Annotated in this window: 48 protein-coding genes and 3 pseudogenes (1 of these 51 cut by a window edge); 24 read left to right on the forward strand and 27 right to left on the reverse strand. The window is 72.9% G+C overall.

Features of this window, described 5'->3' with window-relative positions:
• Positions 1–187: 187 nt before the first annotated feature.
• Positions 188–850: a pyridoxamine 5'-phosphate oxidase gene (gene pdxH, locus AB0M76_RS13610; RefSeq protein ID WP_365953033.1), complete on the reverse strand. Its 663-nt coding sequence runs from the start codon at positions 848–850 to the stop codon at positions 188–190.
• Positions 851–1,050: 200 nt separating this feature from the next.
• Between pdxH and AB0M76_RS13615 the strand changes: the two genes are divergently transcribed.
• Positions 1,051–2,157: a citrate synthase 2 gene (locus AB0M76_RS13615; protein WP_266666095.1), complete on the forward strand. Its 1,107-nt coding sequence runs from the start codon at positions 1,051–1,053 to the stop codon at positions 2,155–2,157.
• Between the two features lie 67 nt (positions 2,158–2,224).
• On the opposite strand, the gene AB0M76_RS13620 is transcribed toward AB0M76_RS13615, so the two are convergent.
• From AB0M76_RS13620 to AB0M76_RS13650, 7 genes and pseudogenes are all read right to left on the reverse strand, one after another.
• Entirely contained in the window at positions 2,225–2,833 is a 609-nt protein-coding gene (locus AB0M76_RS13620) for a TetR/AcrR family transcriptional regulator (protein ID WP_365953034.1), read from the reverse strand.
• Positions 2,830–3,567 (reverse strand): enoyl-CoA hydratase family protein, encoded by a 738-nt coding sequence (locus AB0M76_RS13625; RefSeq protein WP_365953035.1) that lies wholly within the window; start codon positions 3,565–3,567, stop codon positions 2,830–2,832. Before AB0M76_RS13625 ends, AB0M76_RS13620 begins: the two co-directional genes overlap by 4 nt.
• Positions 3,568–3,671: 104 nt before the next feature.
• Positions 3,672–4,844 carry an acyl-CoA dehydrogenase family protein gene (locus AB0M76_RS13630; protein ID WP_365953036.1) on the reverse strand — a complete coding sequence of 391 codons (1,173 nt, stop codon included), beginning with the start codon at positions 4,842–4,844 and terminating at the stop codon, positions 3,672–3,674.
• Complete coding sequence (locus AB0M76_RS13635) at positions 4,841–6,838, reverse strand: biotin carboxylase N-terminal domain-containing protein (protein WP_365953038.1); 1,998 nt, start codon at positions 6,836–6,838, stop codon at positions 4,841–4,843. Before AB0M76_RS13635 ends, AB0M76_RS13630 begins: the two co-directional genes overlap by 4 nt.
• A gap of 8 nt (positions 6,839–6,846) precedes the next feature.
• Positions 6,847–8,445, reverse strand: a pseudogene (locus AB0M76_RS13640) (carboxyl transferase domain-containing protein); the annotation flags it as partial.
• A gap of 35 nt (positions 8,446–8,480) precedes the next feature.
• Positions 8,481–10,334, reverse strand: a pseudogene (locus AB0M76_RS13645) (acyclic terpene utilization AtuA family protein); the annotation flags it as partial.
• Positions 10,331–11,131: a TIGR03084 family metal-binding protein gene (locus AB0M76_RS13650; RefSeq protein ID WP_365953039.1), complete on the reverse strand. Its 801-nt coding sequence runs from the start codon at positions 11,129–11,131 to the stop codon at positions 10,331–10,333. The gene AB0M76_RS13650 and the pseudogene AB0M76_RS13645, both read right to left, overlap by 4 nt.
• A 307-nt stretch (positions 11,132–11,438) precedes the next feature.
• On the opposite strand from AB0M76_RS13650, the gene AB0M76_RS13655 reads away from it, so the two are divergent.
• A complete protein-coding gene (locus AB0M76_RS13655; protein WP_365953040.1) occupies positions 11,439–13,052 on the forward strand; it encodes an alpha/beta fold hydrolase in 1,614 nt (537 codons plus the stop codon).
• A gap of 126 nt (positions 13,053–13,178) precedes the next feature.
• Here the strand turns inward: AB0M76_RS13655 and AB0M76_RS13660 are convergent, their stop codons facing one another.
• From AB0M76_RS13660 to AB0M76_RS13675, 4 genes are all read right to left on the reverse strand, one after another.
• Positions 13,179–13,301 carry a hypothetical protein gene (locus tag AB0M76_RS13660; RefSeq protein WP_365953041.1) on the reverse strand — a complete coding sequence of 41 codons (123 nt, stop codon included), beginning with the start codon at positions 13,299–13,301 and terminating at the stop codon, positions 13,179–13,181.
• Between the two features lie 218 nt (positions 13,302–13,519).
• Positions 13,520–13,891, reverse strand: a complete 372-nt coding sequence (locus AB0M76_RS13665; RefSeq protein WP_365953042.1) for a DUF1801 domain-containing protein — start codon at positions 13,889–13,891, stop codon at positions 13,520–13,522.
• Entirely contained in the window at positions 13,891–14,850 is a 960-nt protein-coding gene (locus AB0M76_RS13670) for an EamA family transporter (protein WP_365953043.1), read from the reverse strand. Before AB0M76_RS13670 ends, AB0M76_RS13665 begins: the two co-directional genes overlap by 1 nt.
• 47 nt (positions 14,851–14,897) lie before the next feature.
• Positions 14,898–17,768, reverse strand: coding sequence for an FAD-binding and (Fe-S)-binding domain-containing protein (locus tag AB0M76_RS13675; RefSeq protein WP_365953199.1), 2,871 nt, complete (start codon positions 17,766–17,768; stop codon positions 14,898–14,900).
• Positions 17,769–17,942: 174 nt separating this feature from the next.
• Between AB0M76_RS13675 and serC the strand changes: the two genes are divergently transcribed.
• From serC to AB0M76_RS13695, 4 genes are all read left to right on the forward strand, one after another.
• Positions 17,943–19,061 (forward strand): phosphoserine transaminase, encoded by a 1,119-nt coding sequence (gene serC, locus AB0M76_RS13680; protein WP_266995319.1) that lies wholly within the window; start codon positions 17,943–17,945, stop codon positions 19,059–19,061.
• Positions 19,062–19,578: 517 nt separating this feature from the next.
• The gene (locus AB0M76_RS13685; RefSeq protein ID WP_365953044.1) at positions 19,579–22,740 is read left to right on the forward strand and encodes a molecular chaperone Hsp90; all 3,162 of its coding nucleotides are present in this window, start codon (positions 19,579–19,581) and stop codon (positions 22,738–22,740) included.
• Positions 22,741–22,852: 112 nt separating this feature from the next.
• Complete coding sequence (locus tag AB0M76_RS13690) at positions 22,853–23,257, forward strand: hypothetical protein (RefSeq protein ID WP_365953046.1); 405 nt, start codon at positions 22,853–22,855, stop codon at positions 23,255–23,257.
• Positions 23,250–25,082, forward strand: a complete 1,833-nt coding sequence (locus AB0M76_RS13695; protein ID WP_365953047.1) for a caspase family protein — start codon at positions 23,250–23,252, stop codon at positions 25,080–25,082. Before AB0M76_RS13690 ends, AB0M76_RS13695 begins: the two co-directional genes overlap by 8 nt.
• On the opposite strand, the gene AB0M76_RS13700 is transcribed toward AB0M76_RS13695, so the two are convergent.
• Entirely contained in the window at positions 25,045–27,513 is a 2,469-nt protein-coding gene (locus tag AB0M76_RS13700; protein WP_365953048.1) for an HAD-IC family P-type ATPase, read from the reverse strand. The genes AB0M76_RS13695 and AB0M76_RS13700 overlap by 38 nt on opposite strands.
• A 155-nt stretch (positions 27,514–27,668) precedes the next feature.
• Positions 27,669–27,971, reverse strand: a complete 303-nt coding sequence (locus AB0M76_RS13705; protein ID WP_266995329.1) for a DUF2530 domain-containing protein — start codon at positions 27,969–27,971, stop codon at positions 27,669–27,671.
• 149 nt (positions 27,972–28,120) lie between these two features.
• On the opposite strand from AB0M76_RS13705, the gene AB0M76_RS13710 reads away from it, so the two are divergent.
• Positions 28,121–29,578: an NCS2 family permease gene (locus AB0M76_RS13710; protein ID WP_365953049.1), complete on the forward strand. Its 1,458-nt coding sequence runs from the start codon at positions 28,121–28,123 to the stop codon at positions 29,576–29,578.
• Here the strand turns inward: AB0M76_RS13710 and AB0M76_RS13715 are convergent.
• A complete protein-coding gene (locus AB0M76_RS13715) occupies positions 29,571–29,753 on the reverse strand; it encodes a hypothetical protein (protein ID WP_030156886.1) in 183 nt (60 codons plus the stop codon). The two genes, AB0M76_RS13710 and AB0M76_RS13715, sit on opposite strands and share 8 nt — an antisense overlap.
• Before the next feature lie 118 nt (positions 29,754–29,871).
• Here AB0M76_RS13715 and AB0M76_RS13720 point away from each other — a divergent pair, with 118 nt between their 5' ends.
• On the forward strand, positions 29,872–30,309 hold the full coding sequence (locus AB0M76_RS13720; RefSeq protein WP_365953050.1) for a MarR family transcriptional regulator: 438 nt from the start codon (positions 29,872–29,874) through the stop codon (positions 30,307–30,309).
• A 26-nt stretch (positions 30,310–30,335) separates the two neighbouring features.
• Positions 30,336–31,691 (forward strand): MFS transporter, encoded by a 1,356-nt coding sequence (locus AB0M76_RS13725; protein ID WP_365953051.1) that lies wholly within the window; start codon positions 30,336–30,338, stop codon positions 31,689–31,691.
• 4 nt (positions 31,692–31,695) lie between these two features.
• On the opposite strand, the gene AB0M76_RS13730 is transcribed toward AB0M76_RS13725, so the two are convergent.
• Positions 31,696–32,709: a WD40 repeat domain-containing protein gene (locus tag AB0M76_RS13730; protein ID WP_365953052.1), complete on the reverse strand. Its 1,014-nt coding sequence runs from the start codon at positions 32,707–32,709 to the stop codon at positions 31,696–31,698.
• A gap of 77 nt (positions 32,710–32,786) precedes the next feature.
• On the opposite strand from AB0M76_RS13730, the gene AB0M76_RS13735 reads away from it, so the two are divergent.
• Complete coding sequence (locus AB0M76_RS13735) at positions 32,787–33,479, forward strand: GDSL-type esterase/lipase family protein (protein WP_365953053.1); 693 nt, start codon at positions 32,787–32,789, stop codon at positions 33,477–33,479.
• Positions 33,480–33,569: 90 nt separating this feature from the next.
• On the opposite strand, the gene AB0M76_RS13740 is transcribed toward AB0M76_RS13735, so the two are convergent.
• The 5 genes from AB0M76_RS13740 to AB0M76_RS13760 form a co-directional block, all read right to left on the reverse strand.
• Positions 33,570–34,559 (reverse strand): aldo/keto reductase, encoded by a 990-nt coding sequence (locus tag AB0M76_RS13740; protein ID WP_365953054.1) that lies wholly within the window; start codon positions 34,557–34,559, stop codon positions 33,570–33,572.
• 190 nt (positions 34,560–34,749) lie between these two features.
• Positions 34,750–35,337: an RNA 2',3'-cyclic phosphodiesterase gene (thpR, locus tag AB0M76_RS13745; protein ID WP_365953055.1), complete on the reverse strand. Its 588-nt coding sequence runs from the start codon at positions 35,335–35,337 to the stop codon at positions 34,750–34,752.
• A gap of 55 nt (positions 35,338–35,392) precedes the next feature.
• A complete protein-coding gene (locus AB0M76_RS13750; protein WP_365953057.1) occupies positions 35,393–36,880 on the reverse strand; it encodes an SPFH domain-containing protein in 1,488 nt (495 codons plus the stop codon).
• Between the two features lie 132 nt (positions 36,881–37,012).
• A complete protein-coding gene (locus AB0M76_RS13755) occupies positions 37,013–37,231 on the reverse strand; it encodes a hypothetical protein (RefSeq protein ID WP_030156898.1) in 219 nt (72 codons plus the stop codon).
• A gap of 70 nt (positions 37,232–37,301) precedes the next feature.
• Entirely contained in the window at positions 37,302–38,210 is a 909-nt protein-coding gene (locus AB0M76_RS13760; protein ID WP_365953058.1) for a DUF3027 domain-containing protein, read from the reverse strand.
• A 402-nt stretch (positions 38,211–38,612) separates the two neighbouring features.
• On the opposite strand from AB0M76_RS13760, the gene AB0M76_RS13765 reads away from it, so the two are divergent.
• The 4 genes from AB0M76_RS13765 to AB0M76_RS13780 all read left to right on the forward strand — a co-directional run bounded on the left by AB0M76_RS13765 (position 38,613) and on the right by AB0M76_RS13780 (position 42,176).
• Positions 38,613–39,986, forward strand: a complete 1,374-nt coding sequence (locus AB0M76_RS13765) for an MFS transporter (protein WP_365953059.1) — start codon at positions 38,613–38,615, stop codon at positions 39,984–39,986.
• 100 nt (positions 39,987–40,086) lie between these two features.
• Positions 40,087–40,572, forward strand: a complete 486-nt coding sequence (locus tag AB0M76_RS13770) for a DUF2771 domain-containing protein (RefSeq protein WP_266666064.1) — start codon at positions 40,087–40,089, stop codon at positions 40,570–40,572.
• A gap of 13 nt (positions 40,573–40,585) precedes the next feature.
• Positions 40,586–41,311, forward strand: a complete 726-nt coding sequence (locus tag AB0M76_RS13775) for a futalosine hydrolase (protein ID WP_365953060.1) — start codon at positions 40,586–40,588, stop codon at positions 41,309–41,311.
• Positions 41,301–42,176, forward strand: coding sequence for a 1,4-dihydroxy-6-naphthoate synthase (locus tag AB0M76_RS13780; RefSeq protein WP_365953061.1), 876 nt, complete (start codon positions 41,301–41,303; stop codon positions 42,174–42,176). Before AB0M76_RS13775 ends, AB0M76_RS13780 begins: the two co-directional genes overlap by 11 nt.
• Before the next feature lie 71 nt (positions 42,177–42,247).
• Here the strand turns inward: AB0M76_RS13780 and AB0M76_RS13785 are convergent, their stop codons facing one another.
• Complete coding sequence (locus AB0M76_RS13785; protein WP_136225748.1) at positions 42,248–42,631, reverse strand: cold-shock protein; 384 nt, start codon at positions 42,629–42,631, stop codon at positions 42,248–42,250.
• 200 nt (positions 42,632–42,831) lie between these two features.
• Between AB0M76_RS13785 and AB0M76_RS13790 the strand changes: the two genes are divergently transcribed.
• On the forward strand, positions 42,832–43,083 hold the full coding sequence (locus tag AB0M76_RS13790) for a hypothetical protein (RefSeq protein ID WP_266666061.1): 252 nt from the start codon (positions 42,832–42,834) through the stop codon (positions 43,081–43,083).
• 17 nt (positions 43,084–43,100) lie between these two features.
• On the opposite strand, the gene AB0M76_RS13795 is transcribed toward AB0M76_RS13790, so the two are convergent.
• Positions 43,101–43,745, reverse strand: a complete 645-nt coding sequence (locus AB0M76_RS13795) for an HAD family hydrolase (RefSeq protein WP_365953062.1) — start codon at positions 43,743–43,745, stop codon at positions 43,101–43,103.
• A gap of 94 nt (positions 43,746–43,839) precedes the next feature.
• Here AB0M76_RS13795 and AB0M76_RS13800 point away from each other — a divergent pair.
• Positions 43,840–43,986 (forward strand): annotated as a pseudogene (locus tag AB0M76_RS13800) (cobalamin/Fe(3+)-siderophore ABC transporter ATP-binding protein); the annotation flags it as partial.
• A 4-nt stretch (positions 43,987–43,990) separates the two neighbouring features.
• On the opposite strand, the gene AB0M76_RS13805 reads toward AB0M76_RS13800, so the two are convergent.
• The gene (locus AB0M76_RS13805) at positions 43,991–44,992 is read right to left on the reverse strand and encodes a hypothetical protein (protein ID WP_365953063.1); all 1,002 of its coding nucleotides are present in this window, start codon (positions 44,990–44,992) and stop codon (positions 43,991–43,993) included.
• A 119-nt stretch (positions 44,993–45,111) separates the two neighbouring features.
• Here AB0M76_RS13805 and AB0M76_RS13810 point away from each other — a divergent pair, with 119 nt between their 5' ends.
• The 3 genes from AB0M76_RS13810 to AB0M76_RS13820 all read left to right on the forward strand — a co-directional run bounded on the left by AB0M76_RS13810 (position 45,112) and on the right by AB0M76_RS13820 (position 49,811).
• The gene (locus AB0M76_RS13810; protein WP_365953064.1) at positions 45,112–47,553 is read left to right on the forward strand and encodes a helicase C-terminal domain-containing protein; all 2,442 of its coding nucleotides are present in this window, start codon (positions 45,112–45,114) and stop codon (positions 47,551–47,553) included.
• A gap of 60 nt (positions 47,554–47,613) precedes the next feature.
• The gene (locus tag AB0M76_RS13815; RefSeq protein ID WP_365953065.1) at positions 47,614–48,222 is read left to right on the forward strand and encodes a DUF4291 domain-containing protein; all 609 of its coding nucleotides are present in this window, start codon (positions 47,614–47,616) and stop codon (positions 48,220–48,222) included.
• A gap of 305 nt (positions 48,223–48,527) precedes the next feature.
• The gene (locus AB0M76_RS13820) at positions 48,528–49,811 is read left to right on the forward strand and encodes an LPXTG cell wall anchor domain-containing protein (protein ID WP_365953066.1); all 1,284 of its coding nucleotides are present in this window, start codon (positions 48,528–48,530) and stop codon (positions 49,809–49,811) included.
• A gap of 61 nt (positions 49,812–49,872) precedes the next feature.
• On the opposite strand, the gene AB0M76_RS13825 is transcribed toward AB0M76_RS13820, so the two are convergent.
• Both AB0M76_RS13825 and AB0M76_RS13830 read right to left on the reverse strand, forming a co-directional pair.
• The gene (locus AB0M76_RS13825; protein ID WP_365953067.1) at positions 49,873–50,334 is read right to left on the reverse strand and encodes an N-acetyltransferase; all 462 of its coding nucleotides are present in this window, start codon (positions 50,332–50,334) and stop codon (positions 49,873–49,875) included.
• Between the two features lie 9 nt (positions 50,335–50,343).
• Complete coding sequence (locus tag AB0M76_RS13830) at positions 50,344–50,583, reverse strand: hypothetical protein (RefSeq protein WP_365953068.1); 240 nt, start codon at positions 50,581–50,583, stop codon at positions 50,344–50,346.
• A gap of 363 nt (positions 50,584–50,946) precedes the next feature.
• On the opposite strand from AB0M76_RS13830, the gene AB0M76_RS13835 reads away from it, so the two are divergent.
• From AB0M76_RS13835 to AB0M76_RS13855, 5 genes are all read left to right on the forward strand, one after another.
• Entirely contained in the window at positions 50,947–51,693 is a 747-nt protein-coding gene (locus AB0M76_RS13835; RefSeq protein ID WP_365953069.1) for an XRE family transcriptional regulator, read from the forward strand.
• Positions 51,680–52,312: an NUDIX domain-containing protein gene (locus tag AB0M76_RS13840; RefSeq protein WP_365953070.1), complete on the forward strand. Its 633-nt coding sequence runs from the start codon at positions 51,680–51,682 to the stop codon at positions 52,310–52,312. The genes AB0M76_RS13835 and AB0M76_RS13840 overlap by 14 nt, the downstream gene beginning before the upstream one ends.
• A 45-nt stretch (positions 52,313–52,357) precedes the next feature.
• A complete protein-coding gene (locus tag AB0M76_RS13845; RefSeq protein ID WP_365953071.1) occupies positions 52,358–53,896 on the forward strand; it encodes a tetratricopeptide repeat protein in 1,539 nt (512 codons plus the stop codon).
• A gap of 77 nt (positions 53,897–53,973) precedes the next feature.
• Entirely contained in the window at positions 53,974–55,617 is a 1,644-nt protein-coding gene (locus AB0M76_RS13850; RefSeq protein WP_266666053.1) for a DNA repair helicase XPB, read from the forward strand.
• A gap of 94 nt (positions 55,618–55,711) precedes the next feature.
• The gene (locus AB0M76_RS13855; protein WP_266995366.1) at positions 55,712–55,993 is read left to right on the forward strand and encodes a hypothetical protein; all 282 of its coding nucleotides are present in this window, start codon (positions 55,712–55,714) and stop codon (positions 55,991–55,993) included.
• Here the strand turns inward: AB0M76_RS13855 and AB0M76_RS13860 are convergent.
• Positions 55,895–56,621, reverse strand: the 3' portion of a protein-coding gene (locus AB0M76_RS13860; protein WP_365953072.1) for a glycosyltransferase family 87 protein. Its footprint extends 104 nt past the window's final position; 727 of the gene's 831 nt are visible here — the last part of the coding sequence; its start codon lies beyond the right edge, outside the window; the stop codon is at positions 55,895–55,897. The two genes, AB0M76_RS13855 and AB0M76_RS13860, sit on opposite strands and share 99 nt — an antisense overlap.

The raw sequence follows: 56,621 nt of genomic DNA on the forward strand, positions 1-56,621 counted from the left end.
GTACGGAAACCGGACGCGTGAGGTGGCTGCGGGCTAAGGGCCCGTCGTCGCACGCACCCAGTGCGGTGCCCGGCGGGTACGCCAGGCGCCAATCCCAAGCAGTCACCCGACCCGCGGGCTCGCCGGTACGTCCGGCCGGCTTCTCTCACTGCAGGAGAGAAACCCGAGCCCGCGGGTCGTCTGCGTGCTACGGGCAGAGGCGCTCGAGGCGCCACTTCCCGTCCTCGAGGACGTAGCGCAGCCGGTCGTGGAGCCGGTTCTCGTGGCCCTGCCAGAACTCCATCGCGTCGGGGACGATCCGGATGCCGCCCCACTCGGGCGGGACGGGGACCTGCTCGCCCTCGGGGTAGCGCTCCGCGAGTTCCGCGTAGCGGCGGTCGAGCTCGGCACGGGATCCGATCACCCGGGACTGCTCGCTGGCCCAGGCGCCCAGCTGGGAGCCGTGCGGGCGGGAGCGGAAGTACGCCGCCGTCTCGTCGCGGCCGATCCGCGAGGCCGTGCCGGTGACGATGACCTGGCGGGCGATGGGGTGCCAGGGGAAGAGCAGCGCGACGTGCGGGTTCGCGTCGATCTCGCGGCCCTTGCGCGAGCCGTAGTTGGTGTAGAAGGCGAAGCCCCGCTCGTCGAACTGCTTCAGCAGCACCGTGCGGGAGCTGGGGCGGCCGTCGGGGGTCGCCGTCGAGACGACCATCGCGTTCGGTTCGAAGAGGTGCGAGTCGGCGGCCTGCTGGAACCACTCGGCGAACTGCCGCATGGGGTCCTCGGCGAGGCTCTCCTCGTGGACGATCTCCGAGCGGTACTGCTTGCGCATCGTGGCGGGGTCAATGTCCTGGTCGGTCACGCCAGACATCCTGCCGCAGGAGTGCTTGCAGCAGTGTGCCGTATGTCACGCTTCCGCCTGCCATCCGGAACCGCCAAAATCTTGGGGCCGGTCCGGAGGTCCCCACACGGGTGACCGACGGCCGTGCCGGGCATCAACGGGGATGACCGCGCCGGACCGCGAGTCACGCCGGGAGCCGCGCGTGTTCGCACTATCTGAGGAGCCGCCTGATGTCCGACTTCGTACCCGGGCTCGAAGGGGTCGTCGCGTTCGAGACCGAGATCGCCGAACCGGACAAGGAGGGCGGGTCGCTCCGCTACCGCGGGGTCGACATCGAGGATCTCGTCGGGCACGTCTCGTTCGGCAACGTCTGGGGCCTGCTGGTCGACGGGGCGTTCAACCCCGGTCTGCCCGCCGCCGAGCCCTTCCCGATCCCGGTGCACTCCGGTGACATCCGTGTCGACGTGCAGTCCGCCCTCGCCATGCTCGCCCCCGTGTGGGGTCTGAAACCGCTGCTCGACATCGACGAGCAGACCGCCCGCGACGACCTCGCGCGCGCCGCCGTGATGGCGCTGTCGTACGTCGCCCAGTCCGCGCGCGGGCAGGGCCGGCCGATGGTGCCGCAGAGCGAGATCGACAAGGCCGAGTCCGTGGTCGAACGGTTCATGATCCGCTGGCGCGGTGAGCCGGACCCGAAGCACGTCAAGGCCGTCGACGCGTACTGGACCTCGGCCGCCGAGCACGGGATGAACGCCTCGACGTTCACCGCGCGGGTGATCGCGTCGACCGGTGCGGACGTCGCCGCCGCCCTCTCGGGTGCCGTCGGCGCCATGTCCGGGCCGCTGCACGGCGGTGCGCCGTCCCGCGTCCTCGGCATGATCGAGGAGATCGAGCGCAGCGGCGACGCCGTGGCGTACGTGAAGAAGGCCCTGGACAAGGGCGAGCGGCTGATGGGCTTCGGGCACCGCGTGTACCGGGCCGAGGACCCGCGCGCCCGTGTGCTGCGGCGTACGGCCAAGGAGCTGGACGCGCCGCGCTACGAGGTGGCCGCCGCGCTGGAGAAGGCCGCGCTGGAGGAGCTGCACGCGCGCCGCCCCGACCGGGTGCTGGCGACGAACGTGGAGTTCTGGGCCGCGATCATGCTGGACTTCGCGGAGGTCCCGGCGCACATGTTCACCTCGATGTTCACCTGCGCCCGGACCGCCGGCTGGTCGGCGCACATCCTGGAGCAGAAGCGCACGGGCCGCCTGGTGCGCCCGTCGGCCCGCTACATCGGTCCGGGCCAGCGCAACCCGCGCGAGATCGACGGGTACGCCGACATCGCCGAGACGGCCTGAGCCTTTCCTTCGCAGGCCGTGAGGGCGCCGCATCCCGCGGTACGGGGTGCGGCGCCCTCCGCGTTCCTCAGCCCAGGGTGTCGTCCAGGATCCGGGACCACTGGGCGACCACGCGGGCGCGGCGGGCCGTGTCGTCGGTGAGGACGTTGGCCAGGCCGAGGCCGCGGGCCATGTCGAGCAGGCCCTGCACGGTCTCGCGTACGCCGGGGACGGACTCGTCCGCGCCGAGGAGCTCCACGGCGATGCGGTGGGTCTCGCGGCCCACACGGGCCTCCAGTTCGGTGACCTGGGGGCGCAGCTGCTCCTCGTTGGAGGCGGCGACCCACAGCTGGAGGGCGGCCCGGAAGAGGGCTCCGGTGTAGAGGTCGACGAGGGCTTCGACCACGGCGGGGCAGGCGGCGGGTCCGGCGTGGAAGAGGTCGCGCAGGGCGGCGGAGCGTTCCTCGGCGACGTAGGCGACGGCGGCGGTGAACAGGTCCTCGCGCGTCGGGAAGTGGTACTGGGCCGCGCCTCTGGAGACACCGGCGCGTTCGGCGACGACGGCGACGGTGGAGCCGGCCCAGCCCTGTTCGGCGAGGCAGGAGACGGCCGCTTCCAGGAGGTGGCGCCGGGTGACGCGGCTGCGGGCCTGCTTGGGGCCGGGCTGGGTGTCCTGCGCGGTTCCGGCGTCGGTCACAGGGCCCATGACGGGTCCCGGCGTTCGAAGCGGGCGCTGATGCCCTCGCGGGCTTCGGCGGAGCCGAAGTGGTGGGCGGACAGCTCGGTGAGCGCGGCGCCGTCGCGGGCGAGGACGGCCCGCACCGGGGCGGTGAGCAGTTCCTTGGTGGCGGCGAGGGCCTGCGGGCCGGCCTTGCGCAGGCCGGTGAGGACGGGGTCGAGGACCTGGTCCACGTCGTCGCCGTGCAGGGTGAGCAGGCCGATCCGGACGGCTTCGGCGGCGTCGAAGGACTCGGCGGTCAGGAAGTACCGGGCGGCGGCGCGCGGGTCCAGGCGCGGCAGCAGCGGTGCGGAGATCACGGCCGGGACCACGCCCAGGTGGGTCTCGGTGAAGGCGTACGTGGAGGCCGGGCCGGCGGCGGCGATGTCGCAGACGCCGAGGAGGCCGAGGCCGCCCGCCCGGACGTGGCCGGTGACGCGGGCCACGACCGGCTTGGGGAGTTCGGCGATCTCGCGGAGCAGGGCGAGGAAGTCGGCCGGGTCGCACGGGGACTTCAGGTCGGCGCCGGCGCAGAAGGTGGTGCCGGTGTGGGTGAGGACGACGGCCCGTGCCTCCGGGTCCGCCGCCGCGTCGGCGAGGGCCGTGCGCAGCTCGCCGACGAGGTCCGCGGAGAGTGCGTTGCGGTTGGCCGGGGAGTCGAGCGTGAGGGTGGTGACGCCACGCGCTCGCGCGGCGCCGACTGGGCGGGTCATGCCATGTCCTCCGGAGGTTGTGCGGATCGTGGGGCCGGGCGGCGGCGGCCCGCCTGCGCCCGGCCGGCCGGGTCGTCCGGGCCGGCCGTGACGCCGGACACCGCTCAGTACGACTTGGGCAGGCCCAGGGTCTGGTGCGAGACGAAGTTGAGGATCATCTCGCGGCTGACGGGGGCGATGCGGGACACCCGGGAGGCGGTGATGAGGGAGGCCAGTCCGTACTCGCGGGTGAGGCCGTTGCCGCCCAGGGTGTGGACAGACTGGTCCACCGCCTTCACGCAGGCCTCGGCGGCAGCGTACTTGGCCATGTTCGCGGCCTCACCGGCGGCCATGTCGTCGCCCGCGTCGTAGAGGTGGGCGGCCTTCTGCATCATCAGGCGGGCGAGTTCGAGGTCGATGTGGGCTGCGGCGAGGGGGTGGGCGATGGCCTGGTGGGCGCCGATCGCCTCCTTCCAGACCTGGCGGGTCTTCGCGTAGTCGACGGCCTTGGCGAGGGCGTGGCGGCCCATGCCGATGGCGAAGGCGGCGGTCATGATGCGCTCGGGGTTGAGTCCGGCGAAGAGCTGGAGCAGGCCCGCGTCCTCGTCGCCGACGAGGGCGTCGGCGGGCAGCCGTACCCCGTCCAGGACGAGTTCGAACTGCTTCTCCGCCGCCTGGAGTTCCATGTCGATGACGGAGCGGGTGAAGCCGGGGGTGTCTCGCGGCACGATGAACAGGCAGGGCTTGAGGCTCCCCGTGCGTGCGTCCTCGGTACGTCCGACGATGAGGGTGGCGTCGGCGATGTCCACGCCGGAGATGAAGACCTTGCGCCCGGTCAGCACCCACTCCTCGCCGTCGCGGCGGGCCGTGGTGGTGATGCGGTGGGAGTTGGAGCCGGCGTCGGGTTCGGTGATGCCGAAGGCCATGGTGCGGCTGCCGTCGGCGAGGCCGGGGAGCCAGGCCTGCTTCTGGGCGTCGGTGCCGAAGCGGGAGATGACCGTGCCGCAGATGGCGGGCGAGACGACCATCATGAGCAGGGGGCAGCCGGCGGCGCCCAGTTCCTCGAGGACGATGGAGAGTTCGGCGATGCCGCCGCCTCCGCCGCCGTACTCCTCGGGGAGGTTGACCCCGAGGTAGCCGAGCTTGGCGGCGTCGGCCCACAGCTCGTCGGGGTGGCCGCCCTCGCGGGCGACCCGGGCGAGGTATTCGCGTCCGTAGCGCTGCCCGAGGGCGGCGACGGCGGCGCGCAGGGCCTTGTGTTCTTCGGTCTCGACGACGGCGCTGGTGGCGGGGCTCATGCGGGCGTTTCCTCCTGGACTACGGCGAGCAGGGCGCCGAACTCGACCGTGTGGCCGAGGGTGGCGTGGAGCGCGGTGAGCGTGCCGGAGGCGGGCGAGACGATGCGGTGCTCCATCTTCATGGCCTCCAGCCAGAGCAGGGGCTGCCCGGCGGTGACGGCGGAGCCGGGGGCGAGGCCCTCGGCGACGCGGACGACGGTGCCGGGCATGGGGGCGAGCAGCGAGCCGGGTTCGGTGCGGTCCTGGGGATCGGCGAACCGGGGGACGGGGGTGAGGGTGTGCGCGCCGGGCGCGGGGGTCCCCCCGCCGAAGGCAGGGGGAGAGTCGACGTAGATCTCGGCGGCTCCGGCACCCTCGGTGTTCGATTTGCGTTTCACGTGGAACACCCGGCGGACGCCCTCGACTTCGAGGGTGACGCGACCGGGCTCCGCGGCCAGGACTCGAACGCCGGGATGCTCCACGAGCTCCGGGGGTCCGCTGCGGGCGGGCCGGTAGCGGACCTCGTACTCGGCGCCGGCCGCGCTGTAGCGGCGGATCTGCGGCTGGGAGCGGAGGTTGCGCCAGCCGCCGAGCCGGGCGGCGAGAGGGGCGTCCGGGGCCGGCGCGGCATCCGCGAGGGCGGCTGCGACCGCGGCCAGGGTGGCGTCCGGGCTGCCTTCGGTGAGGGCTCCGAGGTGGCGCTCGTAGAACCCGGTGTCGAGCCGCGCCTCGGCGAACTCCGGGTGTCGCAGGGAGCGTACGAGGAGCTCGCGGTTGGTGGTGAGCCCGTGGATGCGGGCTCCGGCCAGGGCGTGGGCGAGGGCGCGGACGGCCTCGGCCCGGGTGGGGGCGTGGGCGACGACCTTGGCGAGCATCGGGTCGTAGTGGACGCCGACGGTGTCCCCGTCGGCGAAGCCGGTGTCCACGCGGACTTCGCCGGGGACGGCGAGGGTCTGCAGGACTCCGGTCTGGGGGCGCCAGTCCTGGGCGGGGTCCTCGGCGTACAGGCGGGCCTCGACGGCGTGGCCGGCGGGCTCCGGGGGCGTCAGCGGCAGGGCCGAGCCCTCGGCGATGCGCAGTTGCAGGGCGACGAGGTCGAGGCCGAAGACGGCCTCCGTGACGGGGTGTTCCACCTGGAGGCGGGTGTTCATCTCCAGGAAGTACGGGCGTCCGTCGGCGGCGACGAGGAACTCGACCGTGCCCGCGCCCTGGTAGGAGACCGCGCGGGCGGCGGCCACGGCGGCCTCGTGGAGGCTGGTGCGCAGCGCCTCGGGCAGTGCGGGCGCCGGGGCTTCCTCGATGACCTTCTGGTGGCGCCGCTGGAGGGAGCAGTCGCGGGTGCCGAGGGCCCAGACGGTGCCGTGGGAGTCGGCGAGGATCTGGACCTCGACGTGGCGGCCGCGCTCGACGTAGGGCTCGGCGAAGACCTCGCCGTCGCCGAAGGCGGAGCGGGCCTCGGCGGAGGCGGCCTCCAGCTCCTCCTTGAGGGTGTCGAGGTCGCGTACGACGCGCATGCCGCGGCCGCCGCCGCCCGCGGCGGCCTTGAGCAGGAGGGGCAGGTCGGCGGCTGTGGCGTCCGCCGGGTCGACGGGGTCCAGGAGCGGGACCCCGGCGGCGCGCATCAGCTCCTTGGCCCGGGTCTTGGAGGCCATGGCCTCGATGGCCTCGGGCGGCGGGCCGATCCACGTGAGTCCGGCGGCGACGACCTCGCGGGCGAAGCCGGCGTTCTCGGAGAGGAACCCGTAGCCGGGGTGGACGGCGTCCGCGCCGGCGGCGAGGGCGGCCTTGATGACCAGGTCGCCGCGCAGGTAGGTGTCGGCGGGGGCGGCGCCGGGGAGGCGCACGGCCGCGTCGGCCTCCCGTACGTGCAGGGCGTCGGCGTCGGGGTCGGAGTGGACGGCGACGGTGGCGAGGCCGAGGGCGCGGGCGGTACGGAAGACACGGACGGCGATCTCGCCGCGGTTGGCGACCAGGAGGGAGGTCAAAGGCTGCTGGGGCAGGGGCTGCTGGGTCATGTGCTGGCTCACATCCGGAAGACGCCGAAGCCGCCGCGGGCGCCCTCGACGGGGGCGTTGTGGACGGCCGACAGGCACAGGCCGAGGACGGTACGGGTGTCGCGCGGGTCGATGACCCCGTCGTCGTACAGCCGCCCGGACAGGAACATGGGCAGGGACTCGGACTCGATCTGCGCCTCCACGAAGGCGCGCATCCCGGCGTCGGCCTCCACGTCGTACGGCTGCCCCTTCGCGGCCGCGGACTGGCGGGCCACGATGGAGAGCACGCCGGCGAGCTGCTGGGGGCCCATGACGGCGGACTTGGCGCTGGGCCAGGCGAAGAGGAACCGCGGCTCGAAGGCGCGGCCGCACATGCCGTAGTGGCCGGCTCCGTAGCTGGCGCCGATGAGGACGGACAGGTGGGGGACGCGGGAGTTGGAGACCGCGTTGATCATCATCGAGCCGTGCTTGACGATGCCGCCCTGCTCGTACTCCTTGCCGACCATGTAGCCGGTGGTGTTGTGGAGGAACAGGAGCGGGATGTCGCGCTGGTTGGCGAGCTGGATGAACTGGGCGGCCTTCTGCGACTCGGCGCTGAACAGCACGCCCTGGGCGTTGGCGAGGATGCCGACCGGGTAGCCGTGGAGGGTGGCCCAGCCGGTGACCAGGCTGGTGCCGTAGAGGGGCTTGAACTCGTCGAAGTCCGAGGCGTCGACGATGCGGGCGATGACCTCGCGGGGGTCGAAGGGGGTCTTGAGGTCGGCCGGGACGATGCCGAGGAGTTCCTCGGGGTCGTACGTGGGCTCCTCGGCGGGCTGGGGATCGGGGCGGGGCTTGAGGTGGTTCAGGCGGGCCACCACCCGGCGGGCCTGGCGGATCGCGTCGTGCTCGTCGAGGGCGTAGTAGTCGGCGAGGCCGGAGGTGCGGGCGTGCATGTCGGCTCCGCCGAGGGACTCGTCGTCGCTCTCCTCGCCGGTGGCCATCTTGACGAGCGGCGGACCGCCGAGGAACACCTTGGAGCGATCCTTGATCATGATGGTGTGGTCGGACATCCCCGGGATGTACGCGCCTCCGGCGGTGGAGTTGCCGAAGACGACGGCGACGGTGGGGATGCCGGCGGCCGAGAGCCGGGTCAGGTCGCGGAAGATCGCGCCGCCCGGGATGAAGATCTCCTTCTGGGAGGGGAGATCGGCACCGCCGGACTCGACGAGGCTGATGCAGGGGAGTCTGTTCTGGCGGGCGATCTCGTTGGCCCGCAGGGCCTTCTTGAGCGTCCAGGGGTTGGAGGCGCCGCCGCGGACGGTGGGGTCGTTGGCGGTGACCAGGCACTCCACGCCCTCGACCGTGCCGACGCCGGTGACGATGGAGGCGCCGACGGGGTAGTCGCTGCCCCAGCCGGCGAGCGGGGACAGCTCCAGGAAGGGCGTGTCCGGGTCGAGGAGCAGCTCGATGCGCTCGCGGGCGAGGAGCTTGCCGCGGTCCTTGTGGCGGGCCGTGTACTTCTCGCCGCCGCCGAGGAGGGCCTTGGCGTGCTCGGCGTCGACCTCGGCGAGGCGTTCCTGTGCGGTGGCGCGGGCGGCGGCGAACTCGGAGGCGTGCGGGTCGACGGTGCTGGTGAGTCGGGTCATGGGCCGGTCCCCTCCGGGGCGGGCAGCAGGTGGGTGGGGATGTCGAGGTGGCGGGCGCGCAGCCATTCGCCGAGGGCTTTGGCCTGGGGGTCGAAGCGGTGGGCGGAGGCGACGCCGGCGCCGAGGATTCCGGCGATGGTGAAGTTGAGCGCGCGGAGGTTGGGGAGGGCGTGGCGGGTGACGGGGAGATCTGCGGTCTCGGGGAGCAGGGCCTGAAGGGTCTCGACGGTGAGGGTCCGGTCGAGCCACTCCCAGGCCTCGGCGGATTCCACCCACACCCCGATGTTGGCGTCGCCACCCTTGTCGCCGCTGCGGGCGCCGATGAGCCGGCCGAGAGGTACGCGGGTGGTCGGCCCTGCGGGTGCCTCCGGCGGTGCGGTGCCGGTGGTGGGCCCTGCAGGGCTCTCCCCCACCCCGCCCCTTCCCGCTGCGCCGATCAGCGGCTCCGCCGCGGGCGTGGCTGCGCCGATCAGCGGCTCCGCCGCGGGCGTGGCTGCGCCCCGGACCTCTCCGGGTGCTCCGCCCCCGGGCCCTCCCCCGGCCACCGCCGGGGGGACCCCCAGGTCCTCAGACGCCGGACGGGCTGAACGGTCCGGGCCCGCCGGGAGCCGAGGGGCCGGGTGGCGGGTGCCGTCGGGGAGGACTGCCACGTGGGGGACCGAGGTTGCGGGGATCGTCGACGACGTGAAGACGCCGTACGGCTGGGCCGGGCCCGGCGGGGTCGTGACGTGGAAGCCCGGATAGCTGGCCAGAGCCAGCTCGATGGCCTCCGAGGTCAGCACTCGGCCCACCCGGTCGGCGGAAGGGTCCCGCACCACCAGGCGCAGGAGCGCGCTCGCCGTCTCCTCCGTCGGGGCGTCCTCGTGGTCCGTACGGGCCAGGGTCCAGTCCGCCGTGGCCACCTGGGACAGGGCATCGGCCAACTGCGCCCGGACGAGCGCCGCCTTCGCCTCGATGTCCAGCCCGGTCAGGACGAAGACCACCTCGTTGCGCCAGCCGCCGATGCGGGTCACCCCCACCTTGAGGGTGGGGGGCGGGGCCTCGCCCATGACGCCCGTGATCGCTACGCGGTCGGGTCCCGCCGATGCGAGGCGGACCGTGTCCAGGCGGGCCGTGACGTCGGGGCCCAGGTAGCGGGGGCCCTGGGTCTCGTACAGGAGTTGGGCCGTGACGGTGCCCGTCGAGACGACCCCGCCCGCACCCGGGTGCTTCGTGATCACCGACGAGCCGTCCTCGGAGATCTCCGCCAGCGGGAACCCGGGGCGGCGGACGTCGTGCGCCGTGAAGAAGGCGTAGTTGCCGCCGGTGGCCTGGGTGCCGCACTCCAGGACGTGGCCCGCCACCACCGCCCCCGCCAGCCGGTCGTAGTCGTCCGGCGCCCAGTCGAACCACCAGGCCGCCGGCCCGCTGACCAGGGCCGCATCGGTGACCCGGCCCGTGACGACCACGTCCGCGCCCGCCCGCAGGCAGGCCGTGATGCCGGCGCCGCCGAGGTAGGCGTTCGCGGTCAGCGCGCCCTCGGCGAACGGCATCAGGTCGTCGCCCTCGACATGGGCGACCGACACCGGGACCCCGACCTCGACGGCGAGCGCGCGGATCGCGCCGGCCAGTCCCGCCGGGTTCAGGCCGCCCGCGTTGGCGACGATCCGTACGCCCCGCTCGTGGGCGAGGCCGAGGCCCTCCTCCAGCTGGCGCAGGAAGGTCTTGGCGTAGCCGAGGTCCGGGGTCTTCAGCCGGTCGCGGCCGAGGATCAGCATGGTCAGCTCGGCGAGGTAGTCGCCGGTCAGCACGTCCAGCGGGCCGCCGGTCAGCATTTCCTCGAACGCGCTGAAGCGGTCCCCGTAGAACCCGGAGGCGTTGCCGATGCGCAGCGGCCGGCGGCCGGTCATCGCGTGGCCCCCGGGGCACGGCCGGGGCCCGCGGGGCCTGCGAAGGCCTGGGCGATGTCCAGCCAGCGGCCGGCGTCGGGGCCGGTCGCGGTCAGGGCCAGGTCCGCGCGGTGGGCCCGCTGGGTCACCAGGAGGCAGAAGTCGAGCGCCGGGCCGGTGATCCGGTCCGCCGCGTCCTGCGGGCCGTAGGCCCAGGGCTCCCCGCCGTCCGGGGGTACGAGTTCCACCCTGAACTCCCCGGCGGGCGCGGGCAGTCCCCGTACGGCGAACGCGTAGTCGCGGGCCCGTACGCCGATCCGGGCCACGTGCCGCAGCCGCGCGGTCGGGGTACGGCGTACTCCGAGGGCGTCCGCGACGTCCTGGCCGTGCGCCCAGGTCTCCATCAGGCGGGCGCTCGCCATGGAGGCGGCCTTCATCGGCGGCCCGTACCAGGGGAACCTGGCGTCGGGCGAGGCCGCGGCCAGTGCCTCGTCGAGGGCGGCGCGCCCGGCCCGCCAGCGGTCCAGCAGCTCGGCGGGCGGCAGCGCGGCGCCCTCCGCAGCGCCCTCGTCCACGAAGGAATCGGGGGACTTGACCGCCTCTTCGGCCAGGGCGGCGAAGCCTTCGGCGTCGGTGAGGGAGACCAGCGCGGCCCGGTCGGTCCAGTGCAGGTGGGCGATCTGGTGGGCGACGGTCCAGCCGGGCGCGGGGGTGGGCCCGGCCCATCCGGCGTCGGGCAGGTCCCTTACCAGGGTTTCGAGTTCGAGGCCTTCCTCGCGCAGATCGGCGAAGACGGCGACAGCTGACGGATCGAGCACGGCGGGCTCCCCTTTCGGCGTGAGGGGAAGACTGGCAGCCGCCGGCAAAACAATCAAGCATGCTTGCATGATTTGGTTCATCGGGCGCCGCCTTCGCGCCATCGCCTCCAACCAGCAGCCATGGACGGGTATTTGCAGCCCGCCACCGACCCCGGGCAGGTCCGGGGCCACGGGTGCCGCAGGCCCGGAGGGGGCGATTCAGGCCGTACGTCGGAAAGCACCGAAAGATCACCTGATGTCGCATCGATACTGAACGCTTCGTCCCCCGCTCCGCGAAGAATTCACTCGACGAAGAGGATGAACCGACGTGATCCCAGCCGCTTTCTCCCTCTATCCCGAACTCGACGCGACCACCCTCACCGCCTTCGTCACCGCCCTCGAGACGGGCGACGTCACCGGCCTCGCCCCCGCCCGCGCCGCCGAGGTCGCCGACACCCGGTCCGTCGCCGTCTTCAGCCGCGCCAAGGTCGCCGGCGCCGACGGGGACCTGCTCGACGCCGCGCTGTGGCGGCACAACGGGGTCCAGCCGCGGCCGGTGATCGTGATGCCCTCGCCGTGGACGAACCACGGCTGGCTCCCGTACGCCGTCCAGGCCAGCGTCTTCGCGGCGCGCGGCTACAACGTCCTCGCCTACAGCACCCGCGGCTTCGCCGGCTCCGAAGGCCAGGTCGACGTGGCCGGACCGCTCGACGTCGCCGACGGCAGCCGGGCCCTGGACCACCTCATCGAGCGCACCGCCGGCCCGGTCACGAGGATCGGCTTCCTCGGGGACTCGTACGGCTCGGGCATCAGCCAGCTCGTCGCCGCGCACGACACCCGCGTCGACGCGGTGGTCGCGCTCAGCACCTGGGGTGACCTCGGCGAGGCCTTCTACGAGAACCGGACCCGGCACGTGGCGTCGGTGGAGGCCCTGCTCAAGGCCGCCTCCAAGGCCCGGCTGAGCCCGCAGACGCAGAGCGTGTTCGAGAACGTCCTCGCGGGCCGCGACATCCGGGGCACCCTGCGCTGGGCCGAGCCGCGCTCGCCGTTCAGCCACATCAAGGAGCTCAACCGCCGCCAGGTCCCGGTGTACTTCTCGCACGCCTGGCACGAGACGCTCTTCCCCGGCAACCAGACCCTGAAGATGTTCAACGAGCTCACCGGCCCCAAGCGCCTCGACCTCTCCATCGGCGACCACTCCGGGCCCGAGATGACGGGCATGATCGGCCTGCCCAACCGGATCTGGACGAACGCCCACCGCTGGTTCGACCAGCATCTCAAGGGGATCGACAACGGCATCGCCGACGAGGGCCAGATACTCGGCGAGGTCATGTGGGGCCAGGCCCTGGAACCCCGCCCCACCTGGCATTCCGTCACCGAAGAGGTGCGCCGGATGTACCTGGTGAGCGGCGGGGAGCTCGCCGAGCGGCCCGAGGCCGGCTGGAGCGCGGGCGTCCTGTGCGGGGTGGACACCCCGGCGACCGTCGCCGACGAGATCGTGCGGTCGGGGTACGACGAGATCGCGGGCCGCCCGAAGGCCTACCGGACCGGCGACATCGACCGCACCGTCGCCGCCGTCTGGGCGACCGACCCGGAGGCGGAGACCACCCGGCTGCGCGGCACGCCCCGCCTGCGCGTCACGTACCGGGCCGCGAACGCCAAGTCGTCGTTCGTCGCGTACCTGCTCGACGTGGCGCCCGGCGGGACGGCGCACATCGTCACGCACGCCCCGTACTCCGACCTCGACTCGCCGCCCGACAGCCTGGTCAGCGCCGACATCGAGCTCCAGGCGACGGCGTACGACGTTCCGCGCGGGCACCGGCTGATGCTGGTGATCGACGCCCGCGACCCGTTCTACGGGGACTCCAACCTGCCGCGCGCGACGCTGGCCTTCACCTCCCCGGAGGCCACGCCGTCGTACCTGGACCTGCCGCTGGGATGACGGCCGGACGCGGCCTTCACCGCGGGTGAGGCCTTCGCTGCGGGTGCGCCCGCCCCGCCGAACACCCCCGTAGCCGGCAGGGCGGGCGCATTCCCGGACTCGACGAACTCGACGAACTCAACGGCTTCAGGCGGGCTGCGCGGTGCGCCGCGTCAGGCCCATCGTCCAGTTGAGGAGCCAGGTCGCGCCCTCGTCGAGGGAGAAGTACTGCTCCCAGCGGGCGGAGTCGGCCCGGATGTCCTTCCACACGAACCGCGCCCGGACGGCCTTGCCGGCGTGGGTGTCCTCGCCCTCGAAGATGCCGGTGCCGTCCGTGAACCGGCCGGCGACCGGCGGGAAGAGGGTCCCGGTCCGGCGGCTCGCCCAGTACAGCGACCACTGCCCGCGCTCCGGGTCGCGGACCGTGACGGGGCCGGCCCCGACGCCTGAGGGGGCGGGGCAGGCTCCGCGGCCGGCCGGCCCGGCGGTCAGGTGCAGACCGGGCCCGGGGCTGCCGATGCCGTGGCGTGGAGGAGGTCGCGGAGCAGGGTGAAGTCCACCGCCGAAGGGCGGCGGAAGCGGAGGCAGGCCTTGCCCATGTCGTGTCCGGCCAGGCGGTCCGCGAAGGCGTCCCGGATGTCCGTCCGCAGCAGGTAGAACGAGATGTACTGCTTCTGGTTCGCCCAGGCGATCTCCCCCGCCTCCGCCCCGGCCCGTACGTACGCCGGCATGCCGTACGCCATGACCTCCTCGAAGCCCGTCAGCTCCGCCAGGCACAGCTCGCGCAGCCGCGTCAGCGCCTCGCGGCGGGCCTCCGGCGCCTGGGCCAGGTACGCGTCGACCTCGTCCGTCGCCGGCATCAGGCGGCCGCCTTCCGGGTCTGGGAGCGGACCGCGCCCATGCTCGCCGCGATGACCAGCGCGATCGCCAGCGCGTCCGGCGCCGACATCGCCTGGTTCAGGAGCAGGAACCCGGCCGTGGCCGCGATCGCCGGCTCCAGGCTCATCAGGACCGCGAACGTCGGTGCGGGAAGGCGGCGCAGCGCCAGGAGTTCCAGGGTGTACGGCAGGACGGAGGACAGGACGGCGACACCGAGCCCGAGGGCCAGGGTGCTCGGGACCAGGAGGTCGGAGCCCGCCTCGACCACGCCCAGCGGGAGGGACAGCACCGCCGCCACCGCCATGGCGAGGGCCAGCCCGTCCGCCTGCGGGAAGCGGCGGCCCGTACGCGCGCTGAACACGATGTACGCCGCCCACATCGCGCCCGCTCCGAGCGCGAAGGCCGCGCCCAGGAGGTCGAGGCCGCCGAAGCCGCTGCCGCCGCCGTGGCCGGCCAGCAGGGCGACACCGGCCAGGGCCAGGCCGGCCCACAGCAGGTTCACCAGCCGGCGCGAGACCACGACCGAGAGGACGAGGGGGCCGAGCACCTCGAGGGTGACGGCCGGGCCGAGCGGGATCCGGTCGATGGACTGGTAGAAGAGCCCGTTCATGCCGGCCATCGCCACGCCGAAGGCGACGACCGTGCCCCAGTCCGCGCGCGAGTACCCGCGCACCTTCGGGCGGCACAGGACCAGCAGCACCAGCGCGGCGGCCGCCAGCCGCAGCGTGACCACGCCCGCGGCGCCCGCCCTCGGCATGATCATGACCGCGAGCGCGGCGCCGAACTGCACCGAGATCCCCGCCGCGACCACCAGTGCGACCGGGCCGAAGCGCGACGGGCCGGCGGCCGTCGGGAGGGCCGGAGCCGAGGGGGCCGAAGTCGCGAGGTCGGCGGCCGCCGGGGTGGGGATGGGGGCGGATTTGGGGGAAGGTGCGGGCATTCATCCAGACTAAGGGGTACGTAAGGGCCATCGGGGCGTGCGTTGCCTTACAGGCCGTCCGCCAGCAGTTCCGCCAGGTGGCGGGCCCGGCTCCCGTCGTCGCCGGAGAGCTGGGCGATCTGGGTACGGCACGAGAAACCGTCCGCCAGGATCGCGGCGCCGGGCGGGGCTGCGCGCAGAGCGGGGAGCAGCTGTTCCTCCGCGCAGGCGACGGAGACCTCGTGGTGGCCCGGCTCGAAGCCGAAGTTCCCGGCGAGGCCGCAGCAGCCGCCGCTGAGCTCGCCGGTCAGCCCGGCCCGCTCGCGCAGCCGGCGGTCGGCGGAGTCGCCGAGGACGGCGTGCTGGTGGCAGTGGGTCTGGCCGACGGCAGGACGGTCGAGGCGGGGCGGCTGCCAGTGGGGGGCGTACTCCTCGAGGGTCTCCGCGAAGGTCCGGACGGCGCGGGCCAGGCGCTCCGCGCGGGGGTCGTCGGGGAGGAGGTCGGGGAGGTCGGTGCGCAGGGCTGCGGCGCAGCTGGGTTCGAGGACGAGGACGGGGTCCTGTTCCTGTGGGTCGCCCACGGCGTCGAGGGTGCGGCGGAGGACTTTGCGGGCGCGGTCGAGGCGGCCGGTGGAGATGTAGGTGAGGCCGCAGCAGACTCCCGCCGGGAGGACGGATACGCCGAGGCCGGCGGCTTCCAGGACCGTGACGGCAGCTCGTCCCACCTCCGGGGTGAGGTACTCGGTGAACGTGTCGGGCCAGAGCATGACGCGGGGCCGGGCGGGGCCCTGCGGGCGGCCTTCTCCCCCACCCCGCCCCTTCCCGAAACCGGGGCTCCGCCCCAGAATCCGCGCCTCGAACGCCGGCGCGGCGGGATCTTCCGGGGCGCCGCCGGACGGCCCGGCGCCCGGCGCCGGGGGCAGGGCCCCCGACGGCGGCGCCGCGGCTGGGCTGCCGGGGACGAGCCCGGGCGAACGGTCGAAGGGCTCCGCGTTGCGGCCCGTGCGCCGCCACCAGCGGGTGAAGGGCACGCGGGCCAGTGGGGGCAGCGGGCGTTCGCTCGTGAGGCCCGGGATGCGGACGTGGCGGGCCGCCGCGTTCGCGGGGGCTGCCGCGCGGAGTGCAGCGATCAGGCGGAGCCAGGCCGGCAGGCCGCCCAGGGTGTAGTGGGCCGACGGGCGGATGCGGCCCGCCCAGTGGCGGTGCAGGAACTCCGCCTTGTACGCGGCCATGTCCACGCCCACCGGGCAGTCGCTGCGGCAGCCCTTGCAGGCCAGGCACAGGTCCAGCGCCTCGGCGACCTCCGGCGAGCGCCAGCCGTCCGTCACGATCTCCCCGGCCAGCATCTCGTGCAGCAGCCTCGCCCGGCCGCGTGTGGAGTGCTGCTCCTCCCCCGTCACCCGGTACGAGGGGCACATCACCCCCTGCCCGGGCACATCCGTCGAGCGGCATTTCGCCACGCCCACGCACCGTGCCACCCCATCCGACAGGCCCCCGCCCGGCAGCACCGCGAAGCGGAGGTTCTCGTCCAGGCGGGCCGGGCGGACCAGCATCCCGGGGTTCATCCCGCCCGCCGGGTCCCACACGTCCTTGTACGCGCCGAAGAGCCGGACGACCTCGTCCCCGTACATCCTCGGCAGGAGCTCGGCCCGCGCCTGGCCGTCCCCGTGTTCCCCGGAGAGGGAGCCGCCGTGGGAGACCACCAGGTCCGCCATATCGGAAGAGAACTCCCGGAAGCGGGCGACCCCTGCCTCCGACACCAGGTCGAAGTCGATCCGCACGTGGACGCAGCCCTCGCCGAAGTGCCCGTACGGGGTCCCGCGCAGCCCGTGCGCCGCCAGCAGGGCGCGGAACTCCCGCAGGTACGCGCCCAGCCGGGCCGGCGGCACCGCGCAGTCCTCCCACCCCGGCCAGGCCATGCTCCCTCCCCCGGACTCCGTCCGGGAGGTGCCCCCAGGCATCCGCGTCGCCGTGCCCGCCGCGTCCTCGCGGATCCGCCACAGCGCCCGCTGTCCCGCCGGGTCCGTGATCACGACCGAGTCCACCGCGTCGGCGGCCCGTACGAGGGACCGGGCTGCGCCCTCGTCCCGCATCTCGACGAACAACCAGGCTCCCCCGCGCGGCAGCCCGGCCGCGCCACGGACCAGGTCGGCCGCCATGCCCTCCACCGTCAGCGGCCCGAACCCCAGCAGCCCCGCCGCCGCATCCGCCGCCGCGCTCTCGTCCGCGTACCCGAGGACCGCGAGCGCCGGCGCGCGCGGCGCCTCCACCAGGCGTACGACCGCCTCGGTCACCACCCCGAGCGTGCCCTCGCTCCCGCAGAAGGCCCGGGCCACCTGCACACCCCGCTCGGGCAGCAGCGCGTCCAGCCCGCCGTATCCGGAGATCCGCCGCGAGAAGCCACCGGCCCCGGACCCGGCCATGCCCGTACGCAGCACCGCCAGGTTCTGCGCCACCAGTTCGCGCAGGCCCGCCGGAGCTCCCGGCCAGCCCGTGCCGAGCCGGTACGAGGCGCCTCCGTACGCCGTGACCGCCAGCTCCGCCACGTTGTCCGCGGTGGTCCCCCAGGCCACCGAATGGGCCCCGCACGCGTTGTTGCCGATCATGCCGCCGAGGGTGCAGCGGGAGTGGGTGGAGGGGTCGGGGCCGAAGGTCAGCCCGTACGGGCGCGCCGCGTCCCGCAGCCGGTCGAGCACCAGGCCCGGCTGGACCACGGCCGTGCGGGCTTCCGGGTCCAGCGACACGAGGGCGTTCATGTGCCGGGTCAGGTCCAGCACCACGCCGATGCCCGTGGCCTGGCCGGCGATCGACGTGCCGCCGCCGCGCGGGACGACCGGTACACCCGCCTCCGCGCAGATCCGCAGCGCGGCCGCCACGTCCTCCGCGTCGCGCGGGGCGACCACGCCGACCGGGACACGCCGGTAGTTCGAGGCGTCCATCGTCGCGAGGGCGCGCGCCGCGGCCCCGAAGTCCACCTCCCCGCGCAGGTTCTCCCGCAATGTCCGTTCGAGTTCCCTGGGTGACGTCACGGCCCCACCCTCCCACCGGCCGGACTCGTCTCATCGGGTGGACGCGCCTCCAAGGCGTGGACCAGGACCGGATACGCTCCGCTCGTGGCCGAGATCCAGATTCCCGCTGACATCAAGCCCGCCGACGGACGCTTCGGCGCGGGCCCCTCCAAGGTGCGGACCGAGGCGCTGGACGCCCTCGCCGCCACCGGTACCTCCCTGCTCGGAACCTCGCACCGCCAGGCCCCGGTCAAGAACCTGGTCGGCTCGGTGCGTCAGGGCCTCCGGGACCTCTTCTCCCTCCCCGAGGGCTACGAGGTGATCCTGGGCAACGGCGGCTCCACCGCCTTCTGGGACATCGCGACGCACGGGCTGATCGAGCAGAAGTCCCAGCACCTGACCTTCGGCGAGTTCTCCTCCAAGTTCGCCAAGGCCGCGAAGCTCGCGCCGTGGCTGGACGAGCCGACCGTGATCTCCTCCGAGCCGGGCACGCACCCCGAGCCGGTGGCCGAAGCGGGCGTCGACGTGTACGCGTACACGCACAACGAGACCTCGACGGGTGTGGCGGCGCCGGTCAAGCGCGTCGCGGGCGCCGACGCCGGGTCCCTCGTACTGGTGGACGCGACCTCGGGTGCGGGCGGTCTGCCGGTGGACATCACCGAGTCCGACGTCTACTACTTCGCCCCGCAGAAGTCCTTCGCCTCCGAGGGCGGCCTGTGGCTGGCGGCGTTCTCCCCGGCGGCCCTGGAGCGCGCGGCGCGCGTCCACGCGTCCGGCCGGCACATCCCGGAGTTCTTCTCGCTGCCGACGGCGATCGACAACTCGCTGAAGAACCAGACGTACAACACCCCGGCGCTGTCCACCCTCTTCCTGCTGAACCAGCAGCTGGAGTGGATGAACGGCCAGGGCGGCCTGGAGTTCACGACCGGCCGTACGGCGGCCAGCGCGCGCAACCTGTACGGCTGGGCGGAGGCGTCGAAGTACGCGACCCCGTTCGTCGTGGACGCCGACAAGCGCTCCGCCGTCATCGGCACGATCGACTTCTCGGACGACATCGACGCGGCCGCCGTCGCCAAGGTGCTGCGCGCCAACGGCATCGTGGACACCGAGCCGTACCGCAAGCTCGGCCGCAACCAGCTCCGTATCGCGATGTTCCCGGCGATCGACCCGGCGGACGTGCAGGCGCTGACCGCGTGCATCGACTACGTGATCGAGAAGCTCTGACCGCACCCTGAATCCCGCACCCGTACGGAGCCCCCGGCGACCTCGTGTCACCGGGGGCTCCGTCGTTCCGAACTCGAGGACGCCGCCTGGTACCAGTGCCGCGTCAGGCCACGTTTGCCCGTCAGGGAGCGGCGTCCGGTGCGTGCTCTCGGCGTGCCGGCCGCAAGCGCTCGTACTGGACGTACGTGAGCTTTCGGCCGGTGTGGTGAGAGTGCGTGCCGGGCGTCGCGACGGGGCGAACGTTGCCTGACGCGGCACTGGAACAGCCCGACGCCGGGCGAGCCGGGCGCGGCGGCCTTCGTCACCTGCGGCGGCAACCTCACCGCGGACCGCCACCGGGACTCCGACGTCGTCGTGTTCGCGCATCTCACCGGCCGGGCGTAGCCCGTGGCCCGGCTCGGGCCCGGCACGGGCCCGGCCGCTCCGACCGCCGGGGTCCGCACGCGATACCTTCATGACCTCGGCATTCGGCACTCGGTGAATGCAGTGCAGTGCAGGACAGCTTGGAGGCAGCGGCGTGAGCGTGCGAGTGACGGCGGCCCAGGGCGGCGTGGACCCCTTCGGCACGGCCCGGCTGCGGCGCGGGGTGCTCGACTCCTGGGGCGCGGGCCCGGCCCGCTTCCGGGAGGACGCCAACGCCGAGGAGGACCTGGCCCTCGGCGGCTACCGCGACCGGCTCGTCGTCGAGCTGGCGCAGAACGCAGCCGACGCCGCGGCCCGGGCCCGGGTGCCCGGCCGGCTCCGGCTCACCCTGCACCCCGGCGACGGCGGGCACGCGGTGCTGGCCGTCGCCAACACCGGTGCCCCACTGGACGCGACGGGCGTGGAGTCGCTGAGCACCCTGCGGGCCTCCGCGAAGCGGGAGCCCGCGGGATCGGCCGGCGCGGCCGGCACGACCGGCTCCGCCGACACCGTGGGCCGCTTCGGCGTCGGCTTCGCAGCCGTCATCGCGGTGTCCGACGAGCCCGCCGTACTCGGCCGCCACGGCGGTGTCCGCTGGTCCCTGGCCGAGGCCCGCGAACTGGCCCGCGACGCCGCCAACGGCAGCCCCGGCCTCGGCGACGAACTGCGCCGCCGCGACGGGCACGTCCCGCTGCTGCGGCTGCCGCTGCCCGCCGAGGGCACCGCCCCCGACGGGTACGACACCGTGGTCGTCCTCCCGCTGCGCGACGCCGCCGCCGAGGACCTGGTGCAGCGGCTGCTGGCCGGCATCGACGACGCACTGCTGCTCACCCTGCCCGGGCTGGCCGAGATCCTCGTGGAGACCCCGGAGGAGGGCACCCGCACGCTCCGCCGCCGCGACGAGGGCGCGTACACCGTCATCGAGGACTCGGCAGGAGGCACCGGGGGCGAGACCCGGCGCTGGCGCACCGTCCGCCACAGCGGCCCCATCGAGCGGGCGCTGCTCGCCGACCGGCCGGTCGAGGAGCGGCTGCGGCCCGTCTGGACGGTGTCCTGGGCCGTGCCCGTCGACACCGACGGCGCCCCCGTACGCCCGGCCACCGCGCCCGTGGTGCACGCGCCGACACCGACCGACGAGCCGCTGGGCATCCCCGCCCTGCTCATCGCGACGCTGCCGCTGGACACCGCCCGCCGGCACCCCGCGCCGGGGCCGCTGGCCGACTTCCTGGTGGAGCGCGCGGCCGACGCGTACGCCGAACTGCTGGGCGCCTGGGACCCGGTGAGCACCGCGCTCGTGGACCTCGTACCCGGGCCGCTCGGCCAGGGCCCGCTGGACGGGGCGCTGCGCGCGGCCGTGCTGCAGCGGCTGCCCCGTACCGCCTTCCTTGCCCCGGCGGCTCCCGCCGAGCACGCGGAGGAGCGGTCCGCCCTGCGCCCCTTCGAGGCCGAGGTGGTGGAGGGCGCGGGCGCCGACACCGTACGGGTCCTCGCCGAGGTCCTGCCGACCCTCCTCCCCGCCGGGCTGGAGCGCCGGCCCGAGCTGCGCACCCTGGGCGTGGGCCGGCTGCCGCTGGGGGACGCCATCGAGCGGATCGCGGGCATCGAGCGCACCCCGGACTGGTGGCACCGGCTGTACGACACCCTGGCCGGGGTGGATCCGGACCGGCTCTCGGGCCTGCCGGTGCCGCTGGCCGACGGGCGGACCACGATCGGCCCGCGCCACGTGCTGCTGCCCGACGCGGACACCCCGAAGGACCTGGCCCGGATGGGGCTGAAGGTGGCCCACCCGGACGCGGCGCACCCGCTGCTGGAGCGCCTCGGTGCGCTCCCGGCCACGCCCCGCGCGGTCCTGACGACCCCGCAGGTACGGGCGGCGGTGGCCGCCTCCCTCGACGCCGGGGAGATCTGGGACGAGGACGCCCTCGATGCGGACGAGCTGGCCGAGATGGTCCTGGGCCTGGTCCGGGAGGCCGACCTGGCGCCGGGCGACGAGCCGTGGCTGGGGGCGCTGGCCCTCCCGGACGAGGACGGCGAGCTCACGCCCGCGGGCGAGCTCCTGCTGCCGGGCTCTCCGCTGGCCTCGGTGATCCGCGAGGACGAAGTCCCGTACGTGGACGCGGAACTGGCCGACCGGTGGGGTGCGCAGCCGCTGACCGCCTGCGGGGTGCTGGCCGAGTTCCAGCTGGTCCGCGCCACCGATGTGGTCCTCGACCCGGACGAACTGGAGCCCCGCGACGGGGACTTCGCCGAGCCCGACGATGCGGGCCTGCTGGACGCGGTGGACGTGTGGTGCGAGGACGTCCTCGACCAGCTCCCCGACACTCCGCTGCCGCCCGTGGCCACGGAACTCGTCGCGGTCCGGGACCTCGACCTGGTCGACGACGACTGCTGGCCCCAGGCCCTGGCCATGCTCGCGCAGCCCCCGCTGCGCGATGCGCTGACCCAGCCCGTACGGGTCCTGCTGCCGGACGGCACCACGCAGTCGGTGCGCCCGTACACCGCCTGGTGGCTGCGCGACCACCCGGTGCTCGACGGCCGCCGCCCGGCGGGCCTGCGCGCGGCGGGCGGCGACCCGCTGCTGGCGGGCCTGTACACCTCGGCGGACGCCACGGGCTTCGAGGACGAGCAGGTCCTGCGGGCCCTCGGCGTACGCACGACCGTGCCGGCCCTGCTGGAGGAACCCGGCGGCGCCGCCGAGCTCCTGGGCCGGCTCGCCGACCCGGACCGCGAGGTGTCGGACCGCCAACTGCACGCCCTGTACGGGGCCCTGGCCGATCTGGACCCCGAGCAGGTCACGCTCCCGGACGAGCTGCGCGCGGTGGTGGACGGCGAGGTCGTCGTGGTCGACGCGGCGGACGCGCTGATCACGGACGCCCCGGACCTGCTGCCCCTCACGGCAGGCCTCCCCCTCCTGCCGGTGGCCCCGGCCCGCGCGGCCGACCTGGCGGAGCTCCTCCAGGTCCGCCGCCTCTCGGAGACGGTCCCGGCAGAGGTGACGACCCCGGGCGAGGAGCACGAAGTACCGGAGTCGGTGCTCCTCCTGCTGGGCCCCTCGACCCCGGAGACCTACCTCGAGCACGAGGAACTGATCGCGGGCGGCGTGGAACTCGACTGGCGCCGCACCCCGGACGGCACCCTGCACGCCTCCACCCTCGAGGGCGTGGCGGCGGGCCTGGCCTGGTCGGCGGGCCAGTGGCCCCGCCGCTTCGAGGTGGCGGCCCTCCTGGAGGACCCCTCCCGCACGGCAGAACTGGCCCGCGACCGCTGGTTCGACTGAGCCGGCCGGACCGGCTGCACCCCCTCCCCTGGGCCCCCTCCCCGAAACGGTGCAAAATGGAAGGGAGGGGGCAGGCCGGAGCACGTACGGCGACCCTGCGGAGCGATGACCCATGGCCGAACGGTTGCGTATCGAGGTCCAGCGGTCCGACGAAGACATCGAATCGCTACTGCGGGAAGTGGACACCCTCCGCCGGGACCTGCTGGAACTGGACGTCGTGAACGTCGAGCGCGCCGAGGCGGGCCCCGTACCGCCCGGCAGCCGGGCGGGCGCCCTGGAGCTGGCGAACGAACTGCTGGTCACGCTGCCCGCGGCCATGACCCTGCTGAAGGAAGTCGTATCCGTCGTCGGCGACTGGCGAAGCCGTGCCTCCAGCCCTTCAGGCGTCACCCTGAAGATCGGCGACCACCGCCTGAGCCTGACCGGCGTGGATGACGCCGAGCAGCGCAGACTGATCGATGCGTGGCTGCGGGCCGCCTCTGCCGACAACGGCGAACCGGAGGTGGAAGGTGGCTGAGTCGCGCAGGAAGGCACTCGTCGTCGTCACCAGCAGCTACCGCGACAGCAAGCTCACCGCGCTGCGGGCACCGCCGCAGGACGCCGTGGCCCTCGCCGAAGTGCTCGGCGACCCCGCCGTCGGCGGTTTCGACGTGGAGACGCTCTCGGACCCGAGCTGTCAGGAACTCCGCGAGGAGGTCGAGGAGTTCTTCGCCGACCGCTCATCGGACCACACCCTGTTGCTGCACTTCTCCTGCCACGGGGTGAAGGACGCCGCCGGCACACTCTTCCTCGCGACCGTTGACACCCGGTGCGTCCGCCTCTCTTCGACGGCCGTACCGGCGGAATACGTGAGCAGCCTGATGCTGGCGAGCCAGGCGCGACGCGCCGTCGTCATCCTCGACTGCTGCTACGCCGGAGCGTTCGAACGGGGGCTGCTCACGCGGGCCGATCCGGATCCGCACGTGGGCGAGAGCTTCCAGAACCTCCACCAGATCAGCGATACGAGCCAGCGCGGGCGGGCGGTGCTGGCCGCATGCGGCGCGGTCGAGACCGCGATCGAGGGCAACCACGACGAGGCCGCGGAACGGCTGCAACCGTCCTTCTTCACCCGCTCGGTAGTGAAAGGGCTGCGCAGCGGCAACGCCGATCTGGACGGCAACGGCGAGATCGGTGTGTCCGAGCTTCACCAATATGTGTGCGACGAGCTGCGCGAACTGACGCCCCACCAGACTCCTCGCCTGTGGGTCTTCGGCGCCCATGGCCGCGACCTCCCCATCGCCCGGGCCCCGGCACGGCGAACCGAGCCCACGCCGCTCCCGGAGAAGGTGGCCGTCCTTGTCCATTCGTCCAGCCCCGCAGATCGGCTGTGGGCCATCGAGGACCTCGAATCCATACTCCAGGGCAACGAGATCGGGCCGGCCCTCACGGCCGTGACGACACTGGACGAGATGCGGTCGGACGACAGCAACCGTGTGGCAGACCGAGCCGACAGGGTACGGCGCTCGGTACGGCCCCGGGTCGGTCCGGAGGTGCTGGATCTCGGAACGGTGACCCTGGACTCGCTCGGACCGGCGGCCGTGATCACCGTGCAGGGTCCGCCTGTGGCGCACTTCGAGCTGGAAGCCACGACAGATGCCCCGTGGCTGACCGCAGAGCCCGTGGCCGACGCGGGTGAGGTCGAGGTGAAGGCGAAGCGGCTTCCCGGCCCGGGGAACCACCGGGGCAACGTGCTGGTCCGCACCGCTACGGGAGAAGCAGCGGTCCAGGTCGTCGTCGAGGCGAAAACCCGGGTGCCCCCGGCTGAAACCCGGGTGCCCCTGGCTGAAAGCCGGGTGGCCCAGGATGAAGCCCGGGTGCGTACGACTGCATCGGTGTGGAACCAGCCGCCTTCCCGTCGTGACCGCACGGAACGCGTGCCGTACTGGCCCTTCTCCTCGGCGGCGGCGCTCCTGGCGGCGGCCCTCATGTTCGTGTTGTCGGCGACAGATCCCGGGTGGTACCTCTGGCGCGCATTCCAGGGAGGTTCGGCCATGCTGGTCTGGCCGGGGCTGCTTCTGGGCATCGTCGCGAACACGGTGCTGGCCGTACTGGCGCGGCCCCGCGCCGCAGTTCTTCGACGTCCACCGGTGTTCGGGAGCTACGCAGGCCTGACGGCTCTGAACACGCTGGGAACGGCCGTGGCGCTCACTGGGTACAACGCCTACTTGACCGTCTCCCTGCTCGCCACCTTGTGCATCCTGCTCCCTTGCGCCTGCGTCGCCGAGCTCGCGGGATGCGTCGCCCTGGGGCGGGTTCGAGCTGCGGTCAAGCCGGGAACCTCCGGTCCACCCAGCGGAACGTGAACTCGATCAGGACGGACGCCCCCGCCGCGATGGCGACGGCCGTCCACGGCATCTGGGTGCCCACCAGCTTCAGCTGGAAGAAGTCCTGGAGCCACGGGACGACGAGGACGATCAGGAACGCCGCACCCATCGCGCCGACCAGGGCCACCCGCCACCACGTGTACGGGCGGGCGATGATCACCAGGACCCACATCGAGGTCAGGAACAGCGTCAGCGTCGCCGCGCTCGTCTCGGCGTTCAGGGCGTCCGGGCCCGTGTAGTGGTGGCGGGCGACCAGGTACGTCGCGAAGGTGGCCACCGCCGCGATCACGCCGCCCGGGATCGCGTACCGCATCACCCGTTTCACGAAGTGCGGCTTCGCGCGCTCCTTGTTCGGGGCCAGGGCCAGGAAGAACGCCGGGATGCCGATGGTGAGGGTGGACAGCAGCGTCAGGTGGCGCGGCAGGAAGGGGTACTCGACCTGGGAGCAGACCACCAGGATCGCCAGCAGGACCGAGTAGACGGTCTTCGTGAGGAAGAGGGTGGCGACCCGGGTGATGTTGCCGATGACCCGCCTCCCCTCGGCGACCACCGACGGGAGGGTGGAGAAGCTGTTGTTCAGCAGGACGATCTGCGCGACCGCGCGGGTGGCCTCGGAGCCCGAGCCCATGCTCACGCCGATGTCCGCGTCCTTGAGGGCCAGGACGTCGTTGACGCCGTCGCCCGTCATCGCGACCGTGTGGCCCTTGGACTGCAGTGCGCCGACCATGTCGCGCTTCTGCTGCGGGGTGACGCGCCCGAAGACGGCGTTCTCGTCGAGGACCCTGGCCATGTCGGCCTGGTCGGTCGGCAGCCTGCGCGCATCGACCGTGTTCTCGGCGCCCGGCAGGCCGAGCTTGCCGGCCACCGCGCCGACGGAGACCGCGTTGTCGCCGGAGATGACCTTCGTGTGGACCTTCTGGTCCTCGAAGTAGCGCAGGGTGTCGGCGGCGTCCGGACGCAGCCGCTGTTCCAGGACGATCAGGGCGGTCGGCCGGGCCCCGGCCCCGACGGCCGGGTCGTCGAGCTCGCCCGCGGCCTTGGCGAGCAGCAGGACGCGCAGTCCCTGCTCGTTGAGCTCGTTGATCTCGTCGAGGGCCGGGTCGCCGGCCGGGAGGAGCACGTCGGGGGCGCCGAGCAGCCAGGTGTTGTTCTCGCCGTCGCCCTCGCTGAAGCTGGCGCCGCTGTACTTGCGGGCGGAGGAGAAGGGCAGCGACTCGGTGCAGCGCCACTCGGCGCTGACGGGGTAGGCGTCGATGATCGCCTGGAGGCTGGCGTTGGGCCGCGGGTCGGATTCGCCGAGCGCGCCGAGCACCTTCTTGACGTACGTGTCCTCCGCGCCGCCGAGCGGGCGGAGCTCGGTGACGTCCATGCCGCCCTCGGTGAGGGTGCCGGTCTTGTCGAGGCAGACCACGTCGACGCGGGCGAGGCCCTCGATGGCCGGCAGTTCCTGCACCAGGCACTGCTTGCGGCCGAGCCGGATGACGCCGATCGCGAAGGCGACGGAGGTCAGCAGGACCAGGCCCTCGGGGATCATCGGGACGATGCCGCCGACGGTGCGGGCGATGGCGTCCTTGAGGTTGTCATCCTTGACGACGAGCTGGCTGATGATCAGACCGATCGAGGTCGGGATCATCATCCAGGTGACGTACTTGAGGATGGTGGAGATTCCGGAGCGCAACTCGGAGTGGACGAGTGTGAAGCGGGTGGCCTCTTCGGCCAACTGGGCGGCGTAGGCCGCGCGGCCGACCTTGGTGGCGGTGAACGCGCCGCCGCCGGCGACGACGAAGGATCCGGACATGACCGGGTCGCCTGGCTTCTTCAGGACGGGGTCGGCCTCGCCGGTGAGCAGGGACTCGTCGATCTCGAGCCCGTCGGCCTCGCCGACGGCGCCGTCGACGACGACCTTGTCCCCCGGCCCGAGCTCGACGACGTCGTCGAGGACGATCTCGGAGGTGGAGATCTCGGCGGTCCGGCCGTCGCGGCGGACGCTGGGTTTGGCCTCGCCGATGACGGCGAGGCTGTCCAGGGTCTTCTTGGCCCGCATCTCCTGGATGATGCCGATGCCGGTGTTCGCGATGATCACGTAGCCGAAGAGGCTGTCCTGGAGCGGCGCGACGATGATCATGACTACCCAGAGCACGCCGATGATGGCGTTGAACCGGGTGAAGACGTTGGCGCGGACGATGTCGGCGGTGGAGCGGCTGCTGCGCACGGGCACGTCGTTGACGGCTCCGCGCGCGACGCGTTCGGCGACTTCGGCGGTGCTCAGGCCGCCGGGCTTGAACCGGGGCGCGGGCGGCCGCATCGGGTGTACCGGGTCGAGCTCGGCTCCGGCGTCGATGGCCGCGCCGCCGGGACCGCCGCCTACCGGCTCGGAACCGTTGGGTTCGATCTCTGCCCGCTGCGTCATGCAATCGACGGTAAAGGGGGTTTCCTGCGTTCACCCGCCGAGCGGCGCGAAGATCCGACTTCGGGATGACCCGAATCGTCCCCCGGTCGGGCACGCACCGGACACCCCTGCACCAAGGCGGGGCCCGCATGCCGGCGCGGCCGGCCCGGCTGCCGTCAGCCGGTGCGCGGCGCCGGGCCGGCGCCGCTTTCCTCGTCCCGCGCGGCCGGCGCAGCTGCGGCGTGCCGCTTGAGCGCCGCATCCCGGCCCCGTACGTACCAGACGCCGATCAGGCCGAGCACGCCGCCGGCCGCGCAGCACCAGACCCACCACAGCAGGTCCCGCTCGGCGAACCAGCCGTAGAAGGGGAGCTGGACCAGGAACAGGGCGAACCAGATGATCGTGCCGCCGGTGACGGTCGCGACGATCGGGCCCTCAAGGGGCTCGGGCGCCTCGTGCTTCGCAGTCCATTTCGCCATGCCCTCAAGTCTAGGTGCGCGGAAACGGGGTCTACGCGCGGAGATGGACGGGCTTTCGTTCATGTGTTCATACTGAAACGGTGTGGGCATGGCCCATTTTCTTCGTATGAATCCCCCAATGCCCCCGCAATGAGCCCCCAGAGGACCGCATGAGCACGTCGGCCCCCGCCCCCGCGCCCACCCTCCCGGAACCCGCCCCTCAGGGCACGTCCGGCCTGGACGGCTACTTCAAGATCTCCGAGCGCGGCTCGACGATCGCCCGCGAGGTCCGCGGCGGTTTCGCCACCTTCTTCGCGATGGCCTACATCATCGTGCTGAACCCGATCATCCTGGGCAGCGCGAAGGACATGTACGGGCACCAGCTCGACAGCGGCCAGCTCGTCACCGCCACCGTCCTGACGGCGGCGTTCACCACGCTCCTCATGGGCGTCATCGGCAACGTCCCGATCGCGCTCGCCGCCGGCCTCGGCGTGAACACCGTCGTCGCCCTCCAGCTCGCCCCGCGCATGAGCTGGCCCGACGCCATGGGCATGGTGGTCCTGGCCGGCTTCGTCGTGATGCTGCTGGTCGCGAGCGGCCTGCGCGAGCGGGTCATGAACGCCGTCCCGCTCAGCCTGCGCAAGGGCATCGCGATCGGCATCGGCCTGTTCATCATGCTGATCGGCCTGGTCGACTCGGGCTTCGTCACCCGCATCCCGGACGCCGCGCACACCACCGTGCCGCTCCAGCTCGGCACGGCGGGCCACCTGCACGGCTGGCCGGTGCTGATCTTCATCGTCGGCGTCCTGCTGACCCTCGCCCTGCTGATCCGCAAGACGCCCGGCGCGATCCTGATCTCCATCGTGGTCATGACCGTGATCGCCGTCGCCGTCCAGCTGATCGCCAAGCTGCCCGACTCGGGCTGGGGCCTGACCGTCCCCGAGTGGCCGGGCAACCCGGTGGCCGCGCCCGACTTCGGGCTCGTCGGCCAGGTCAGCCTGTTCGGCGGCTTCGGCAAGGTCGGCCTGCTGACCGGCATCCTCTTCGTCTTCACCGTGCTGCTGTCCTGCTTCTTCGACGCGATGGGGACGATCCTCGGCGTCGGCGACGAGGCCAAGCTGATCGACAGGAAGACCGGCGAGTTCCCCGGCATCAACCGCGTCCTGCTGGTCGACGGCCTGGCCGTCGCGTCCGGCGGCGCCACCTCGTCCTCGGCGACCACCTGCTTCGTGGAGTCCACGGCCGGCGTCGGCGAGGGCGCCCGTACCGGTCTGGCGAACGTCGTGACCGGCGGCCTCTTCGCCGTGGCGCTGTTCCTGACCCCGCTCGCCACCATGGTCCCGTCCCAGGCGGCCACCCCCGCCCTCGTGGCGGTCGGCTTCCTGATCCTGGCGGGCTCGGTCAAGGACATCGACTGGAGCGACTTCACCATCGCCGTGCCGGCCTTCCTGGCCATGGTGATGATGCCGTTCACGTACTCGATCACCAACGGCATCGGCTTCGGCTTCATCAGCTTCTGCGTGCTGCGGCTGGCGACCGGCCGGGGCCGCGAGGTCCCGGCGGCCATGTACGTCGTGTCGGCGGTGTTCGTCTTCTACTACGCGATGCCGGCCCTCGGCCTCACGTAAGCCCGTAGAACTTCTCCGTCTCGTCGACCGCCGCCTTGAAGCGCTCGTCGAAGTCATCGCGAATGAGCGTCCGGACGACATAGTCCTGGACGCTCATTCCGCGTTTGGCGGCATGAGTCCGGAGGCGGTCGAGCAGCTCCCCGTCTATGCGCATGCTCAGCACGTGTGTCCCCATGCCGAAAGGGTCGTGGCACAGGCCGCGGACGCGTGTCACTTTCCGCCGCCGACTCACCCGTACGAGTGATTCGATTAAGTGGCGTTCCTTAGCGAGAGTAATGAGGTAGTCTAAGGAGATGCTCGACCTTACCCATGGCGACGACGCTGCCGCCGTGAACGACCTCCGCTCCGCCGTCATGCGGCTGGGCCGGCGCCTCAAGCACCAGCGCGTCGACGAATCGCTGAGCCCGACCGAGATGTCGGTCCTCGGCACCCTCGCCCGGTGCGGCCAGGCCACACCCGGTGAGCTGGCCCGGCGCGAACACGTCCAGCCGCCGTCGATGACACGCATCGTCGCGCTGCTGGAGGCCAAGGGGCTGGTCAGGCTGCAGCCGCACCCGGACGACCGCCGCCAGAAGGTGGTCACCCAGACCGAGGAGGCCGAAGCGATGCTCGAGGAGAGCCGTCGCAAGCGGAACGCCTTCCTGGCCGGGCTCGCGGCCGAGCTCACCGAGGACGAATGGGCCAAGCTGCGCGAGGCCGCGCCCGTCCTGGAGAAGCTCGCCCACTTTTAGGAGACGACGCCAGGAGGCGAACGCTTTTGAGTACGGGAAACGGAGCAGACTCCGCACCCGGCCATACATCCACCACTAGCACCGCGCGCACGACGCGCGCCGCGGGCGAGAACAACTCGATGTTCAGCTCGCTGAAGATCCGGAACTACCGGCTCTTCGCCACGGGACAGGCGGTGTCCAACACCGGCACCTGGATGCAGCGCATCGCCCAGGACTGGCTGGTCCTGTCCCTGACCGGCTCGGCTTCCGCCGTCGGCATCACCATCGCGCTGCAGTTCCTGCCGATGCTGGTGTTCGGCCTCTACGGAGGCGTACTCGCGGACCGGCTGCCCAAGCGGCCGCTGCTGATCGCCACGCAGTCCCTGATGGGCCTGACCGGTGTCGCGCTGGCCGCGCTCACCCTGGCCGGACACGTCCAGGTCTGGCACGTGTACCTCGCGGCCTTCCTGCTCGGCCTCGTCACCGTCGTGGACAACCCCGCACGGCAGACGTTCGTCTCCGAGATGGTCGGCCCGGAGCAGCTCGCCAACGCCGTCAGCCTGAACTCTGCCAACTTCCAGTCCGCGCGGCTGGTCGGCCCGGCGATCGCCGGTGTGCTGATCACCGCCGTCGGCTCCGGCTGGGCCTTCCTGCTGAACGGGCTGTCCTTCGCCGCGCCCGTCGTCGGCCTGCTGCTGATGCGGACGCGCGAACTGCACCCGATCGAGCCGCAGCCCCGCGCCAAGGGCCAGCTGCAGGAGGGCCTGCGCTACGTCGCCGGGCGCCCGGAGCTGATCTGGCCGATCGTACTGGTGGGCTTCATCGGCACCTTCGGGTTCAACTTCCCGATCTGGCTGTCGGCGTTCGTCAGCGACGTGTTCCACGGGGACGCGGGCACGTACGGGCTGTTCAACACGCTGATCGCCGCGGGCTCCCTGGCCGGTGCGCTGCTGGCGGCGCGGCGGGGCAGCTCCCGGCTGCGGCTGCTGGTCGCGGCGGCACTGCTGTTCTCCGTACTGGAGGTCGTGACGGCCTTCGCGCCCGGGTTCCGGCTGTTCGCGGCGCTGCTCGTGCCGATCGGGATGTTCGGGCTGACGGTCAACGTCACCGCCAACGCGAGCGTCCAGATGGCCACCGACCCCGAGATGCGGGGGCGGGTGATGGCCCTGTTCATGATGGTGTTCACCGGCGGCACCCCGATCGGTGCACCGGTCGTCGGCTGGGTGACGGACACGTACGGGGCCCGGATCGGCATGGCCGCGGGCGGCCTCGTCTCGCTGGCCGCCGCCGCGACGATCGCGGTGATCCTCTCCCGGGTCGGCAACCTCCGCCTGAGCGTGACCCGCCGCGGAGTCACGTTCGTCCCCTCCCCCCGCCCCCGTGAGCTGGTCGCGGCGGCGTAGCAGGTCAGGAGCTGCGGGGCTTCCGGCGGAAGAGGCGCTTGGCGCCGAAGACCAGAGCCGTGCCCACGGCAAGGACGGCCGCGCCCTTCGTGAAGCTGCCCCCGCCCTGCTCGCCGGCAGGGCCGGGGGCCCCGGCGGCCGGAGTCGCGCCCGGCTTCGCGGGAGCCGGGGCTGCGGAGCCGTCGGACGCCGCCGGTTTCACCGCAACCGCCACCACCCGGCTCGACTCCCCCTCCGAGCCGAACATCAGCGTCGACCCGTCCGCCGAGTACGTCACCGACTCCGCCTGCCCCTGCCACGGCGCGTCCACCCGCTCGCCCTCGCCCTCCGGCCGCCCGTCCTTCCACGGGTACGTCCGCGCGAAGAAGTAGCCGCGCAGCGTCAGCCGGCCGCCGTCCGGCGAGAACGCCCCGTCCGTGACCCACGGCAGGTCCGCCACGCGCCGGAACACGTTCGTCCCCGACGCGGACAGCTTCTCCGGCCCCTCGTACAGCCCGCCCTTGTCCTCGCTCTTGCTCGCGATGTACACCCGGCCCGTCACCGGATGCACCATCAGCGCCTCCGCGTTGCGCGCCCCGTCCGCGTACCGCACGGTGAACTGCTCGGCCTTGACCGTGACATCGGCCAGCTGCTTCGGCTCCGGGAAGCGGTAGATCCAGACGTGGTCCCAGCTCCCGTTCAGGTTGTCGCCGATGTCGCCGACGTACAGCTGCCCGTCCGGGCCCATCGAGATCGCCTCGACGTCGCGCGGGGTCCCGACCCCGGCCAGCGTCACCCGGGCCACGGTCCTGCCGGTCGCCGAGTCCACCGCGTACACGTACGGGCCGTCGTCGCTGTCGTTGTGCGTCCAGTACACCCCCGGGTGGATCCGGCTCGCCGCCAGCCCGCTCGACTCCTTGATCCGCGGATCGGCGATCGTGAACCCCGACGCCACGGAGGCAGAGGTCCGGTCGGCCGCGGCGGCCGAACCCGGCAGCACGACAAGGGCAATGACGGCGGTCAACGGCAGCAGGCGCATACCCCCAAGCGTGCCAGCCCGCCCCGCGTGTCCGGCATCACAGGGGCTCCCGGCGCCTGATCCGCGATGATGACCGGATGCGTTTCATGTTCGTCGGCGACTCCATGACCATCGGACGCGCCGGCGACTACACCTGGCGCTACCGGATGTGGCAGCACCTCGATGCCGCCCTCGGCGGCCCCTACGAGATCGTCGGCCCGCGCTGCGAGCTGTTCGACACCTCCGCGAACGAGCCGGCCAGCCACGCGTACGCCGACCCCGGCTTCCCGGAGCACGCCCGCCGCCACCTCGCCGGCTGGGGCGAGGGCTGGCAGCACATGGCCCCGCTCATCGGCCCCGCCGTGCGCTCCGGCGAGGCCGACATACTCCTCGTCTCCCTCGGCCTGATCGACCTCGGCTTCTACACCGGCGCCGAGGAGACCGCGGCCAATGCCCGCCGCTTCGTCGCGGAGGCCCGCGCCGTCCGGCCCGGCATCCGGATGATCCTGCTCCCGGTCATCCCGAACGTCCGGGCCGAGTCCGACGCGCCCTTCGCGGCCGAGGTCGCCCGGTTCAACGAGCTCCTCGCGAAGGCCGTCGCCGACCTGTCGACCGAGGCCTCGCCGATCCTGCTGGCCGCGCGCCCGGCCTCGTACGAGATCCACCGGGACACCTACGACGGCACCCACCCCAACGCCTCCGGCGAGCACCGCCTGGCCGGGGAGTTCGCGGCGGTCCTGCACCAGGCCTGGGGCATCGGCGGCCCCTACCGCCCCGCCCAGGACCCCTGACACCCGCTCCTGCCGGGCCACTTGCCCCACGCCCGGCACGACCGCCGCATCACCGGGACGCGGCGGCCGTACGCCCGTGCCGCCACCCGGTCACCAGGCGAACGCCTCCGGCGAGGCGCCCGGGCCGGGGAAGATCTCGTCCAGGCCGGTGAGCACCTCGTCCGACAGCTCCAGCTCCAGCGCGCGCAGCGCGCTCTCCAGCTGCTCCGCCGTACGGGGACCCACGATCGGGCCCGTCACCCCGGGCCGGGTCAGCAGCCATGCCAGCGCCGTCTCGCCGGGCTCCAGGCCGTGCTTGTCGAGCAGGTCCTCGTACGCCTGCACCTGCGCCCGTACGGAGCTGTTGGCCAGGGCGTCCGCGGACCGTCCGGAGGCACGCCGGCCGCCCTCGACCTCCTTCTTGATGACACCGCCGAGCAGCCCGCCGTGCAGCGGGGACCACGGGATCACCCCGAGCCCGTACTCCTGCGCGGCCGGGATGACCTCCATCTCGGCGCGCCGCTCGGCGAGGTTGTACAGGCACTGCTCGCTGACCAGCCCGACCGAGCCGCGCCGGGCGGCCGTCTCGTTGGCCTGGGCGATCTTGTACCCGGGGAAGTTCGACGACCCGGCGTACAGCACCTTGCCCTGCTGGATCAGCACGTCGACGGCCTGCCAGATCTCCTCGAAGGGGGTCCGGCGGTCGACGTGGTGGAACTGGTAGACGTCGATGTAGTCCGTCTGGAGCCGCTTGAGGCTGGCCTCGACGGCCCGGCGGATGTTCAGCGCCGAGAGCCGGTCGTAGTTGGGCCACGGGTCGCCTTCGCCGGCCATGCTCGCGTACACCTTGGTGGCCAGCACGGTCTTGTCCCGTCGGCCGCCGCCCTGGGCGAACCAGGTGCCGATGATCTCCTCGGTGCGGCCCTTGTTCTCACCCCACCCGTAGACGTTGGCCGTGTCCACGAAGTTCAGACCCGAGGCGAGCGCGGCGTCCAGGATCGAGTGGCTGGTGGGTTCGTCTGTCTGCGGACCGAAGTTCATCGTGCCGAGTACAAGTCGGCTGACCTTGAGTCCGGTGCGTCCCAGCTGTGTGTACTTCATGAGCCCCAAGCCAACTGCTTGGAGCCCACTCCATGCAAGGGCCCGCGCGGGCAGGGGCTACTGGCCTACGGCGGCTGCCACTGCCACGACTACGAACATCAGCACGAGTACTCCGGCCATTACGCGGTTTCGGGTCTTGGGATCCACCCGTCGAGCGTAACGCGGTCCTCCGGCGTTCCCGTACCGAGGGTCAAGCCCCCAGGGGCCAGGCCTCGAGGACCTCGTAGCGGGGCTGCTCCCCGGGTACTCCACCGGTCGGGAGGTTGCTGCGGACCAGGCTGAGCTCCCCGACCTGCCAGGGCGTGCCCTCGAAGCCGGCGAGGGCCTCCAGGTACGGGTGCAGGTCGGTGCCGCCGTGGCTGCGGGCCAGGGTGAGGTGGGCGGTGTACCGGCGGTGCTGGTCCATCGGGATCCCGGCCCGGCGGGCGGCCGCGTCCGCGCGCTCGGCGAGCATCCGCATCTGGTCGAGCCCGCCGGCGGCGCCGACCCACAGGGCGCGCTCGCCGAAGTGCCCGGAGCCGTGGATGCGGAGGGGGAAGGGGTCGGTGCGGTGCGCGGCGCGCGCCAGGCGGGCGTACAGATCCGGCAGGACGGGGTCGCGTACCTCGCCCATGAAGGCGAGCGTGAAGTGCCAGCCCGCTTCCCCGGTCCAGCGGAGCCGGTCGTGCTCGGTGGGCCGGTCCTGCCCGACGGGCGGGGCGTCCCGGGCGGCCTCGACGGCCTCGCGGAGCTCGTCGACGGCCTTCTGGGGCGGCATCACCGCGGCGAACAGCCTCATGACAGCCTCATGGGCGCGAGCCTAACCCGTGTGGGTCAGGCTCGCGCCGGCCGGGTTACGCCTCCGCGATCGGGATCTGGTGGGACGAGGATGCCGTGCTGCCGTTCACCGGGGTGGTGCCGGGGGCGGTCCCCGGGGCGGCCGGCTGGGACATCGACGCGAGCACCTGGCGGGCCAGGCCCAGCCCGGTGCCGCCCATGGTCAGCGCCTTCGCGAACATCTCCGACATGCCCTCGGCCCCGTTGAGGAGCACCATGTGCTCCACGTTCCCGAAGGCCCCGGCGCCCGCCTCCACGATCGCCGGCCAGTTCTCGGCGAGCTGCTGCGCGACCACCGCCTCCTGGTTCTCGGCCAGTGCGGCGGCCCGCGCCTTGATCGCGTCGGCCTCGGCGAGGCCCTTCGCCTTCGCCGACGCCGCCACCGCGAGGCCCTTCGCCTGGGTGGCCGCGGCCTCGGCCTCACCGGTCGCCCGGGTGGCCTTCGCGGCCGCGAGCCCCCGTGCCTCGGTGGCCGCCGCGTCCGCGGTCGCCGCCGTCGTCACCCGCGTGGCCTCGGCCGCGGCCGCCAGCTCCGTCTCCTTGGCCTTGGCCTGCGCCGCCGAGATGCGGGCGTCGCGCTCGGCCTCGGCGCGGGTGCGGGTCTCGTACGCCGCCGCGTCCGCGGGCTTGCGTACGTCGGCCTGGAGCTGCTGCTCGCGCCGGTGCGCCTCGAGCTCGGCGACCCGGGTCTCCTGTACGACGACCTCCTGGCGGGCCGCCGCCTCCGAGAGCGGGCCCGCCTGGCGGGCGGTCGCGGCGGCCTTGTCGCGTTCGGCCTGGTAGCCGGCCTGGAGGATCTCGCTGTCGCGGGTGGCCTCCGCCATCCGCGCGAACGCGGTCTGCTCGGCCTCGGTGGCCAAACGGTTCGCCTCGGCCTGCGCGATGCGCGCGTCCCGCTGGACGGCGGCCGCGTGCGGCATCGCCAGGTTCTTGATGTAGCCGGTCGGGTCCTCGATCTCGTGGATCTGCAGCGAGTCGACGATCAGGCCGAGCTTCTCCATCTCCGTACCGCAGGCCGCCCGGGTCTGCCCGGTCAGTTTCTCCCGGTCGCGGATCATGTCCTCGACCGTCAACCCGCCCACGATGGACCGCAGATGGCCGGCGAAGACGATGTGCACCCGCTCGGGCATCATCTTCTGCTGGTCCAGGAAGCGGCGTGCCGCGTTCGCGATGGACACGAGGTCGTCGCCGATCTTGAAGATCACGACGCCCTTCACCCGCAGCGGGATGCCCTGGTGGGTCACGCAGTCCACGTTCAGCTGGGTCTCGTTGAGGTCCAGCGAGAGCTTCCGCACCGCCTGCACACCGGGGACCACGAGGGTTCCGCGCCCGGTGACGATCCGGAACCCCATGCCCTCGCCGATGCCCTCGGTGCGGTGCGTGGAGCCGGAGATGACGAGTGCCTCGTTCGGTTCGGCCACCCGCCACATGAGCTTGAACAGGCCGATCAAGGCCAGGATTGCGGCGAGAACGATTCCCGCCACGACGCCGATAGCCATCGGCAACGCCCCCTTATCGCAGTGCCGTTCGACACTGACGAGGGCGAGTGTGCTCCTGTGCGGGGCCGTTAAGAAGACGCTGGCGGTTTCTTGTCGCCATCTTGATACGAACCGCATCCGCGCAGGTGGCGACGGGGCTCAGTTGTCGTACGCCGCCATCACGTACACCGTGCGCGGCGGCAGGTACTCGACGACGGTCACCACCGTTCCGACCGGCAGCCGGCCCGTCCCGTGCGCCGGGTGCGCGAGGAAGTGCTCCGCGCCGCCCCGGATGCGGACGATCACCTCGCCCACCAGGCCCGGGCCCACCGTCCCGGTCACCCGGCCGTCCAGCCCCACCATGCCGTCTTCCCCCATGCGCCGAGGGTACGCCGCCGGGGCGGGGCCGTCGCCCCGCCGTGCGGCCCGTACTCCTCGCCGCGTACGGCTACGAGTGGCCGAGGTCCGCGGCCGGGAGGTCCGTCGAGGGCACCGAGCCCGTGTCGGGGGCCGGGCGCAGCGTGAACTCGTCCGAGGCCATCGAGTCGAGCACGGGCGGCGCCGGGCGCAGCGGCTTCGGCATGACCGCGGCCTCGGAGTGGCCGCCGCAGCCGTACGAGAGGGAGACGAGGTGCCCGTCGGCCGGGCCGAACTCGTTGGCGCAGATGCCGAAGGCCTGGCCGAGCGAGCCGCCGATGGCGACGAGGAACCCGCAGGAGACGCAGGAGGCGGGTGCCGCCTGGGCCATCGGTGTCTTGGCCCCGAAGGAGTCGTCCCAGCGGTCGGCGGCGCTGTGCAGCCCGTAGCGGGACAGGACGCGGGCGCGCCGCATGCCGAGTTCCTCGGCGACGGAGGCGATGGAACCCCGTACGGGTACCACGGTGCGGTCGGTGACGTCGGCGTCCTCGGCCTCGACCAGTTCCGCCATCTCGGTGGAGACGACCGAGTTCGGCGGCGGTACGTCCTCGCCCGACCAGCCCTGCTCGAGCCGCAGGTCCTCGGCGTCGGTGGGCAGCAGGTCGCCGGGGCCCATGTCGCCCGGGCGCAGCCGCTCGCTCCACGGCACCCACTCGGGGGCCAGGAGGGAGTCGTCGCCGGGAAGCAGCACCGTTTCGTCGAGGGTGACGTTCTTGGCGCGGGAGGCGCGCGTCACGGTGACGGCCCAGCGCCAGCCCCGGTAGCCGGGGTCCTTGCACTCGAAGAAGTGAGTGACGACCCGGTCGCCCTCCGCAACGGCGGAGACGTGCTCGCCCACCACTCCGGGAGCGGCGGCTTCCTCGGCCGCCGCGCGGGCGAGGTCTAGCGCCTCGGCGCACAGGCGGTCGGGGGTACGGCTTCGCGTCGTCGCAGCACTCACAGGTCTCGTTCTCTCCTACGCCGTCTCACGAGTGCGCCGTCCGTACTGTCGTCCACAACGACCCGTCGGTCCTGTCCGTACGTGGCGCGGGCGGAGCGGACCAGAGGGCCGCGTCGACGTCCGCACCCGATCGGCCTCGGGCGCACCTACCTGCTATCCATTCTGCGGGATCGCGAAGAGGCGCGCGGCCAAGAGCAACCGCCGGTGGCGCGCTACGCACGCTACCTCCTCCGAAGCCTTGGGCCCACATGCAAGGTCCGATTCGCGGACAAGCCCGCGCTCCGACATCGCTCCTACACCCTCCGGACGGCGCCCGGACAGCGTCCCGACCACAGCCCGACGGCGACCTGACGGGCGCCCGTAACGCGCCGGGACGGGACCCGGCAGGGTCCGTGGGGCACTATGTCGAGTGTGGCACCCGTACGGTCGTCCCGTGACGGCTCGGGACCGGCCAGGCGGGCCGGCCGGGCCGTCGGGCGTGCCCTGCACCGCCCCTTCACCGGTACGGCCCGCGGGATCCGGCGGGCCACGCACGCGCACGGGGCCGGCGAATCGGGTCTCGGCAAGCTGATCGAGCTGCACGCCATCAACGGCGCCGGCGATGTGATGATCACCGTGGCGCTGGCCTCGACGGTGTTCTTCTCGGTCCCCACGGACGAGGCACGCGGCCGCGTCGCCCTGTACCTGGCCATCACCATGGCCCCCTTCACCGTGCTGGCCCCGGTGATCGGCCCGGCGCTGGACCGGCTGCCGCACGGGCGGCGGGCCGCGATGGCCTGCGCGATGCTCGCGCGGGCGCTGCTCGCGGTGATGATGTCGGGCGCGGTGGCCACGGGCGGGCTGGAGCTCTACCCGGCGGCGCTGGGCGTGCTCGTCGCCTCCAAGGCGTACGGGGTGGTCCGCAGTGCGGTGGTGCCGCGGCTGCTCCCGCCGAAGTTCTCACTCGTCAAGGCGAACTCCCGGGTCACCCTGGCGGGCCTGCTCGCCACGGCGGCGGCTGCGCCGGTCGCGGCAGGGCTGCACGCCATCGGGCCGCCGTGGCCGCTGTACGGGGCCTGCGCCATCTTCATCTGGGGCACGTTCGCGGCGTTCACGCTGCCCCACAAGGTGGACGAGGCGAAGGGCGAGCGGCGGGCCCGGCTGTCCACGCACGAGCCGCACTCACGTAAACCGGGGCTGCGCACGGTCAGCCCGTCGGTCATGTGCGGGCTGCTGGCGAACGCGTCGATGCGCGCACTGTCCGGGTTCCTGATCTTCTTCCTGGCGTTCCTGCTGCGGGAGCACCCCCTCGCCGGGCAGAGCGCGGCGGTGTCGCTGGGCATCGTGGGCGTCTCGGCGGGTGTCGGGAACGCGTGCGGGACGGCGGTGGGCGCCTGGCTGCGGGCCCGGGCGCCGGAGACGATCATCGCGGCGGTGCTGTCGGTGACCCTGGGGGTCGCGGTCCTGGCGGCGGTGTTCTTCAGCGGGCTGTTCATGGCGGTGCTGGGGGCCACGGCCGGGTTCTGCCAGGCGCTGGCGAAGCTGTCGCTGGACGCGATGATCCAGCGGGACGTGCCGGAGGCGGTACGGACGTCCGCGTTCGCCCGTTCGGAGACGCTGCTCCAGGTGGCGTGGGTGCTGGGCGGCGCGATCGGCATCGCGCTGCCGCTGAACGGGGTACTGGGGATGGCCGTGGCCGCGGCGATCGTCGCGGCGGGCACCACGATGGCCCTCCGCGGCGTCCTCACCTCCCCCCGCCACCGCCACCCGGGCTCCTCCCGCCCCCGGGTGGCGTGAGGCCCTGACCGGCCCCCGGCGGGAGGCCCGCGCGCCGCGCGGCAGGCCACGGACACCCCCGTGCGGCGGTGGAGCCGGGTGGCCCGATAGCCTTCGGCTCATGACCGCACCGCTTTTCTCGGGTAGGGGCCGCCGCAGCGTCGCGGCCCTCGGAGCCGTGTCCGCCGGCCTCCTCCTCCTCTCCGCCTGCGACAAGCCGACGCCGCTGGCGACCGTGACGGTCGGCACGTCGTCGGTGTCCACCGAGGCCGCCTGCTCCGATGACAAGGAGCTCTCCATGGACAAGGTCCAGGAGTGCCTCACCGACATGAAGGACGCCAAGACCATCGAGTACGGCCGCGGGGACACCCTGCGCCTCGGTGTCGAGCCGGAAGTCGTCGAGGACGGCAAGCGGTGGCAGGCAGTCCTGGACGGCCAGCCGATCACCGAGCCCTCCTCCAACACCTACCGCAGCTTCCCCGGCGCCGACCTCTTCGCCACCGGTGGCCAGGGCGAGGCCCCGTCCTCCAAGAAGCTGAACATCGTCCAGGTGGCCGAGGACGGCAAGCCCCTCGCCGTCTGGGCCTACAACGTCAAGCTCAAGTAGCCACGTACCGACGGTGCGCGCGCTCATCGTGACCGCGGTGGCGGCGGAGGCAGACTCCGTCGCCGCCGGTCTCACCCCTCATGCGGACCCGGTGACACCGGAGCCGCGCGCCCTTCCCGGCGGGTACCTCCTCTCCCGGCGGGATCTGCCCGGCCTCGCCGCCGACGTGCTCGTCGGCGGGGTGGGGCCGGCCGCCGCCGCGGCCGCCACGGCCACCGCGCTCGCGCTCGCCGACTACTCCCTCGTCGTCTCCGCCGGCATCGGCGGCGGGTTCCGGCCCGCCGCCCCCGTCGGCTCCCTCGTGGTCGCCGACGCCGTCGTCGCCGCCGACCTCGGGGCCGAGACCCCCGACGGCTTCCTCGACGTACAGCAGCTCGGCTTCGGGCACAGCGTGCACCTGCCGCCCGCCGAGCTCGCCGCCCGCGCCGCCGAGGCCACCGGGGCACTGCTCGCGCCCGTGCTGACCGTCTCCACCGTCACCGGCACCGCCGACCGCGCGGCCCTGCTCGCCGCCCGGCATCCGCTCGCCGGGGCCGAGGCCATGGAGGGCTTCGGGGTCGCGGAGGCGGCCGCCGCGCACGGGCTGCCCGTGCTGGAGATCCGCGCCGTGTCCAACGCCGTCGGCCCCCGCGACCGCGACGCCTGGCGGATCGGGGACGCGCTGGCCGCGCTCACCGCCGGATTCCGCGCCCTGGGGCCCGTACTCGTCCATTGGGGAGAGCACCGACATGAGTCGTGAGCCGAATCCGGCGGTCAAGATCGCCTATTCGCCCTGTCCGAACGACACCTTCGTCTTCGACGCCTGGGCCCACGGGCGCGTCCCGGGCGCGCCCGGCCTCGACGTCACCTTCGCCGACATCGACATCACCAACGGCATGGCCGAGCGCGGCGAGCTGGACGTGCTGAAGGTGTCGTACGCCGTGCTGCCCTGGGTGCTGGAGGAGTACGCGCTGCTGCCCTGCGGCGGGGCGCTGGGACGCGGCTGCGGGCCTCTTGTGCTGGTGAGAGATCGCAGCCTGACCCGCGAGCCGGGCCTGGACCTGGCCGGGAAGACCGTCGCCGTGCCGAGCGAACGCTCCACCGCCTACCTGCTGTTCCGGCTGTGGGCGGCGGACGTGCTGCCGGAGGGCGTCGGCAAGGTCGTCGTACTGCCGTTCCACGAGATCATGCCGGCCGTCCGCGACGGCCGGGTGGACGCCGGGCTGGTCATCCACGAGGCCCGGTTCACCTATCAGGACTACGGGCTGCACTGCCTGGCCGACATGGGCGAGCACTGGGAGTCCACGACCGGGCTGCCGATCCCGCTGGGCGCGATCATCGCCAAGCGCTCGCTGGGCGCCGAGACCCTGCACGCGCTGGCCGAGTCGGCCCGTACGTCGGTGCGGATGGCCTGGGACGACCCGGAGGCCTCGCGCCCGTACGTCCGCGCCCACGCGCAGGAGCTGGACCCGGCCGTCGCCGACCAGCACATCGGGCTGTACGTCAACGAGTTCACCGCCGACCTCGGCGATGCCGGGTACGCGGCGGTGCGCGGGCTGTTGACGCGGGCCGCGGCCGAGGGTCTGGTACCGGCCATCGCACCGGATGCGCTGGCCTTCCCGTAAGGCCGTTCCAGGCGGATACGACGGCGCCCCGGCCCTCTTGCGAAGGCCGGGGCACCGTCGTGCGTACGGGCTCAGACGTCGAGCTGGTCGGCAACCGCGCGCAGCAGACCGGCGATCTTCGTGCCGTGCACCCTGTCGGGGTAACGGCCGCGCTCCAGCATCGGAGTGATGTTCTCCAGCAGGGTCGTGAGGTCCTGCACGATCGAGGCCAGCTCGTCGGGCTTGCGGCGCTGCGCGGCCGCGACGGAGGGCGCCGGGTCCAGCACTGTCACGGAAAGCGCCTGGTCACCGCGCTGTCCGGCGACGACGCCGAACTCGACGCGCTGGCCGGGCTTGAGTGCGTCGACCCCGGCCGGGAGCACCGACGAGTGGACGAAGACGTCACCGCCGTCGTCGCGGGAGAGAAAGCCGAAGCCCTTCTCACTGTTGAACCACTTGACCTTGCCGGTAGGCACGTCCGTCCTCTGTCCTTGTGCTCGTCGGGGTCCGGTACGCCGCACAGCGGGTCCGGACAACAGCGCAGCGGGTCATGGTGACCCGCTGTATCCAGGCTAGTGGGCGATCGACTGGTGACAAGACGTTCCCCGGTCCTTCGCCGGCTCTTCGCTGTGGGCTGCGCTGTCGGCTTCTTCGGCCAGGGAACTACCCTGGTGGGGTGACTGTTACTCCTCATTCCGACGAAGCGCGGCCCGGCGACGGCCTGGTGCGCGCCGGCGGCATCGTGTTCATCGCCGGCGCCGTGGCCACCCTCGTGACGATGGCCCCGCTGTTCCTGCACACGGACCCGTTCCCGTCGTACGCGTGGGCCGTTTGCATGCTGATGGGCGTCGGCTTCGCCATCTCGGCGGCGGGTGTGCTGCGCTCGGCCGCGGCCCAGCGCCGGGCCGCCCGCGCCTCCCAGGCCTAGCCCTGGCCTAAGCCAGATCAGACGGTCTGCGTGCGGACGTACTCCGCGAGCCACTGCGGCAGCGCCGTGAGGTCCGGCAGCACCACGTCCGCGCCCGCCTCGCGCAGTTCCGGCTCGGGGCACGGGCCGGTCGGGACCGCCACCGACAGCGCGCCGGCCGTACGGGCGCCGCGTACGTCGCCCACGTGGTCGCCGACGTAGACCTGCGCCCCGTACTCGCGCAGCGCGCCCGCCTTGGCCTCGGCCCACAGCCAGCCGATGACCGCGTCCGGCTCGATGCCGAGGTGCGCGAGGTGCAGCCGGGCGTTGGGCTCGTGCTTGGCCGTGACGACGATCGCGCGGCCGCCGAGCGCCTGGACGGCCTCGATCGCCTCGCGGGCGCCGGGCATCGCGGGCGTCGGCTCGATGGCGTACGTGGGATAGATCTCCCGGTAGCGGTCGGCCATGGCGGGGATCTCCGCCTGCGGGAACCAGTACGCGAGCTCCTCGTCCAGCGGCGGACCGAGCCGCGTGACCGCCTCGTCCGCATCGATGAACGTGCCCGTCTCGGCGGAAAGTGCCTGGTAGGCGGCCTTGATACCGGGGCGCGAATCGATAAGGGTCATGTCGAGGTCGAAGCCGACGGTCAGCTGGGCGGGCACGGTGGGGGTCTCGGAGCTCATACGTCCATTGTGCCGAGCCGGGGTGGACGGGCGGGAACGCAGACTTGGCGTCTCTGATGGACCGAGCGGAACTGAGTGTTGCCCAGCCGGCACCCGGGTGGTCGCGGAGGGCCCGCCGTCCTCGGTGGTGACCGCCGAGCTGGTGCACGAGGTCTTCGGCCTCGATGCGATCGTCATCCCCGACCCGGTGACGGGCTCCCCGCCGATCGTCCCGTCCTCCCCGTGGAGCCCGTCCGCGTAGCGGCTCAGCGGCGGCGGGAGCGCCAGGCCAGGTAGAGCGCGGAGGCGACGGCCGCGGCCCTGGCCAGCCAGGGCCACATGCCCTGGAAGACCCCGCCGAGGCCCTCGTCCGTGAGCGGCGCCCCCCAGCGCCCCTCGAGCCGGCCCCAGAGCCACACCACCGCGCCCGCGAACACGGCCCCCGGCAGCCCGAACACGACCACCTTGCGCTCCGTCGGCCCCAGCACACGCGAGGCGTACGCCAGCAGCCAGCCGCCGATCAGCAGCAGCCAGGACCCGGTGACCGCGCCCGCCACGAGCACGACCGCGGCCAGCAGCAGGAAGGCGTGCGGCTTCGGACGCGGGGCGGCGGCCGCCTCGGGCGCCTTCTCAGGATCCGCCGCGGCCGCGGCCGACTTGGCCTGCCGGCGCTGCTTCAGGAACCGTACGAGGCCCCGTACGCCGGACGTCTCTTCGGCGGCCGGCGCGCCGGCCGGACCCGCCGCGGACGCCGGCTTCCCCCCTTCCGGCTCCCTGAACAGCTCCGGGATCTCCACCCCGCCCGCGAAGCCCTCCACCTGCGGCCCGGCGCCGTACGGCCCAGGAGCGACCCGCCACCAGTCGGGTTCCGCCCCGCCGTCGGAGCCGAGTTCGTCGAGCCCGGCCAGGTGCGGCGGCGCGGGCGCGCCGTCCGCCGGGCGCGGCGGCGGCACCGTCTTGCGGCGCAGCCGGCCGGGCCCCCGCTGGGTCGGCACCGCCGGTGCCCGGTCGGGGGTGGCGGCCGGCGTCACCGGGGCCGGGGACGCGCCCATGCCGTCGAGGATCTCCTCCGGCGTGCCGATCCGCTCCAGGATGCGGCGGACGGCCGCCGGCGTCTCCGGCTCGTACTTGGCGCGCCGACGGTCGATCTCGTCCCGCAGCCCCGCCACCAGCCGCATCCGGTCCCCGGAGGACAGCTGCCGCCGCTGCGCCAAGTCCCCGACCCGGCTCAGATATTCGTAGACCAGATGGTCGCTCTCGATCCCCACGCCCCGCTCCTCCCGTACCACCCTCTCGAAAGGTAGCGCGTGCGCCCGTGGAGCGGCCGAGGGCGCAGCGGATACCGTTGGCCGGATGGGGACCGGCCGACGCGACCATGGAGGCGACCGTGCCTGAGCCAAGCAGTGCTGCGGGAAGCGCCACAGCGAGCAGCGCCCCGCGCTCCCTCGCCGAGGCGCTGCGCGCCCGCGACGACGCATCGCTCGCCGCCCTGCTGCACGCCCGCCCCGACCTGCTCGGCCCGGTGCCGGGCGACATGACCCAGCTGGCCACCCGGGCCGGCACCCGGGCCTCGGTGGTCCGCGCGCTGGACCGGCTCGACCGGTTCGCGCTGCAGACCGCGGAGGCCCTCGCGGTGGCCCCGGACCCGTGCCCGTACCCGGTGCTGGAGTCGCTGCTGGCCGGCGAGCACGGCTCCACAGGCGAGGACAACGGCGCCCGCGCCGAACTCCCGCGCGCCCTGGCCACCCTGCGGGACCAGGCGCTGGTCTGGGGCGACGACGAGCGGCTCCGGCTGGTCCGCACCGCCCGCGAACTGCTCGCACCGTCCGCCGGCCGGCCCTCCCCCACGGGCCTCGGCCCGACCGTCGCCGAGGCCACCGCCGGGATGTCGCCGACCCGGGTCCAGGAGATCGTGGCCGCCGCCGGGCTGCCCGCCACGCACGACCCGGTGTCCGCCGTGACCGCGCTGACCGGCCTGTTCGCCGATCCGGAGCGGATGTCGGCGCTGCTGGACGAGGCTCCGGCGGAGGCCCACCAGGTACTCGGCCGGCTCGTGTGGGGGCCGCCGTACGGGGAGGTCACGCCGAACCCGACCGCGCCCGTGCGCTGGCTGCGCGACCACGGGCTGCTGCTGCCGGCGTCGGCGCGGACCGTCGTGCTGCCCCGCGAGGTGGCGCTGCACCTGCGCGGCGGCCTCGCGCACCGGGTGACGGAGCCGGTGGCCCCGGCGGTGCCCGCAGACCGCGAGCACCGTCCACAGCTTGTGGACGCCAATGCGGCCGGCCAGGCGCTGGCCGCGCTGTCCACCGTCGAGGAGCTGGTGAAGTCCTGGGAGCACACCGGGCCGCCGGTGCTGCGGGCCGGCGGGCTGTCCGTACGCGACCTGAAGCGGACCGCGGCCACCCTGGACGTCACCGAGGCGACGGCCGCGTTCTGGATCGAACTCGCCTACGCGGCCGGGCTGCTGGCCAGCGACGGGGAGGCGGACGAGCGGTACGCGCCCACCCCCGCCTTCGACGACTGGCTCGAACTCCTGCCCGCCGAGCAGTGGTCGGCCCTGGCCGCGGCCTGGCTGCCGGCCACCCGCACCGCCGGCCTGGTCGGCGATCAGGACTCCAAGGGCCGCACCCTCTCCGTGCTGGGCCCCGAACTCGACCGCTCCGCCGCCCCCGAGGTGCGCCGGCGCGTCCTCGAACTCCTCGCCGCCCTGCCCGAGGGCGGCTCCGCCGCCCCGGACCCCCTCCTCGCCCGGCTCGCCTGGGAGCGCCCCGTACGGGGGACGAGCGGGCTGCGCGCCCGCCTCGCGCAGTGGACGCTGACCGAGGCCGAGGTGCTCGGCGTCACCGGCCGCGGCGCGCTCGCCGCGCACGGCCGCGCGCTGCTGGAGCACCGCGACCCGGCGCCGCTGCTGGCACCGCTGCTTCCGGAGCCCGTGGACCACGTACTGCTCCAGGCCGACCTGACGGCGGTGGCGCCCGGGCCGCTGCGCCGGGCGCTCGGCGATGTGCTGGCCGTGCTCGCGGACGTGGAGTCCAAGGGCGGGGCGACCGTCTACCGCTTCACGCCCGGCTCCGTACGCCGGTCCCTGGACTCCGGGCGGACCGCCTCCGACCTGCACGCCTTCCTCGCCGAGCACAGCATCACCCCGGTCCCGCAGCCGCTGGCGTACCTGATCGACGACGTGGCCCGGCGGCACGGGCACCTGCGGGTCGGCGCGGCGTCCTCGTACGTGCGCTGCGACGACGACGGCATGCTGAACGAGATCCTGGCCGACAAGCGGTCCGCCGGGCTGGGCCTGCGGCGCCTCGCCCCGACCGTCCTGGCCGCGCAGGCCGAACCGGGCGCGCTGCTCGACGGGTTGCGGGCGATGGGCTACGCGCCGGCCGCGGAGTCCCGTACCGGCGACGTGCTCGTCGCGCGGGCCGACGCCCACCGCACCCCGGCTCGTTCGGCGCCGGTCCCGGTGCCGGACGGCCCGCCGGTACCGGACTCGACGCTGCTGGGGGCGGCCGTACGGGCCATCCGCGCGGGCGACCTGGCGGCGACGGCGGTGCGCAAGGAGCCGGTCGCGGCATCCGCCGTCCCGGGCGAACTCCCGCGCACGAGCCCGGCGGAGACCCTGGCCACGGTGCAGGCGGCCGCGCTGACCGGGTCGGCGGTGTGGATCGGGTACGTGAACGCGGACGGCGCGGCGAGCCAGCGGGTCATCGACCCGGTACGGGTCGAGGGCGGCTTCGTCACCGGGTACGACCACACGGCGGACGAGGTCCGGACGTACGCGCTGCACCGGATCACGGGGGTCGCAGAGCTGGCGGAGGAGCACCTGTAGCGCGGTCCGCCGGTGGAAAACGGCTCGCAGCGCAGGGTTTCCACCCCGCACCCTGGCCTCATGCAAGTAATGAAGAGTCAGGTATGGGTCCCGGACCGGCAGATCCGCGCGGCCCACACCGACACCACCGTCACCGTCTACCAGGCGTACGCGCCCCGGCTGGGCGTGCCCGCGGCCCGCGACGGCCGGTTCCCGCCCGCCTGGAAGCGGGAGCGCATGACGTGGATCAAGCCGTCGTTCCTGTGGATGATGTACCGCTGCGGCTGGGCCGCCAAGGCCGACCAGGAGACGGTGCTGGCCGTCGAGATCACCCGTGAGGGCTTCGACCACGCGCTGCGCCACGCCTGCCTGTCCCATTTCGAACGCGGCACGCACACCGACCGGGAGGCCTGGCAGCAGGCCCTGCGCGAGTCCCCCGCCCGCGTCCAGTGGGACCCGGAGCGCGACCTGCACCTGAACCCGCTGGCCCACCGCTCGCTCCAGCTGGGCCTGTCCGGGCCGGCCTCGCGCGCGTACGCCGACGAGTGGACGGTCGCCATCCGCGACGTGACCCCGCTGGCCCGCGAGATCCACGGCCTGGTCCGGTCCGGCGACGAGGCCGCGGCGCGGGCTCTGCTGCCCGTGGAGACCCCGTATCCGGCGGGGTCACTGGAGCACCTGGGCGCGTAGCGGATCCGGGGCGCACGAAACGGAATGCGAAGCCTCGTTTTCCCAGCTCAGAGGGGTGGAGGGGGCCTCCGGTTCCTGTTGCACAGCGGTGACAGACGGGCGATGGATTAGTGATCCACGATGTGTGAAGATCAGTTCATCGCAGCAGCGGCCGAGGGAAAACGAACCGGCGCGAGAGCGACACCCAGCACCACCCGCCCCGGCGATCTGCCGCGGCATCTCGCACGTCTCTTCCGTCTGTTCCGCCGGCCGCCGCCGCTCTGCGCTGCTCGCCTGCCTTCGTGATTCCTTGGGGGGAGTCCACCATGTCCGCTCGCACCGCCACCCGCCTCAACCTCCGCTCCGCGGCCGCCACCGCCGTCGTCGCCGCCGTCGCCGGTACCGTCCTGATGCCGCTGTCGGCGTACGCCGCCCCGGCCGAGGCCGGCAACCAGCACGCGCTGAAGATCACGATGGGCGCCCCGGCGCCGAGCGGCCCGCTGACCCGCGGCGGCGCGACGGAGACCTTCGAGCTGACGGTCGCCAACCCCTCGGACAAGCCCCACTCGTACCACCCGTGGATGATCGGCACGCCGACCGGCGCGAGCCCGCTCCAGCAGGCCGACGTGTCCTTCAAGGTCGAGGGCGTGACCGCGCCGGCGACCGAGTCCTTCATCGGGCAGCAGGACGGCGAATGGCAGGGCATGTTCCACCCGGCGGGCAAGGGCGGCGGCGAGGGCTTCGAGATCCCGGCGGGCGGGAAGCTGACCTGGAAGGTCACGATCGGCCTCGGCAAGAGCTACCCGACCAACGACGGCGACTTCTCGCTGCGCGCCACCAGCTACCAGAACGAGGTGGCGGAGGGCGGCTCCCCGTCCCTGACCTTCAAGACGGACCCGGCGGTCAAGCCCGGCAAGCTGGAGACCTCCTTCAAGAACATCGGCGACTGCAAGGGCGTTCCGGCGCTCCAGTGCCGGGAGATGGACCTGAGCTACCGGGTCACCGGCGACGGCGAGTTCAACACGGCGCTGTACACCTGGCTGGACTTGAACTTCGGCTCCCAGGTCAACGTGCCCAACCTCCAGCTGTGGACGCTGGTCGACGGCAAGTGGGAGGGCCTGAGCACCGCCGACCCCTACAACTTCATGCTGCCGACGATCCCGAAGGGCTTCAGCGCCGCCTCCGGCGAGCGCGTCCTGCGCCTGCGGGCCTCGTTCGGCCCGAACACGGACTTCAAGAAGGCCACCGACGTCACCCTGCACGCGGGTGTCGGCCTCGCCGAAGGCAACACCTACGAGTTCGCCGGCGCCGACACGAAGTTCCAGCTCACCCCGCCCACCGCGACCACGTCGCCGTCGCCGTCGCCGACCCCGAGCAAGTCCGCCACCACGCAGCCGTCCGCGAGCGCGTCGCCCTCGGCGTCCGCCACCACGGCCGCCGCCGGCAACTCCAACTCCAACACCAAGGCCACCGGCTCCACGGGCACCCTCGCGAAGACCGGCGCCGGCTCCGACACCGGTCTGTACTCCGGCCTGGCCGCCGCCCTCGTCGTCCTCGGCGGGGCTGCCGCCTGGCTCGGCGCCCGTCGCCGCCGCGCCACGCGCGTCTGATCACCCGCAACACCCGGAAGGGGCCCGGCACACCACACCACGTGCCGGGCCCCTTCCGCGTTCACCGGGTCGCGTAGTCGATCCGCTCCTCCTCGAACGGCCACACCTCGGCGAGCCAGCGCGTGACGGCGGCGTACAGCACCTTGTCGAGCGGGGCCCGGTCCGCCCGTACCCAGGAGCTGACGTGCACCCGCTCGGGCGCCTCCTTCCCCGGGTAGATGTAGAGGCAGCCGATGACCTCGTCACCGTCCAGGACGCTGTACGTGAACCCCGTACGGGCCGCGAAGTCCCGCGCGTGCCGGGCCAGGTCGGCGAGGTTCGCCTCCGCGGTCATCCCTTCCGGCGGCGGCCAGTTCCGCCCCTGGAACCCGGGCGTGGCCCGCACGTGCGCGATGCTCCCGCTCCAGGCGGCGAGATCGCGCGCATTGTGCCGCTCCCCCAACGGCTCCAGCCGGAACCCGTCGCCTACGAACGTGAGCGGCACGTCGAACCCGTCCGGCACAAAAGAAGGTCGATCATCCATCCCCCGACCCTACGAACCGTCCAGCCCGCCGTCGCCGGGATTTCCGCCTTGGGTCTGCCCGTGCGGGTGGTGACTGCGCAGAACGGCGTTCTGCTCGGCCACGGCCTCCAGATTGCCGACCTTCCACGCCAGCTCTCGGTCCTGGACCAGCACCTGGCACACCCCGCAGCCCCTGACAGGCACCGGCTCACACAACTCCCCGTCGTGGACCGCGACGGAACCCTGGCCGGCGCGTTCCCGCGCGCTCACTCGGACTCCAGGGGGCACCTGGTGTGGCGGTAGACGACGACCGCCTGCCCCGACGCTCGTTCCAGCGTTCCCCTCTTCACCGGTTCCAAGGATTCGATGGTCCTTCGGCACGCAGGGCACTGCTCGCCCTGCGGCGCGTAGGTGAGGTACTCCCACTGGCGCGCGTCTGTCGCGCTGTTCCGCACCATTGGCTTGCCTTCCGCTCACGGTCTGCCGACGACGCCATGGTTGCCAGCCCTGTCGGACGTATCCAGGCCGTATCACGGACAGTTGAGGTGTCTGGCAGTACGGTGCAGGAAGGCCCAAACGTCGCTGGGGGAGTTCTTGAACACGACCTTGCGGGACGCTATGGCGGAAGCAAAAGTGACCCCCAGGCAACTGGCGGCCCGAGTGGGCGTCACCGTGAAGAGCGTGGAACGCTGGATCGCTGACGAGGCGCTCACGCCACACGCGCGGAACCGGCACGACGCGTGCCAGGTGTTGGGAGTGGACGAGCAGATGATCTGGCCCGAGGCAGTCACCACACGAGTCAAGGTCGGTCATGACCGCGAGCTGGTCAGCTCGTACCCCTACCGGTCCGCCTGCCCCTCCACCACGTGGGCGCGAGTGGCCCGCGACGCGACGCGGGACATCCTCCTCGGCGGGTACACCAACTACTTCTTCTGGACGCAGGTCCCCGACTTCGCGGGCCTCGTCCGCCGGAAGGCCGAGAACGGGTGCCGGGTGCGTTTCCTGATCGGGGACCCTGACGGCGAGACCAGCCGGCAGCGCGAGGAGGTCGAGGCAGCCGCGCTGACCGTCTCCACACGGATCGGGATCACCCTGGAGCACCTGGCCCGCCTCGGTCCCCTGGAGGGGCTCGAAGCGCGCTTCAGCGCCCCTGCCGACGCCGTGAACCACGTCGGGCTGAGCGTCTTCCGCTTCGACGACGACGCGCTCGTCACGCCTCACCTGGCCAGGGCCATCGGGCACGACTCCCCGCTCCTCCACCTCCGCCGCCAGGGCGAGGGCGGCATGTTCGACCGGTTCGCCGCGCACGTCGAGGAGTTGTGGGACCGCGGGTGCGCCATCGACCTCCGTGAGGTACGACCGCCGCATGGCCAGGCGTGACTACGAGGACGACCCGGACGCTCCTGCGGCGAACAGCCTGGTGCCGGCGGCGTCGGCGGTCGTCGTGGACCGCGAAGGGCGTGTTCTCCTGCAGCGGCGCACCGACAACGGGATGTGGGCGCTGCCCGGCGGGAAAATGGAGCTCGGCGAGTCCATCGGGCAGTGCGCGGCCCGGGAGACGCTGGAGGAGACCGGCGTGACCGTGGAGATCACATCACGGCACACCCTCAGCGACCTTGACGCCCGCGTCCACGAACTCCGCATGCTCGACCCGCCCGAAGCGGTCGCGTTGCTCGGCCGAAGCCTGCGAACGGTCAGGGGGCTCGAAGACACCCGGGTCGCCGACGACCCCGCTTCGGCCGAGAGGATATCCGTCCTGTGCGGGCAACTCCCGCTGGCTCTGCGGATCATCAGTGCTCTGCTGGCGGACCTGCCGGCACGACCGCTGCGTTCCATGGCCGACGCGCTCGAGGACACGCGGCGCCGCCTGGAACGCCTTAGCCGCGAGGACCTCGCGGTCCGGAGCGCCTTCGAACTCTCTTACCGGCACCTCCGCAGCGACCAAGCCCTCGTCTTCCGCCTGCTCCCGGCCAGTCCCGGCCCGGACGTCTCGACCTAATCCGCAGCGCGGCTGTGCGCGCTCGACGAGTTCGACGCCGAGCGAGTGCTCCTCGACCTGGCCCGTGCGCACCTCATCGAGCCGGGCGGTACGTACGGCCGCTGGCGGATGCACGACCTGGTACGGCTCTACGCCGAGGCCTTGAGCCGTACAACGGACTCCGACGAGATCCGGCTGGAGGCACTGAGCAGGCTCTTCTCTCACTACGCGAACACCGCGCGGGCGGCTTCGACCCACGTCGACGGGGACCCGGCGGCTGTCGAGGCGGACCATCGAGCCCGTGTCGCGGAGGGAGGCAGCGGCTTCCCGGACCGGCGCGCGGCGCTCGACTGGCTGGACGCGGAACGCGAGAACCTGCTCGCAGCCGCCCGCACCGCCACCGGCCTGGGCTCCGATGGCGCCAAGTTCCAAGTCCACCTGGCCCTTTCGCTCATGCCCTTCCTGTCCTGGCGCCGCCATCTGACCGATCTGGTCGGGCTGCTGGACCTGGCTCTTGCCGCCATGCGGCCAGAGGCACTGACAGTGGCCCCCCGGCAGCGCGAGGGCGCCGTGGCCGAGATCATGAACAACCGGGCCATCGCCCTCGTGGAACTGCGCCGGCTCGATGAAGCACTCGCGGCCTTCCGGCAGGCCGGGGAACACCTGGCCGACCTGGGCCATTTCCAGGGGGCGGCCGAGACTCTGATCAACATGGGGCACGTACTGGTCGAGCAGCGCAAGCCCGAACTCGCCGTCCGCGTGCTCCAGGGGGCACTGGCGGAACTCCCGGATGACTCGCCGCCGGGCGTCCGGGGCATGGCCCTCACGAACCTCGGTATGGCCCTGCACGACCTGGGCCGGGACGAGGAGGCCGTCCGGGCCTTCTCGGAGGACATCGTGATTTGCCGGACACTCGGTGACTGCATCGGAGAAGGCGTCACCCTGAACAACCTGGGGCTGTCCCTGAGCGCCCTCGGCAGGATCCCTGAGGCCATTGCGGCACACACCCTGGCCCTTGCGGCGGCCGAAGAGACAGAGGACGACTTCGCACGAGGTCTGGCATCCAGCAACATCGGTTTCGCCCACTACCAGGCGGGGGACCACGAGAAGGCCGTGGCGTGGCTGGAAGCAGCGCTGGCTGTCCTGTTGCCGACCGGCGAGACCCACTGGACGAGCCAGACGCAGAACAACCTCGCCTTGGCCTACGGCGAGGTGGGCCGTTTCCAGGAGGCCATCGACCTGCTGCGCGGCGTCGCCGAAACCATCGAACCGGATGCGGACCAGCACAACCGGGCCATGGCCCTCACCAACCTCGGCACTGTCCTGGAGCGAGCCGGACGCCTGGACGAAGCGATCGCCACCACCTCGGCCGCAGTAAACCTTCTGCGCAGCCTCGGTCAGATGCGCAAGGCGGTCGAGGCTCTGCACAATCTGACCCTGCACCTGAGCCGTGCCGGCCGCCACGAGGAGGCCCTGAGCGCCAACGCCGAGCTGCTCGAAGCCGCCGTCTCCGAGGGCGACGGACAACTCATCCAAAGGGCCCGCAGCCTTCGGGAGGCCCTGCTGGCCGACCGGGACGGCCACGGCAGCAGCGGGACCTCCTGAACCGGGCGCGGATACGGCAGACTGGAGGTTTGGCCGTCCGCGCCCGGGCAGCCACCCCCCGCAGGAAAGGGACGTTTGTGAACGGGCCTCTCATCGTCCAGAGCGACAAGACACTCCTCCTCGAGGTCGACCACGAGCTCGCCGGTGCCGCGCGGCGGGCCATCGCCCCCTTCGCCGAGCTCGAGCGGGCCCCCGAGCACATCCACACGTACCGGATCACCCCGCTCGGCCTGTGGAACGCCCGGGCCGCGGGACACGACGCCGAGCAGGTCGTCGATGCGCTCGTCGAGTTCTCCCGCTACCCCGTCCCGCACGCGCTGCTCGTCGACGTCGCCGAGACCATGGCGCGCTACGGCCGCCTCACCCTCTCCAAGCACCCCGTCCACGGGCTGGTCCTGACCAGCACCGACCGGCCGGTGCTCGAGGAGATCCTGCGGTCCAAGCGGATCGCCCCGCTGGTCGGGGCCCGGCTCGACCCCGACACCGTCGCCGTGCACCCCTCCGAGCGCGGGCAGATCAAGCAGACCCTGCTGAAGCTGGGCTGGCCGGCCGAGGACCTTGCCGGGTACGTCGACGGCGAGGCGCACGCCATCGACCTCGTCGAGGACGGCTGGGCGCTGCGGCCGTACCAGCAGCAGGCCGTCGAGGGCTTCTGGCACGGCGGCTCGGGCGTGGTCGTGCTGCCCTGCGGCGCCGGCAAGACGCTGGTCGGTGCCGGGGCCATGGCGATGGCCAAGGCGACCACGCTGATCCTGGTCACGAACACCGTCTCGGCCCGGCAGTGGAAGCACGAGCTGGTCAAGCGGACCTCGCTGACGGAGGAGGAGATCGGCGAGTACTCCGGCACCCGCAAGGAGATCCGGCCGGTCACCATCGCCACGTACCAGGTCCTGACGACGAAGCGGAAGGGCATCTACCCGCACCTGGAGCTGTTCGACTCCCGGGACTGGGGGCTGATCCTCTACGACGAGGTGCACCTGCTGCCGGCGCCGGTGTTCAAGTTCACCGCCGACCTGCAGGCGCGGCGGCGGCTCGGCCTGACCGCGACGCTGGTCCGCGAGGACGGCCGCGAGTCGGACGTGTTCTCGCTCATCGGCCCGAAGCGGTTCGACGCGCCGTGGAAGGAGATCGAGGCGCAGGGCTACATCGCCCCGGCGGACTGTGTCGAGGTCCGCGTGAACCTCACGGAGTCGGAGCGGCTCGCGTACGCGACCGCCGAGACGGAGGAGAAGTACCGCTTCTGCGCGACGACGGCGACGAAGCGGAAGGTCACCGAGGCGCTCGTCGCCAAGCACCGGGGCGAGCAGACGCTGGTCATCGGGCAGTACATCGACCAGCTCGACGAGCTCGGCGAGCACCTGGACGCGCCCGTCATCAAGGGCGAGACCTCCAACGCCCAGCGGGAGAAGCTCTTCAACGCGTTCCGCGAGGGCGAGATCAGCGTGCTGGTGGTGTCGAAGGTCGCGAACTTCTCCATCGACCTGCCCGAGGCCACGGTCGCGATCCAGGTGTCCGGCACCTTCGGCTCCCGGCAGGAGGAGGCCCAGCGCCTGGGCCGCGTGCTGCGCCCGAAGGCGGACGGCCACGAGGCGCGGTTCTACTCGGTCGTCGCGCGCGACACGATCGACCAGGACTTCGCGGCGCACCGCCAGCGCTTCCTCGCCGAACAGGGCTACGCCTACCGGATCATGGACGCCGACGAACTCCTGACGACCGACTGACCGACTGACCGACCCAACGACCGAACGACTCCGGGCGTGGTGCCGGGCGCGAGCACTACGCTGGGAGGGACGTATGTCCGGCAAGGAGAGGCGCATGGCGCACCAGGAGATCTACGAGGTCCTCTACACGGAGTCGGCGGGCCAGGCCCGGGACCGTCTGGACCCCGCGCGCCGTGCGTCCTTCGACAAGGCCGTCGACATCCTGGCCCGCGACCCCTACACCGAGCTGTCCCAGTCGATAGGGCCCGGCGAGCAGGATCGCGAGATCCGGCTGACCTCACAGATCGTGGCCGAGTACATGGTGTCGCGCGGGCGCCTGCTGCTCGTGGTGCTGCGGATCTTCGACGACGCGGACATCCTGCTGCCCGAGGGGTGACCTTCGTACGGGGACCAGGACGAGGCCGGGCTTCGGGGCCGGGCGGCGGGCCGTCACCGACCGGGTCAGGAGGGCGAGCAGGGGGACGGACCAGACCCACAGGTACGGCCAGTCCAGCAGCAGGGCCCGGCCGGAGGCGGGCAGGTGCCGGGCCCAGAACTCTGCGGAGGCCTGCGGGAGGACGAGCAGCCCGAGCAGGGCGGTACCGGCGAAGGCGCCCAGTGCCGTCAGCGCGGCCCGGATCCGGCCGGTCAGCAGCAGGTACGGGATGAACAGCGCCGGGGCCAGGGTGATCCCGGCGGCCGTGCCCAGCGCGAAGCCCTTGCCGAGCGCGGCGCGGGGCCGGCGCAGGTCCCACAGGACCAGGCAGGCGAGCGCCAGGTTGACCTGCCCGGCGAGCAGGCTCTGGAAGAGCGGTTCCGCCCACAGCCCGGCGATGGTGGCGGCCAGGACGGGCGCGGGCCGGGCCCGCAGTCCCGCGAGGCGGCAGGACATCAGGATCAGCAGGGCGAGCAGCCCTGCGTTGCCGAGGACGAAGACGGCCTTCAGGACGCCGACGGGCAGCCACGCGGCCGGTGTGAACAGGATCGCCGCGAACGGCGGGTACGCGGCGGGAGGGCGCCACTCG

This window comes from Streptomyces sp. NPDC051364, from assembly GCF_040682115.1.
Lineage (GTDB): Bacteria > Actinomycetota > Actinomycetes > Streptomycetales > Streptomycetaceae > Streptomyces.

What these genes read in the sequence shown, in the direction of transcription:
- pdxH (WP_365953033.1), bottom strand. Translation starts at nt 850, where the DNA reads ATGTCTGGCGTGACCGACCAGGACATTGACCCCGCCACGATGCGCAAG.
- AB0M76_RS13615 (WP_266666095.1), top strand. Translation starts at nt 1,051, where the DNA reads ATGTCCGACTTCGTACCCGGGCTCGAAGGGGTCGTCGCGTTCGAGACC.
- AB0M76_RS13625 (WP_365953035.1), bottom strand. Translation starts at nt 3,567, where the DNA reads ATGACCCGCCCAGTCGGCGCCGCGCGAGCGCGTGGCGTCACCACCCTC.
- AB0M76_RS13630 (WP_365953036.1), bottom strand. Translation starts at nt 4,844, where the DNA reads ATGAGCCCCGCCACCAGCGCCGTCGTCGAGACCGAAGAACACAAGGCC.
- AB0M76_RS13635 (WP_365953038.1), bottom strand. Translation starts at nt 6,838, where the DNA reads ATGACCCAGCAGCCCCTGCCCCAGCAGCCTTTGACCTCCCTCCTGGTC.
- AB0M76_RS13665 (WP_365953042.1), bottom strand. Translation starts at nt 13,891, where the DNA reads ATGCCGGCGACGGACGAGGTCGACGCGTACCTGGCCCAGGCGCCGGAG.
- AB0M76_RS13670 (WP_365953043.1), bottom strand. Translation starts at nt 14,850, where the DNA reads ATGCCCGCACCTTCCCCCAAATCCGCCCCCATCCCCACCCCGGCGGCC.
- AB0M76_RS13675 (WP_365953199.1), bottom strand. Translation starts at nt 17,768, where the DNA reads ATGGACGCCTCGAACTACCGGCGTGTCCCGGTCGGCGTGGTCGCCCCG.
- AB0M76_RS13690 (WP_365953046.1), top strand. Translation starts at nt 22,853, where the DNA reads ATGGCCGAACGGTTGCGTATCGAGGTCCAGCGGTCCGACGAAGACATC.
- AB0M76_RS13700 (WP_365953048.1), bottom strand. Translation starts at nt 27,513, where the DNA reads ATGACGCAGCGGGCAGAGATCGAACCCAACGGTTCCGAGCCGGTAGGC.
- AB0M76_RS13705 (WP_266995329.1), bottom strand. Translation starts at nt 27,971, where the DNA reads ATGGCGAAATGGACTGCGAAGCACGAGGCGCCCGAGCCCCTTGAGGGC.
- AB0M76_RS13710 (WP_365953049.1), top strand. Translation starts at nt 28,121, where the DNA reads ATGAGCACGTCGGCCCCCGCCCCCGCGCCCACCCTCCCGGAACCCGCC.
- AB0M76_RS13715 (WP_030156886.1), bottom strand. Translation starts at nt 29,753, where the DNA reads ATGGGGACACACGTGCTGAGCATGCGCATAGACGGGGAGCTGCTCGAC.
- AB0M76_RS13720 (WP_365953050.1), top strand. Translation starts at nt 29,872, where the DNA reads ATGCTCGACCTTACCCATGGCGACGACGCTGCCGCCGTGAACGACCTC.
- AB0M76_RS13730 (WP_365953052.1), bottom strand. Translation starts at nt 32,709, where the DNA reads ATGCGCCTGCTGCCGTTGACCGCCGTCATTGCCCTTGTCGTGCTGCCG.
- AB0M76_RS13735 (WP_365953053.1), top strand. Translation starts at nt 32,787, where the DNA reads ATGCGTTTCATGTTCGTCGGCGACTCCATGACCATCGGACGCGCCGGC.
- AB0M76_RS13740 (WP_365953054.1), bottom strand. Translation starts at nt 34,559, where the DNA reads ATGAAGTACACACAGCTGGGACGCACCGGACTCAAGGTCAGCCGACTT.
- thpR (WP_365953055.1), bottom strand. Translation starts at nt 35,337, where the DNA reads ATGAGGCTGTTCGCCGCGGTGATGCCGCCCCAGAAGGCCGTCGACGAG.
- AB0M76_RS13755 (WP_030156898.1), bottom strand. Translation starts at nt 37,231, where the DNA reads ATGGGGGAAGACGGCATGGTGGGGCTGGACGGCCGGGTGACCGGGACG.
- AB0M76_RS13765 (WP_365953059.1), top strand. Translation starts at nt 38,613, where the DNA reads ATGTCGAGTGTGGCACCCGTACGGTCGTCCCGTGACGGCTCGGGACCG.
- AB0M76_RS13770 (WP_266666064.1), top strand. Translation starts at nt 40,087, where the DNA reads ATGACCGCACCGCTTTTCTCGGGTAGGGGCCGCCGCAGCGTCGCGGCC.
- AB0M76_RS13780 (WP_365953061.1), top strand. Translation starts at nt 41,301, where the DNA reads ATGAGTCGTGAGCCGAATCCGGCGGTCAAGATCGCCTATTCGCCCTGT.
- AB0M76_RS13795 (WP_365953062.1), bottom strand. Translation starts at nt 43,745, where the DNA reads ATGAGCTCCGAGACCCCCACCGTGCCCGCCCAGCTGACCGTCGGCTTC.
- AB0M76_RS13815 (WP_365953065.1), top strand. Translation starts at nt 47,614, where the DNA reads ATGCAAGTAATGAAGAGTCAGGTATGGGTCCCGGACCGGCAGATCCGC.
- AB0M76_RS13820 (WP_365953066.1), top strand. Translation starts at nt 48,528, where the DNA reads ATGTCCGCTCGCACCGCCACCCGCCTCAACCTCCGCTCCGCGGCCGCC.
- AB0M76_RS13825 (WP_365953067.1), bottom strand. Translation starts at nt 50,334, where the DNA reads ATGGATGATCGACCTTCTTTTGTGCCGGACGGGTTCGACGTGCCGCTC.
- AB0M76_RS13840 (WP_365953070.1), top strand. Translation starts at nt 51,680, where the DNA reads ATGGCCAGGCGTGACTACGAGGACGACCCGGACGCTCCTGCGGCGAAC.
- AB0M76_RS13855 (WP_266995366.1), top strand. Translation starts at nt 55,712, where the DNA reads ATGGCGCACCAGGAGATCTACGAGGTCCTCTACACGGAGTCGGCGGGC.